Genomic DNA, 55036 nt, shown 5'->3' on the forward strand with positions numbered 1-55036 from the left:
TCGATCTCGCGTTGAATCTCCTTCAATATGCGATTCTCACCCAGCTTGGTCCGTGGATTTCTGACTCAGTAAGACTAGAAACAGCAAGCTAAAGATAGCTACGCCCAATCCAAAGGCGTCATGGTTGGGCGTTCGATTTATATTCTCGAGCGATCTCCCCTGTAGCTCGGGAGGTGTGTAGTCGGGCACGCCAACCGCGCAGTAGAACGCCTTCCCGTTAGCCGAGAACTGAAATGAATCGCAGTCAATGAGGGTCGCGGTGGCGTCAGCGCCGACCAAGATACCCGAGTGATTTAGATCGCCGATAACGCAGCCTGTCGAATGCACAGCGGCAACCGCACGCGCGATATTTTGTGCGGTTCGAAGGAGCAGTCTATAGTCCGCGTTTGGGAATTCATTTCGCCTACTAGCAGGCGAATACAGCTGGTGAACGGGCTTTTGTTTGCCGATGCGATGCATCGTGAAGCCGGCAAACGTACCGGCGCCCTCGTATAGCGGAGATAACGGAAACGCCGCATTGGATACTTTGGTCTGAATTCCACTCGCGACCATGGCCGCAATCTTTTGCTGCCGCTCCCGCGCCTTATCAGGATGATATATCTTGGCTACAAGATGCGGTTCGCCGACAATCTCGAAAACAGCACCTTCACCGCCGCGTCCCAGCAGCTTACCAAGCGGGACCGGCTTCCTCTGCTGATCAAATATGCTCTTGAGACGCGACATTTGGGGTTCGGCGAGCAAGTAACAGTGTTTTGTCGTCATCAGTCCTGTCGCACACCGACGGACTATTCAGATAATTGCCGAGATGTCGTGACAAGTTACGGTTCTTCCCACTCCGGCCGGGTTTGAAGCCGGAGAACATCTGATTGAAGAAGGGAGGAAACGCGCTGTGCGTCGAGAAATTTAGGACGAGATGCTCAATGCCGTCCGTGAAGACAGCGAGCTCAGACACAGAGCCATCAATCTCATTCAGCTGAAACGACGGCTCGGGATCGTCGGTTACAAAATAGGTCGTGGATGCATACTCGCCATGAGACGGCCAGCTGCCGATACTCCACTCGTCAGAGTTAGACGTACGATAGACAGCTGCTCCGTCACCGACATGGAGTACCTTGGCTGTGCCGTTCCCGACAATGCATCCGACTAGCGTCGCAGCGAAGTCGCGCGGAGTGAGCTCGGCGGACCTTGAGGTGATTTCAATCCGCCCGCGCATGTCGTCGAGCCAATCACTCGCAACTTCGCGAGATAAGCCGGCCAAAGTTCCACCGCCTTCCAAGTAGCTCTTTACGCTGCGACAGAACGAACGAACGATAATGCGAGAACCGATTGAGGACCGCTCGGCGGAGCTCCAAAAAGCCAATCGCCAAGTCGCAGGTCCCATTGCGTCTGTTGGCTCGGATTATCGCCAAAGTCGTTGATCCATCGATCATGCTCGGTGACCGCCAACTGGTGCGCCTCACGCTCGGTCAGAGGCTTGGGTCCAGCACGCAAATTGGCCCAGCGAACCTCTAGCTCAGCAAGCGCCTTCGCAAACCGCTGCTTAGCCTCACCGGGATCGCGGGTTTGAAGGCTTACTTTCTCTTCCCGCTTGCCGACGAGCGCACGCAGATCCTCCGGGACTGCTCTCCGGAGCTGATAAATTCCCGTTTTTGGATGCCCACGGACGTGACATGGCCAACGGCATTTGTACCACTCTTCTGTACCACTGAGGAGCGGATAAGCCGTTGATATTGCTGATTGGCCTTGGATATCAGGCCCTTAGTAGGGCCGTGGTGCCCAGGGGCGGAATCGAACCACCGACACTGCGATTTTCAGTCGCATGCTCTACCAACTGAGCTACCTGGGCGTGCTCCAAGAGAGGGGCCAAGGCCCATCGAGCGGGCGGTTTATAGTGGGCTGGAGGCGCCCTGTCCACCCGGCTTCGCCTGAAGGTTTCGCCGGGCGCGGCCCGGCTGTGTACAAGGTGGGGCGGCACCGGGATGGAGCCGGCGGGCGCCTCCCTCGCACCATATAACAATATGATAATACTTGGTTATTCGACGTCGTCGGTTTCGTCGTCGCGGCCGGGGATGACGTAGGAGCCCTTGAGCCAGCGGTTGAGATCGACGTCTCGGCAGCGCGAGGAGCAGAACGGGCGGGTGGCCTGGGACTGCGGCTTGCCGCAAATCGGACAGGTCTTGAGCGGGGGAAGCGGCTTTTTGACTTGGTCGTCCATGAGGTGAGCCTACACGAAGTCGGGGATAAGGGGCGGCGGGGGGCTGGGTTCCTTGAGGCGGCGGGACTCGTGGCCACGCTCCTCCTCGGCCCTCCCCCACAAGGAGGAGGGTGCTCACCACCGGTGCGGCGGCACTTGAATTCCATGGGCAAGAGGGCCCTCCGGCCAGGGCCTTCTACTTTGCATGGGGTTGTTTTCGAGATTTTTGTTTAAGCCAACCCAAGGCTCACACGCCGATGGCGTTGAGCCAGCCGAAGCGGATCGGAAAACCTTCGCCGCCAAGCAGCGTGGTGGTCTCGTAGAGCGGCAGGCCGACGACGTTGCTGTAGGAACCGACCATCTTGACCACGAAGGAGCCAGCGATGCCCTGCACGGCGTAGCCGCCGGCCTTGCCGCGCCATTCGCCGGAGCCGATATAGGCCTGGATGTCATCCTCGGAGAGGCGCTTGAAGCGGACCCGGGTCTCGACCAGGCGCTGGCGGAACGCCTCGCGCGGGGTGACGAGGCAGATCGCGGTGTAGACGCGGTGGTTGCGCCCTGACAGCAGCCGCAGGCACTGCGCCGCCTCGTCCACCAGGTTGGCCTTGGGCAGAATGCGGCGGCCGACCGCAACAACGGTGTCGGCCGAGAGGACGAAGGCGCCGCGCAGCTCGTCGTCGAGCTGCACGGATTTGAGCGCCGCATCAGCTTTTGCCCGGGCGAGGCGGTTGGCGCAGGCGCGCGGCAGCTCGCCCCGCTTCGGCGTCTCGTCGACATCGGCCGGGCGCAAGGCATCGGGCTCGATGCCCGCCTGATTGAGCAGTGACAGGCGCCGTGGCGAACCGGAGGCAAGAACGAATTTGGGGCGGCCGAGCATCAGGTGATTTGGGGAACGAAGCAGGGGTGAATTGCGCGCGGAACCTATCGGAAGGGGGCCGTTTTCACAACCCGGGAACCCAGACTTAAGCGATTCGGGCGCCCAGAGATGCGTGTGCCTGCTGTCTGTGACGCGGGTGTTACGGGCAGGTTTCGTGTCCCGGACGCGGCGCGGCCTGAAAGATGCTGAGCCGGGGCACGAGAGTCACCCGCTCGCAGCCCCGGCCTTCGCAAAGCGCTTGCGGATGCGCAGCAGGAGCTGGTCGCAGACCTCGCGATAGGCGGCGAGCTTCTGGTCGCGGCTGCCTTCGGTGCCCGTCGGATCATGCGTCGGCCAGTACTCGACATCGGCGGCGAGCGTGCGCGTCAGCTCCAGTGCCTTATGATGGGCCTCGGGCGACAGCGTGATGATGAGGTCGAAGTTCAACCCCTCCCAGTCCTCCAGCTCCTCAAAGGTCTGCGGCTTGTGGGTGGAGATGTCCTGCCCGAGCTCGGCCATCACGGCGACCGCGAAGGGATCCAGTTCGCCCTTCCTGGCGCCGGCGGACTTCACATAGAGCCCGTGCGGAAACATGTGGTGCAACAGGCTCTCGGCCATCGGCGAGCGCACGCTGTTGAGCGCGCAGGCGAACAACACCGATTGCGGATCGCGTGCGCGTGGGGGCGCCGCCACCGCGATCAGCCTTTCCAGTGCAGGACAGTAATGAGCGTGAACAGCCGGCGCGAGGTCTCGAAATCCACCCGCACCTTGCCCTTCAGCCGCTCCTGGAGCGTGCGCGATCCCTCGTCATGGATGCCGCGGCGGCCCATGTCGATCGCCTCGATCTTGTCCGGCGTAGCTGTCCGGATCGCCTGGTAGTAGCTGTCGCAGATCATGAAATAGTCCTTCACGATCCGCCGAAACGGCGTCAGCGACAACAGATGCGCGACCACGGGCGAGCCGTCCTCCTTGCGAATGTCGAACATCAACCGGTTGCCGGTGATGCCGATATGCAGCGTGAACGGGCCCTGGCCGTCGGCGCCTTCCGGCGCGAACAGGTTCTGCTCGATCAGATCGTAGATCGCGATCGCGCGCTCATGCTCGATGTCCGGCCCGGAGCGGCCAATCGATTCCTCGTCGAGCGTGACGCCGACGATGCGATTCTGCGTGTCGTCCTGTGCGGGCTTGTTCATGACAGATTGAGGCGCAATCCCACCGAGCGCGCATGGGCGTCCAACCCTTCCGCTTTGCCGAGCGCCATCGCGGCAGGTCCTAGCGCACGGAGCTGGTCGGGGCCGCATTTCAGGATCGAGGTGCGCTTCATGAAGTCGTGCACCGAAAGCCCCGAGGAGAAGCGCGCCGAGCGCGCGGTCGGCAGCACGTGGTTGGACCCGCCGACATAGTCGCCGATCGCTTCGGGCGTATGCGCGCCGAGGAACACCGCGCCGGCATTGCGAATCCTTGCCGCGAGCGCATCGGCGTCCGTCGTCATGATCTCGAGATGCTCGGCGGCGATGGCGTCGGCGAGCGGGATCGCCTCACTAAGGTTCTTCACCATGATGATCGCGCCGAAATCGGCCCACGAAGCGCCGGCGATGGCAGCGCGCGGCAGCGTCTTCAACTGCGCTTCGACGGCCGCTTCGACATCGGCGGCGAGCCGCGCAGAGTCGGTGATCAGGATCGACTGCGCGCTCGCATCATGCTCAGCCTGAGCCAGCAGGTCGGCGGCAATCCAGTCGGCATTGCCGCTGTCGTCGGCAATGACCAGCACCTCGGAGGGGCCGGCAATCATGTCGATGCCGACCTTGCCGAACACCAGCCGTTTTGCCGCGGCGACATAGGCGTTGCCGGGGCCGACGATCTTTGCGACCGGCGCGATCGTTGCGGTGCCATGGGCGAGCGCGGCCACCGCCTGCGCGCCGCCGACGCGATAGATCTCGCTGACACCGCCGAGGCGGGCGGCCGCCAGCACCAGCGGATTGAGCTTGCCGTCGGGCGCCGGCACCACCATCACGAGGCGCGCAACGCCGGCGACCTTGGCCGGCACCGCATTCATCAGCACCGAGGACGGATAGGCCGCGGTCCCGCCGGGCACGTAGAGGCCGGCCGATTCGATCGCGGTGTAGCGCCAGCCGAGCTCGACGCCGAGCGGATCGGTGAAGCGCTCGTCCTTCGGCAGTTGGCGCGCGTGATAGGTCTCGATGCGGTCGCGGGCGAGCTTGAGCGCATCCAGCGTTGCGGCATCGCAGGCTTTCGTCGCGGCCTCGATCTCGGCGGCCGAGACGCGCAAGGAGGCCGCATCGAGCTCGAGCCGGTCGAACTTGCGCGTCGCCTCGATCAGCGCGGTATCGCCGCGCCTCGCCACATCATCGACAATTGAGCGCGCGGCGGCCTCGACGTCGGCCGAGACCTCGCGCTTGGCGGCTAGGAAGGCCACAAATCGCTGGTCGAAATCGGCACTGCTGCGGTCGAGGCGAATGGGCATGTGGCGATGGTCTTTTGGCTGGTCTCTGGGGGTGGATCGGGCTCACCAGGTCCCCTGCTCAATGGCGCGGCGGGCCACCGCCGTCAACCCTTGGGAGACGTCGTCCCGGCTTGACGCCGTCCTGCCCCCTGGTCCGCCTCCCCGCTTTCACCCGTCCCCAGTTCGTCCGTGCCCAGATCGGTCAGCTCGCATTCCAGACATTCGACGTCCAGCCGGATCGCGCCGCCATGGGCGAACAGGAGCAGTGCGCTGCCGCCAGGGGCGTTTTGACCGTGAAACTCGATGCCGACGAGGTCCAAGACCCGCTCGAGCGCGGCGAGGTCGATATTGCGCGACTTGCAGGCGAGGACGCGGTCGAAGCGGAGCGCGGAGACCAGCCGGCGCGGCTCGGCCTCGCCGTCCAGCGTCTGCTCCCAGTCCAGCCGGTTCATGCCGATCACCAGCCGCTTCTCGCCCTGCCGCCAGATGATGTCGGAGGTCTGCACCCGCGCGTCCTGCACATGGGTCGAGATGACGGCGAGGTCGTCGGCATCGAGCGCAATCAGCTTGAGTTGGGGCGGCATTGGCCTGCACCTCACATGGACCTCGCGGGGCTGCGCCTTAACGCGGCCGGACCGCGGCGGTTGCTGTAGAAGCTATCCGCCCGGTGGTCCGGAGGCCATCGCTATCGCGATCGCCTCCCCCGGTCAGGCGGCGGCTGCGAACTCCTCGAAGGATATGCCGGTCAGCGTCGCCGAGGCATCCCACAACATCGCCGCTGACGCGAGATCCATCGCCTGCGGCATGATTCTCGCCGGCGCCGGCGCGCCCTTCAATTCATAGAACCCGTTCGGACCATAATAGCCGCCCCCTTGCGCCGCGGGCGAGGTCGCGGCGAACAGCGTCGGCAGCGCGCCCTCGGCCGCGGACTGGCTGATATAGGGCTGGATCAGCCGGCCGATACGCCACGACAGGGTACCGGTGCCCGGACCATTGGCGATCAGCTCGGTGCGCGCATAGCCGGGATGCGCGGCCACGCTTTCGAACCCCCAGCCGGCAGCATCGCTGCGGCGCTGCAACTCCAACGCAAACATCAGCATCGCAAGCTTGGACTGGCAGTAGGCGCGCCAGGGCCGATAGGAGCGCTTACTCTGGAGATCGTCGAAATCGATTCGACCGGAGCGATGCGCAAGGCTTGCGAGCTGGACCACGCGCGCGCCCTGTGCACGGCGGAGCTGCGGTGACAGATGCGCCGTCAATGCGTAGTGGCCGAGATAGTTGGTGCCGAGCTGCATCTCGAACCCGTCGACCGTCTCGCAGCGTTTCGGCAAGGCCATCACGCCGGCATTGTTGACCAAGATGTCCAGCCGGTCATGGCTACCCGAAAACCGCCTGGCAAACTCGGCGACCGAACCGAGCCTTGCGAGATCGAGCTCCTCATAGGCGACCAGCGCGTTTGGGAAGCGATTGCAGATCAGCTCAAGGGCGCGCTGGCCCTTTGCCTCGCTGCGGCCGGCGAGTATGACGATAGCGCCGGCACCCGCGAGCGCCAGCGCGGTCTCATAGCCGAGCCCGCCGCTTGCGCCGGTGACGATTGCGGTCTTGCCGTCGAGCGAAGGAATATCGGCCGTGGTCCAGTCGGGCATGCCAGTCTCCAGCACGTTGGTTCTCATTGAAGCGCCCCGCGACCGCTCCAAATGTGCACTTAGTGCAAATTTGCAAGAGGTGAAAAATTGACCGCCGCGAAGACGGCCAGAAGCCGGGCCAGGCCCTTGTCGCCGAGGGAGAAATCCGCCCCCGCGATCGGCCTTCGGCAACGCAAGCGCGAAGCAACACGGGAGCGGCTGACCCGGGCGGCGATGGCGCTGTTCCTTCAGCGCGGCTTCGAGGCGACGACGATCGACGATATCGCCGCGGCCGCCGAGGTGTCACGCCGCAGCTTCTTTCACTATTTCGCGAGCAAGGAGGACGTGGTCTTCGCCTGGCAGGAGGATATCGCCGCCTCGCTCACCGAGGAGGTCGCGGCGCGCCCTGCGAGCGAATCCATGCTGACGGCCGCAGAAAATGCCATCGCGGCAGCGACGAAACGGCTGGATCCGGGCGAGGCGCTCGCCATGGCGCGGCTCAAACGCGACAATCCCACCCTGCAAGCGCGCGACCAGCTCAAATATGAGCAGCTCGAACGCGCGCTTGCGCAAGGGCTCGCCCGGCGCACGAACAAGAAGTCCGAAAAGCTCCGCGCGCGCCTTGTCGCGATGATCGCAACCGGCGCGATGCGCGTCGGCGGCGAAGTCTGGGCCACCGAAGACGCGCGCGAAAAGCCGGAAGCCTTCGTCAAGCGCATGTTCGACGCGATCAGAGGGATTTTGAAGTGAGGTGCTCTACCCCTTAAAAAAAGCCAGCAGGTCCGCGTTGATTGTCTCCGCTTCCGTGGTCGGCATGCCGTGCGGGAAGCCCTTGTAGGTCTTCAGTGTGCCGTTCTTCAGGAGCTTGGCCGAGAGCGGTCCGGAGTCGGCGTAGGGGACGATCTGGTCGTCGTCGCCGTGCATGACGAGGACGGGCACGTTGATCTTCTTCAGATCCTCGGTGAAGTCTGTCTGCGAGAACGCGACGACACCATCATAATGCGCTTTCGCGCCGCCCATCATGCCCTGACGCCACCAGTTCTGGATCACCGGTTCCGACGGCTTTGCGCCGGGACGATTGTAGCCATAGAACGGGCCGGCCGGCAGATCACGATAGAATTGCGAACGGTTGGCTGCGAGCTGCGCCTGCAGTCCGTCAAACACCTCCTTGGGCAGGCCACCGGGATTGGCCGGCGTCTGCACCATCAAGGGCGGCACCGCCGCGATGATCGCGGCCTTCGCCACCCGGCTCTCGCCATGGCGGGCAATGTAGTGCACGACCTCACCGCCACCGGTGGAATGGCCGACGTGAATGGCGTTCTTCAGATCGAGATGGGCGGTGAGTGCAGCGAGATCATCGGCATAGTGATCCATGTCGTGGCCGTCAGCGACCTGGCTGGAGCGGCCGTGGCCGCGGCGGTCATGGGCGATGACGCGGTAGCCGTGGTTGAGGAAGAACAGCATCTGGGCGTCCCAGTCATCCGACGACAGCGGCCAGCCATGGCTGAACACGATCGGCTGCCCCTTGCCCCAGTCCTTGTAGAAGATCTCGACGCCGTCTTTGGTGGTGATGGTGGGCATGATCTGCTCCTTATCGCTCTTGGAGTCATTCCGGGGCACGCGTAGCGTGAACCCGGAATCTGGAGATCGTCGCGCAGATTCCGGGTTCATCGCTGCGCGATGCCCCGGAATGACGAGTGCGAGCTCAGGCAAACGCCATCGGCCTGAAGCGGCGCCAGGCGCCGATGATCACGAGCACGAAGAACACCAGCACGATGCCCTGCACGACCGCGAACACAGGGCCCGACGGCGGAGCCGGCGGCACGGCCGGCGCCAGCGCCGCCAGTGCGGGCACCTTGAGGAACGACTGGATAATCAGCACGAAGACGTTGAGATAGAGCGACGTCATCGCCGTCACGACATAGATTGGTCGCCAGGCGCCGGAGAGCTTCATGCCATAGAGCGCGATGCAGGCGATCGCGAGCAGCACCAGCGAGAGGATGCCGACCATATGCGACGGCAACAGCTCCTTGAATGGAAACAGGAAGCCGGTGACGCTGGTCAGAATCGTGAACAGCAGGAAGATCGCGGTGAGAACCGGCATCGGCTTCGAGCCGAGCAGTCCGAACATCACGGCAAGACCGGCGACGATTGCGATCAGGCTGATGATGACATGGAGCATCGTGAAGGCAGGCAGGCTCAACCCAAGGACCATGGCTACTCTCCCCATTGAGATCGGGAGAATGGTATTACGGCCCTCATCGGATTGCCACACACGATGTTGCTACGCGCATGCGCCAAGCCATGCATTCGCCGTTCGACGCGGCAAATGCATGCATGTGTTTGCACAAGTGTCATATCGGCAATGTCAGGCGCTCAGTCTTGCGTCGAACGAGAAGGATCGGTTGCCGCCGCCGGCAGAGGTCGCGCCTACACCTCGCGCGTTTCGAAGATCTGCATCTCGACGCCGCCGGTTGCGAATACCCCAACGTCGGCTGCCGCCGCCTTGCCTTCCGGCGTACCAAACGCCTTCTGGATATCGCCGACGCTGTCAAAGGTCAGGATCGCGACCAGGTGGAATTGCGACGGACCGGCGGGTGTCCCGACCGGCCCCTTGCTCACCGCATACTTCTTCAGGCCAGGAAGCTTCTTTGCCAGCGGAATATGGATTTCGGCATAGTGCTTGTCGAAGGCCGCGGCATCCTTGGGCGTCTTGTAGAGCACGACGAGTTCAGCCATTTAGTCCTCCCGATTTTGTTGTCTCACCATTAAACCCTCATGGCGAGGAGGCGCGCAAGGGCGCGCTCCTCAAGATGAGGAGATGGAGTGCGCACCATAGGACAGATCAAAGCGCCGGTTTCGCGGCATCGCCGAGGAAACCGTGCAGGGCGGCCACGACCTGCGCGCCCTCGCCGATGGCGCCGCCGACCCGCTTGACCGAGCCGGAGCGCACGTCGCCGACGGCGTAGACGCCGGGCACGGAGGTTTCGAGCGGCGCGACGAGCCGGCCCTGGTTCTGCTCGGACTGCGCGCCGGTGACGACGAAGCCGCCACGATCGAGCGTGACGCCGCAGCCGTCGAGCCAGGTGGTCGCGGGATCGGCGCCGACGAACAGGAAAAGGTTGCGGATATCGGCGGCGTCCTCGTCGGTCGACAGCCGGCTCCTCCAGCGGATCCGTCGGAGCAGCGAAGCCTCGTCGCCCTCGAGCGCGACGATCTCGGTGTTGAACAACAGCTCGATGTTCGGTGTCGCCTCGATGCGCTCGATGAGATAGCGCGACATGCTGGCGCCCAAACCACCGCCGCGAATGATCATCAGCACTTTCTTCGCGTGGCCCGACAGGAACACCGCGGCCTGCCCCGCCGAGTTGCCGGCGCCGACGAGGGCCACCTCCTCGCCGGAACAGAGCCTCGCTTCGACCGGCGAGGCCCAATACCAGACGCCGCGGCCCTCGAATTTCTCCAAATTCTCGATTCCCGGCCGGCGATAGCGCGCGCCGCTCGCGACCACGACCGCGCGCGAGCGCAAGGTGTCGCCGCAGTCGAGCATCAGTGCGAAGGTGCCGCCAGCGCGCGAGCAATCCAGCGACTGCGCCGACATCGGGATCATGATGTCGGCGCCGAACTTCTGCGCCTGTGTAAATGCGCGGCCCGCGAGCGCCTGGCCGGAAATGCCGGTCGGAAAGCCGAGATAATTCTCGATGCGCGCGCTGGCGCCGGCTTGGCCGCCGAAAGCGCGGGTATCGAGTACGGCGACCGAGAGGCCTTCGGAGGCCGCATAAACAGCGGTCGCAAGTCCGGCCGGTCCGCAGCCGACGATCGCGACGTCATAGATCTTTTCGCCGCGGGGACCACCGATCATGCCGATCGCGCGTCCAAGCTCGATCTCAGTCGGATTGCGCAGCACGGTGCCGTCGGCGGTGACGACGAGCGGCCAGTCCTCGGGTTTTGGCGAATAGCGCGCGATCAACTCGGCCGCATCGTGCTCGCTGTCAGGGTCGAGCAGGTGATGCGGCTGGCCGTTGCGAGTGAGAAAACCCTGCAAGCGCACCACACCGGCCGAATGCGAGGGGCCGATCAGCACGGGGCCGCCGACGCCGCCCTGGATCAAACTGACCCGACGCAAGATCAGCGCGCGCATGATGCGCTCACCAAGATTGGCTTCCGCGACCAGCAGAGCGCGCAGCCGCTCCGGTGGGATCAGAAGCGTCGCGACATCACCGTCGGCACGGCCGTCGACCAGCGCGGGCCGCCCCGAAAGCTGGCCGAGCTCAGCCAGAAACTGGCCGGGCCCTTGGTCGATCACCGGCGTGACGTGACCAAGCCCGTCGCGCTGGGTGATGGCGACACGGCCCGACAGCACCACGAACATGCCCGGCCCGCGCTTGCCGGTCTCGAACAGCAGCTCGCCGCTCTCGTAATGCCTGATCTCACCAAATTGGCGCAGGCGCTCGATCTCGGCCGGCATCAGGGTCGGAAAGGTCTGCTCGGGGCGTGAGAAGTGCGAGATCAGTGTGTCCCTGTCGGTTCGTTCCGGTCCATCCTGCGCCATCACCGCTCTCGCTCATTCCAAAAAATCTAGCCGCCGGCCTTACCGGCGATCTCCTCATCCGGGGTTGGTTCGTCCTCCCGCGAGGGACCGGCCCCGGCGCGCTCGCGCGCCTGCGCCTTGCGCCGCTTCAGGTTCTCACGCAGCGCCGATTTCAGCCGATCCTGCCGGGCGCCCCCTGATCGCGTCTTGTCGTCGTTTTCGGTCATCACGGGCCCATCATCATGATCGATGGCATCCTGCCATCGATCGAGGACAGCTCAAGAGGCGGTGGCCGGCCGAAGCAACGAAGCGGCCAGAATTGGTCGAATTCAGGGTTGCGGCCAACTGGCCAGTTGGCTGGGGATTTTGCGGAACCAAATCGCCCCAAAGCGGGTCATTTCGGGTCAAATTAGCCGCTTCGGGTACGCAACCGGGCCGATTTATCGATTTCGCAGGGCAAGCGCGCTTGCGCAGAAGGGGGGCTTGTGGCAGACATCGCCCCGCTTGGCGGGCCCACGTCGCGGCCCGATTCTTTGCCAGCATTTGCTGCCGTAGCTCAGTGGTAGAGCACTCCCTTGGTAAGGGAGAGGTCGACAGTTCAATCCTGTCCGGCAGCACCAGTCTTCCCCATTCGCCGACGATGTCCCGTCCTGCACCTCACGGATGCCATGTTGATCAAACGCTCCCTGCCCTATGAAGGACTGCTCCACGAGATCGTCGAGCATAATGGCGTGCTCTATCTCGGCGGCGTCGTTCCCGAGGATGCCGGGCTCGACATGGCGGGCCAGGCCGACGACGTGCTTCGCCAGTTGAAGACCCTGCTCGAGGGGGCCGGCTCCGATCTCTCCTGCGTTCTGCAGGTGACGATCTACGTGACTGATCTCGCCGACAAGGCGGCACTCAACCAGGTGTGGAAGCGTTATTTCACCGCGGAGCATCTGCCGGCGCGTGCCGCGGTCGGCGTCGCGGATCTCGGCCCGGGCGTCAAGCTGGAACTGACGGCGATCGCCGCCCGCCGCTAGGCCTTTCCGGCCGGCGAGCCCTATCCCACGATGGTCTCCGGCAGCCGCGAGACCGGCGCAAGTGATCTTGGGGACCGGCGTCAGCCGTTCTCATCGATGGCGACGATCGTCTCATCGCGCGGCAAGGCGCACACGACACGCGTGGAGTTCGGCAAAGTAATCGTCAGCCACAAGGTCTCGTCGTCGTGCGCACCGATCGCGACGAGGGCTTCGAGGTAAGCCGCTTCGTGGTCGTCCGCCACGGAAAAGCCGGCACGCTTCAGCGTACCGCGCTCCTGTTCGTCAAACTTCACAATTGTCGTCTTGGCTTTTAAGAAGCCCCGCCGCTCGCCTTCTATCCGGGTTGGGTGCCGAAGCCTCGTTAATTTGTGGCAAGAAAAAGCGACACGCTATCGCGGACATGACCGCGATCCAACAGATGCGATCCTGTGCTCTGCGCTTCATCGGTAATCGAAAACCACTTTGCTTGATCGTGCACATGGCAGGCATTCGCGATCAGAAGATCACTTCTCAGCTTTCGTAGATTTAATTAGCCTTCGACAATCCAGAATCGATAGATCACATCCAAGGATCATCATATCCAAGAAGACTTGGCCGGGCGTGAAGGCGCTGTACGGACAAACAAGAATAACAGGCAAGCACAGCTACTTTTCGTCCCAGGAGAAACATGCGCGGCATCATCCATGTCGTGGATGACGACGTGTCATTCCGAACAGCTATCCGACGACTATTGGAAAAGACCGGCTACCGCGTCGTCACTTATGCATCGGCTCAGCAGTTGCTGGACCAGCCGCCAGACCTGGATGCCGGTGGCTGCATTCTTCTGGATGTCCGGATGCCTGACTTGAGCGGCCCTGAGCTTCAAAGCCGTTTGACCGAGCTCGGCTCGACGCTGCCCATTGTGTTTCTGACCGGCTACCCGGACATCAGCCTCACGGTGAAAGCGATCAAGGCGGGAGCGGACAACTTCCTCACCAAGCCAGTCGGTTCCACGGAGCTACTGAGTGCAATCGAAGCGGCGATGACGCGCCACGCGACAGAACGCGCGCGAAAAGGCGAATTGGATGTGCTTCGGGCCCGACTGTCGACGCTGAGCCCGCGCCAGCGGCAGGTCTTCGAGATCATTGTACAGGGCAAGACAAACAAGCATGCCGCGCGCGAGCTTGGCTGCGCGGAGCGAACGATCAAGGCGCATCGCCAAGCGATCATGGAGAAACTGAACGTTCAATCGGTGGCTCTACTGGTCACGATTGCCCAGCGGCTCGGCATCTCCGGTCCGGCGGAAGAAGGATCAGGGGTGAGCGAGTAGGTCAGCGTGACGGGCGGCGCATGACGCCGCCCGCGCGCGGCGCACGTAGCTGTCAGCTCAGCACGCCATACTTCCTGAACCAGGCCTGCGTCTGGGCCCAGGCATCCTCAGCCGCGTCCTTGCGATAGCTGGGGCGGTAGTCCGCGTGGAAGCCGTGCGGGGCATCCTTGTAGATCTTGAATTCGGCCGTCTTCTTGTTCTGCGCGAGGGCGGCCTTCATCTGCTCCACCTGCGCGACCGAAATGCCGGTGTCGGCTTCGCCATAAAGGCCGAGCACAGGCGCCTTCATCTCGGGTGCGAGCTGAAGCGGGCTCTTTGGCCACACCGGATTGGCGGGATCGACGATCGAGCCGTAGAAGGCGACGGCGGCCTTCAGCGCATCGCTATGGGCGGCATATTCCCAGACGTAGCGCCCGCCGCGGCAGAATCCGACCATGCCGAGCCTGTTGGTGTCCCCGCCTTGCGACGCGGCCCAGGCGACCGTGGCATCGAGATCGGCGAAAAGCTCGGCATCCGGCTTGGCGTTGACGACGGGCAGGAGCTCCTTGGTGTCGGTGATCTTGGTCAGGTCCGGCCCCTTGTTGGGGTAATAATTGGGCGCGATCGCCAATGCGCCGAGCTTGGCGAGGCGCCGCGTCACGTCCTTGATGTATTCGTGCAGGCCGAAGACCTCCATCGCCACGAGGACCACCGGCGGGCGGCTGACGCCGGCCGGACGCGCATAGTAGCCGGGCATTTCGCCCTCGCCGACCTTGATCACGGCATCGCCAGCCTGAAGGCCGGTCGTGTCGGTGGCGATGACGTCGGCGCGGACGGGTCCCGCGGCGAGCGTGTAACCCGCGGCGACCGCGGCGGTCGCGCTCATGAAGGCGCGGCGCGAGACCGGCGCGACCCTGGTCAACCCAACTACGTCGGCAGTCATGGTGGTTTCGGCAGTCATTCGGATTGTCCCTTCGTCTGATCTTCGAGCGCGACGAATTCCATCGGCAATTTGCGATCGAAACGCAAGTCACCAGCCCGAGAGGACTCGCGGGCGCGTAGCTGGCCTCCGCTGATTGCGGGTGCGGCGTCGCCGTCCTACACTCGATTCGTGGGCCGGGTCGCGCAACGATGATCTGCCAAAGTCCACTCGGAGGATGCTGGATGGACGTGATCCGCAGTCGCGCGTTCGAATTCGTCGAGAAGGTCGGGACGCTTCTCGACGCAGCCAGCGTTCTCGACGCGATGGGGCGTGTGCTTGACCAGCACGGCTTCGAGTATTTCTGTTGCGCCTACATTGCCCCGCTGTCGACGGAGCCTGCGCGCGAGGCCATTCTTGCCGAACGGTTGCCGGCCGGCTTCCTGGATATGTATTCGGAGGGGCGGTACGTGTGGAACGATCCGGCGCTGCGCCATTGCAAGGCGACCGTGCGGCCGTTCCGCTGGTTCAGGGAGGCGCCCTATGATCCGGAGCGGGAGCCGCGCGCCGCCGAGCTGGTACGGCGCGTCCGCGACTTCGGAATGGTGGACGGCTTCATGATCCCGGTCGCCTCGCCCACCGGCCGCATGGGGCAGGTCTATTTCGGCGGCGCCGCGATCGAACTGCCGGAACGCGAACTGCCCGCGCTCCACCTCATGGCGCTTTACGCCTTCGACCGGGCGCTGCGGCTGCGCGGCCGGCCTGACGTTCCGCAGCTTGCACTGTCACTGCGCGAGCGCGAGGTGCTGACACACGCTGCGCTTGGCCGATCCACCGACGAGATCGCCGATGCCCTGAGCATCACCGGACGTACGGTGAAGGCCCACATCAAGAGCTGCTGCGAAAAGCTCGGCGCAGTGACCCGCACGCAGGCCGTGATGATCGCGATGCGCGACCGCATCATCTCGCCGTAATCGCCCCAGTCAACGACAGGCTGACGCAGCACGCCGTTTTGTGGCACAACGGCTATCCCCGCCGACCCGACAAACGAGGCCAAGCATGCCCGCACCCAAGCCGCCTGCCTTCGAAACCCTGAGCCTGCATGCGGGCCAGCATCCGGATCCGGCGACCGGCGCTCGCGCGGTGCCGATCTATCAGACCACGTCCTACGTGTTCCAGGATACGGATCATGCGGCGGCGCTGTTCAATCTGGAGCGCGCCGGACACATCTACACGCGCATCTCGAATCCGACCACGAGCGTGCTGGAGGAGCGGCTTGCGGCGCTGGACGGCGGGGTCGGCGCGATCTGCACCGCCAGCGGCCAGGCGGCGATGCATCTGGCCATCGCCACACTTCTCAATGCCGGCGACCACATCGTGGCTTCGAGTTCGCTCTATGGCGGCACAATCAACCTGCTCGCACACACGCTGCCGCGCTTCGGCATCACCACGACATTCGTGAAGCCGCGCGACCACGATGCGTTCCGTGCCGCGATCAGGCCGAACACCAAGCTCGTGATCGGCGAGACCATCGGCAATCCGGGGCTGGAGGTGCTTGATATCCCGAAGGTCGCCGATATCGCGCATGATGCGAAAATTCCGCTCCTGATCGACAACACCTTTGCCACGCCCTATCTCAGCCGTCCCATCGAGCTTGGCGCCGACATCGTGATGCATTCGGCGACCAAGTGGATCGGCGGCCATGGCATCGCGATCGGCGGCGCCGTCATCGATGGCGGCCGCTTCGACTGGCGCGGATCGGGCAAGTTCGCCGTGCTCACCGAGCCCTATGCCGGCTATCACGGCATGGTCTTCGACGAGCAGTTCGGCACGGCCGCCTTCATCATGCGTGCGCGCACGGAAGGCCTGCGCGATTTCGGCGCCTGCATGTCGCCGACCAACGCATTCCAGCTCCTGCAGGGCGTCGAGACACTGCCCGTTCGCATGGACCGCCACATGGAGAACACGCACGCCGTGCTGGACGCACTGAAGTCCAGCAAGGCCGTCGACTGGGTGCTGCATCCCTCACTGGAGACCCACCCGGACTATCACCTCGCCAAGCAACTACTGCCGCGCGGCGCCGGCTCGATCGTTTCCTTCGGCATCAGGGGTGGCCGCGCAGCGGGACGCAAGTTCATCGAGGCGCTGCGCATGATCAGCCACCTCGCCAATGTCGGCGATGCCAAGACGCTGGTGATCCATCCCGCGAGCACCACGCATCAGCAGATGGATGCCGAGCAGCTCAAGGCGGCCGGCATCGGGGAAGAGCTGGTGCGGCTGTCGGTCGGCATCGAGACGGCCTCCGACATCATCGACGATCTCGCCCAAGCGCTACGCATCTCGCAAAAGGTCTGAAAGCCATGAAGCTCTCCGTCAACGGCGCCGAGGTGTTTGTCGCAACCGGCGGCCGCGAATTCGACAAGTCGCTGCCGACCGTGCTGTTCATCCACGGCGCGGGTTTTGATCACTCGACCTGGGCCTTGCATACGCGGTGGTTCGCCCATCACGGCTATTCCGTGCTGGCCCCCGACCTGCCCGGCCACGGCCGCTCCGCAGGCCCTTCGCTCAACAGCATTGCCGAGATGGCCGACTGGACCGCCGCCCTGCTCGGCGCGGCCGGCGTTGCGAAGGCGCATCTGATCGGCCATTCGATGGGATCCCTGATCGCAGTGGAGACCGCGGCGCGCCACGCCGACAAGGTCTCGGCGCTGAGCCTGATCGGCACGGCCGCAACCATGACGGTCGGGCCTGACCTGTTGAAGGCGGCAGAGGGCAACGACCAGGACGCCATCGACATGGTTTCGATCTGGGGCCTCGGCTTCAAGGCCGAGCTCGGCGGCAGCCTCGCACCGGGCCTGTGGATGCATGGCGGCGCGCAGGCCGTGTTGAAACACTGCGAGCCGGGCGTGCTGTTCAAGGATTTGTCCGCCTGCAATTCCTACACGAATGCGCTCGCCGCTGCCGCGACCGTGAAGGTGCCGGCGACGGTCATCCTCGGCGAACGGGACATGATGACGCCAGCGAAAGCCGGCAAGGCGCTGGCCGCCGCAATGGCGCATGCGAAGACCGTCGTGGTGCCGGGCGCGGGCCACATGATCATGGCCGAGCGCCCCGACGAGCTGCTGGCGGCGTTGAAGGGCTAAAGAGGATCAATCTGCCATTCTGCGCGTTGCGGTCAGGAAGCCCTCGTCAATGCCGAAGGGAACTTGACCCATGCCAAGACAAGAAATCATTCGCAAAGCCAGGCAGGACAAACGCGAAGGCAAATCGCCAAGCACGCAGGCCGGCGAATTCGTGAAGGACGAGATCGACAAGATCCGCAAGGGCAAGCATGGCGCGCGTTCGACGCGCCAGGCCATCGCCATCGGTCTTTCGGAGGCGCGACGCGCCGGCGTCGACCTGCCGCCGCCCCGCAAGGGACGTACAAAGAAGGCGACGCGCCGCAGCGCCAAATATGCCTATGAGGCCGGCCAGGGCAAACGGCATCCGAAGCGCCGGCCACGCGTTTCACGCGCCGTGGAGAATGTGCTGAAGAAGGAGCCGCGCTCGACCGCTTCACACCGCTCGCTCTCGAAGCAGGCCAAGCGCGCCGCGAGCCGACGCAGTGCAGCGTCACGTTCGGCAGCCGCGCGCAAGGCGAGCCGCACCAAGGGCGCGAAGGCTCGCTCCGCCGCCGCAAAGAAGGCGGCACGCACAAGGGCGCGCCACCGGAGCTGAGGGACGCGGACGTTCGGGTTCAGGAACCCGAATTCCACTTCCAGACGATATCGGTGACGTTGACCGGTTTCGGGATCAGACCGAGCTTTGCGAAGCGGTCGGCGACCGCCTGTTGGCTCCTGATCACCTCCGCATCTAGCGGCACGACACGATAATTCGAGCGGCCGACGAAGCGCCTGACCGCCTCGATGTCCACGCCGGTAGCCTCGGTCTGCGCTTTCGCAACTTCCTCGTGGTGGCTTTCGGCCCAAGCCCCCTCGGCCGCAAACGTCGCATTGAGCTTTCCGACCAGCGACGGATATTTTTCGACGAAGTCGGAGCCAGCGATGTAGAAGGCGTTCGGCTTGCCGATGTCCTTGTCGAGCGCAATCACGCGCGCGTTCTCCTTCAGCTCGGCAAGCGCGAAATACGGGTCCCAGATCGACCAGGCATCGACCGCGCCCTTGACGAACGCCACTGTCGCATCGGCCGGCGCGAGCGGCGCCGGCGTGATGTCGCTCCAGGTGAGGCCGGCTTTCTCGAGTGACGCAACCAGAAGATTATGCGCACTCGATCCCTTGCCGAAGGCGACGCGCTTCCCCTTGAGGTCGGAGAGCGAATGGATCGGCGAATCCTTCGGCACGATGATCGCCTGCGAAGTGCCGTCAGACGTCACCGCGGCGACATAGCGGATCTTGGCGCCGCCGGCCTGCGCGAAGATCGGCGGGGTGTCGCCGACAAAGCCGAAATCGACGCTGCCGACATTGATGGCTTCCAGCAGAGGCGGACCGAACTGGAAGTCGACCCATTTGATCTCGATGCCCAGCGGCTTGAAGGTATCCTCGATCGTGTGACGCTGGCGGATCGCCGGAAAGAAGCCGCCCTTCTGCGTGCCGATGCGGATTTCGGTCGGCTTGTCTTCGGCGCGCGCGGGAGCCGCCAGCGCAGTCGCGAGGACCAACGCAGCAGTCAGGACGTATCGTCGTGTGATCATGGCAGATGATTCCTGGTCGTCGCCGCTTCAGACGAAGAGCGATTGATTGATAAGATGGCGCCGCTCGGTGAATACGGCGCGTGCGGCGCGCTCGGCATCGCGGGCCGAACGGAACTGGCGGCCTTCGAGGCTGTCGAACAGCCGCTCGGAGGAGAAGAAGCGAAAGCCGCGCTCATCGCGCGCGATGATGCCGGCGGTGCGGTCGTGGACTTCAATGATGTAGGCTTGGGTCATGGCTGCTCGTTCGCCGAGGACGTCGGCGTTCCTGTCCTTGAAATTTTGTGAAGAGGGCGTGCTGAAGCGACGGTCAGCAGCAACAACAGGGGCCGGTCGCCGCAGAGAAACAGCGATGCGTCATGCCCTTGCGCATGTCGCCTTGAACTCGCTGGTCAGTCGTTCTCATTATGGGCTTTCGGCTCATGGAGCAGTTTCGATGCTCGGAATATCGGGCGATTGACCCGATCGGTCAATGAAATGGCTATCCATATTTCGCGCGGCGGCGTGCGGCCGCTTCTCTGCGCATCAGCACCAGCAAACGGAATCATCTCGCCGCGGCGTCACCTCGTCCCGCTTGCGGGGAGAGGTCGGAATTCAAGCGCAGCTTGAACTCCGGGTGACGGGAGCTTCCACGAGTAGGAAAGGAATCACCACATCGTCGCGGCCGCGCGCGCGGGCCAGGCGCGGTCGTACTCTTCGCCGCCGACCTTGTTCTCGCTCATTTCGGCGAGGATCTGACCGGGCGTCGGCAAGGACTTGGGATCGACCCGCTTGTCGGGATTCCAGAGATCGGAGCGGACGATGGCGCGGGCGCACTGAAAATAGAGCTCGTCGATGGTCATCACCATGACGCTGCGCGGCGCCTTGCCATCGACCTTGAAGGAGGCCAGCAGATCGGGATCGACCGAGATGTGGGCCCGCCCATTGACGCGGATCGCGTTGCCGGAGCCGGGGATCAGGAACATCAGCGAGACGCGCGAATCGCGGACGATGTTGCGCAGGGAATCGATGCGGTTGTTGCCGCGGCGGTCCGGCAGCATCAGCGTCTTCGGGTCATGAATGCGCACGAAGCCGGGCAGATCGCCGCGCGGCGAGCAATCGATGCCCTCGGGGCCAATGGTGGCCAGCGCGGCAAAGGGCGATGTCTCGATGAAGACGCGATAGAGCGGGGTGACGTGATCGGCGACCTTCACGGTCGAGGCGTCGTTGGTGGCGCCATAAATGGCTTCGAGCTCTTCGACCGTCGTAATCACCGTCATTCCACCTGCTCCTTTGCTATTCGCGCCAGCATTCGTTGCGGATCACGCGGACAAGCTGCCGGCCATGATAATCAGCGCTGCCGGCGTTGACGATCGTGACGTCGGCATGCGCCGCAGCGTCATCGACGTTGCGGCTGAGTCGCTCCGTAATGTTGCCGTCGCTGCGTCGCGCCCGCGCGGCGAGACGCTGGGCAAGGACGTCCGGCGGCGCCGTGATCGCGACCACCACGACGTTGGCATAGGCCTGGCGCAGCGCGTCGATCACCGTGCGCGAGACATTGACGACGACCGTGCGGCCTGCGCGGATATCGTCGTTGATATCGACCGGCAGGGCGTATGAGAGGCCATGTGCCTCCCAATGCGCAGCGAAATCCCCGTGGTCCAGCCCGCGGCGAAATTCGTCCGGAGTCGCGGACACATTGTCCTCGGCAGCAGACGCCTCCCGCGTCACGATCCGGCGCGGAAAGACCACATCGTGAGCTTCAGTGAGGGCGGCTTTGGCAAGACCAAGCAGCGTATCCTTGCCGGCACCGCTCGGACCAACGACCAAAACCAGGCGTCCAGGGCCGATCGCGGTCTCCTGTGGTGCAATCGACAGGCTCTCGCTCATGCGACGCGCCCTCCTTCCCGCCAGACGCTGCGAACGACGGGAACGCTGCCTGCAACGTGGACGCGGATCAAGTCGGCGCGCTTGCCGACCGCGATCTCGCCGCGATCGGTGAGCCCGACGGCCTCCGCCGGTGCCTTCGTCACCGTGCGGATTGCGGCCGGGAGGCTGATCGCCGGCACATGCTGCGGCAGTTGCAGCGCGGCCATCAAGAGGCTCGACGGAATGTAGTCAGATGACAGGATGTCCAGGAGCCCCTCGCGCGCGAGATCGATGGCGGCGATGTTGCCCGAATGCGAGCCGCCGCGCACCACATTTGGCGCGCCCATCAAAATGTCGATGCCGGCTGCGTGCAGGCCGCGCGCAGCTTCCACCGTGGTCGGAAACTCCGCGACAGCGACCCCGTCGCGGATCGCATCGGTGACGTTCTCCTCGGTGGTGTCGTCGTGGCTCGCCAGCGGAATTTTGTGTTCCTGCGCAAGCGCCACGATCTCTCGCATGTTCGTCGCGGCATAGGTCTGCTGGTAGGTGAAGCGTCTGGCAAAGAGCTCGTCGAGCTGGGCGTCGGTCATGCCACCACCCTTGCCGCGGTAGTAGTCGCGCAGCTTGACCTCGTCGCGAAACTGGCGCTGGCCGGGCGTGTGGTCCATCAGCGACATCAACCGCACGTCGGGACGACCGATCAGCTCCTTGGCCTCCTCGACGACGCTCGGCATCGGAATCTCGCAGCGCAGATGCAGGAAGTGATCGGCGCGCAGGAGATTGCTCTGGCGCGCCGCGGAGATCGCAGCGGCGAGCGTGCCGGCACGGCCGTCGACCTCCTCCGCGCCGTCCTCGCGCCAGACCCGCAGCGAATCGAGTACCGTGGTGATGCCTGACGTCGCAAGCTGCCCGTCATAGGAGATGACGGCGGCGACGGGATCCCAGAACACCTTTGGCCTTGGCACGTAGTGCGCTTCGAGATGATCGGTATGCAGCTCGATCAGGCCCGGCGCAATCAGGTCGCCGCCGGCGTCCTCGGCGCCCGCGGGCGCCCCGCTCTCGCCGATCTCGGCAATGCGCCCGTTCGCAAGAGCGATCCAGCCCTGCTCGATCACGCCATCAGCCAGCACGATCCTGGCGTTGGCGATCACGGTTTCATTCGGCTTCGCGTTCATTTCCAAATCCTTCAGGCCGCGGCGGCAAAACTGGTGACGTCGACGATACGGTCGGCGATCAGATGGCGTATCTCGTCGTCATGGACGATCGCGACCATGGCTGTGCCCCTGCGCTTCTTCCCTGCGATCAGCTCGACGACAACGGCGCGGTTGGCGGCATCGAGCGAGGCGGTCGGCTCGTCGAGCAGCAGGATCGGCAGCTCCGGAATGAAGCCACGCGCGATGTTGACGCGCTGCTGCTCGCCGCCGGAGAAGGTGGCGGGCGGAAGCTGCCAGAGTCGCTCGGGGATGTTGAGGCGATGCAAAAGAGCGCCCGCGCGCTGTCGTGCCTCGGGTCGCGCCACGCCGCTCGCGATCAGCGGCTCGGCGACGACATCGATGGTCGCGACTCGCGGCACCGCGCGGAGGAACTGGCTAACGTAGCCGATCGTGTCACGCCTGACGTTGAGGATCTGACGCGGCTCGGCGCTGGCAAGATCGATCAGGTTACCTCGATGGCGGATGCCGATGCGGCCGCCGTCGCAGCGATAATTGCCGAAGATCATTTTCAGGATCGACGACTTGCCCGCGCCCGACGGACCGGAGAGCACGACGCATTCGCCGGGATTGACGTGGAACGTCACGCCTCGCACGACAGGGAGCTCGACGCCACCCTGAAGGTGCATCGTAAATGTCTTTTGCGCGTTGGCGACGTCGATCATGGCGGTCATCGGGCGGCTCATGGCGGCAGAATCGAGGAGACGAGAAGTTGAGTATAGGGCTCGCGCGGGTCGTCGAGCACCAGGTCGGTCAGGCCAGTCTCGATGACCCGTCCGCCCTTCATTACCATCACGCGATGCGACAGCAGCCGTGCCACCGCGAGATCGTGGGTGACGATGATGACGGCGAGATGCAATTCGGCAACCAGGTTGCGCAAGAGGTCGAGCAGGCGGGCCTGCACGGAGACATCGAGGCCGCCGGTCGGCTCGTCCATGAAGACGAGGCGCGGCTCGGTGACGAGGTTACGGGCGATCTGGAGGCGCTGGCGCATGCCGCCGGAATAGGTGCGCGGTGCATCGTCGATCCGTGCGACGTCGATCTCGACGCGCTCCAGCCAGCTCGAGGCGGTGTCGCGGATGCGGCCGTAGTGATTCCATCCTACGGCCATCAGTCGTTCGCCGACATTGGCGCCGGCGGAGACCGCCATGCGCAGGCCCTGCGCGGGATCCTGGTGCACAAAGCCCCAATCGGTGCGGAACAGGAAACGCCGCTCGGCCTCGCCCAGCGTTGCAAGATCGCGTGTCACGCCATCGCGCATCCGGTAGGCGACGCGCCCACCGCTCGCGGACAGCTGGCCCGACAGGAGCTGGAGCAGCGTCGACTTGCCGGAGCCGGATTCGCCGACGATCGCCAGCACCTCGCCGGGATAGAGCGCGAAGGAGACGTCGCGACAGGCCGCGATTTTGCCGTAGGATTTGCTCAAGGCTTCCGCGACCAGCAGCGGCTGATCGTTCTCAGGCACAGGCTCAGCCATTTGATTCCCCCTGCGCCTTCTCCTTGTACGGCGCGGCGCTCAGGCTGCCGTGATGGCCGGCTGCCTGACGTTCCTCGCAGAAATCGGTGTCGGAGCACACGAACATGCGGCCGCCCTTGTCGTCGGTGACGATCTCGTCGAGATACGAATTCTCGGCGCCGCACAGCGCGCAGGGCGCGTTGAAGCGATAGGGCTCGAACGGATGATCCTCGAAATCGAGCGACACCACCTGGGTGTAAGGCGGGATCGCATAGATGCGCTTTTCGCGACCGGCGCCAAAGAGCTGCAGCGCCGGGCAATTGTCCATCTTGGGATTGTCGAATTTCGGCGTCGGTGACGGGTCCATCACGTAGCGCGCGTTCACCTTCACCGGATAGGCGTAGGCGGTCGCGATATGTCCGAACCGCGCGATGTCCTCATAGAGCTTGACGTGCATCAGGCCGTATTCGGCGAGCGCATGCATGCGGCGCGTCTCGGTCTCGCGTGGCTCGAGGAAGCGCAGGGGTTCGGGGATCGGCACCTGATAGACGAGCACCTGGTTCGGCCCGAGCGCCGTCTCCGGGATGCGGTGACGAGTCTGGATCACGGTTGCCACTTCCGTCGCGGTCGTCGTGGCGACGCCGGCGGTCTTGGCGAAGAATTTCCGGATCGAGATCGCGTTGGTGGTGTCGTCGGAGCCCTGATCGATCACCTTCAGCACGTCATCCGGTCCGAGAATCGCGGCCGTGACCTGCACGCCGCCGGTGCCCCAGCCATAGGGCATCGGCATTTCGCGGCTGGCGAACGGGACCTGATAGCCGGGTATCGCAATGGCCTTCAGAATCGCGCGGCGGATCATCCGCTTGGTCTGCTCGTCGAGATAGGCGAAGTTGTAGGCAGGCGCGTTCATTCCGCAGCCTCCTTCATCGCCTCGACGTCATTGGCCTCGGCAAATTCCTGCCGCAGCTTGCGCAGCAAGCCGAGCTCGGACTGGAAGTCGACATAATGAGGCAGCTTTAGATGCTCGACGAAGCCAGTCGCCTGGACGTTGTCGGAATGCGACATCACGAATTCCTCGTCCTGCGCGGGCGCAAGCACCTCCTCGCCGAGATCGCGTGCGCGAAGCGCGCGATCGACCAGCGCCATCGACATGGTCTTGCGCTCGCTCTGGCCGAAGGCGAGGCCATAGCCGCGGGTGAAGCACGGCGCTTCCGTGGCCGAGCCCTTGAATTGGTTGACCATCTGGCATTCGGTGAGCTCGATGGCGCCGAGCGGCACGGCAAAACCGACGTCCTCGGCGAAGAAATCGACCTCGACCTCGCCAAAGCGAATCTCGCCGGCGAAGGGATGGTTACGGCCGTAGCCGCGCTGCGTCGAGTAGCCCATCGCCAGCAGAAAACCTTCGTCGCCACGCGCGAGATTCTGCAGGCGCAGGTCGCGGTCGGCCGGAAAATTCAGCGGCTCGCGCGTGAGATCCCCGACGCTCGCGCCGTCTTCAGCTTGCGGCGAGGCCTCGATCAGCCCGTCGCGGCCCAGGATGTCCGTCACGCGCGGCGTGGCCGCGGTCGACGCCTCTGCCGTCGCCGGCGCCTCGGGCACAAATCCCTCGGCGAGCGTCGGATCGAGCAGGCGGTGCGTGTAGTCGAAGGTCGGCCCGAGAATCTGGCCGCCCGGAATATCCTTGAAGGTCGAAGACACCCGCCGCTGCACCCGCATGGCACCGGTATCGACCGGCTCGCTTGCGCCAAGGCGCGGCAGGGTGGCACGAAAGGCGCGGACCAAAAAGATTGCCTCGATCAGATCGCCGCGCGCCTGCTTGATGGCGAGCGCCGCAAGCTCGCGGTCATAGAGCGAGCCTTCGCTCATGACGCGATCGACGGCAAGACCGAGCTGCTCGGAAATCTGGTCGAGCGAAATTTCGGGTACGCTCTGGTCGCCACGCCGCGCATGCGCGAGCAGGCGATGGGCGTTCTCGATGGCACGTTCGCCACCTTTGACTGCGACATACATGCTACTGGCTCCCCTTGTTCGCGACACACGTGGTACGGGGGATCGCAACCACGGCGTCGTCGGCGACCAACACCACGTCGATGCCACGCGGAAACGGCGCCTCGTTGATGCGTAGGCGCACGAAGAGGTCGGCCGGCCTGATTGCTACGTGAAGCGTCGTCACGCCGTCGATACCCGGGCCACGAAGCTCGAAGGCGCCCCCTGCGTCGAGGCTCTCCACTTGCAGGATCACCGTGGTCGAGCGATCCGGATATTCGTTACTTCCGAGCGCAAATCGCTCGAGTGAAGGAAGCATGGCACCGTCGGCGATCAGCGCAAAGCTCGCGACCGAAGCATCCTGGATCACCGGCGCGCCGGTATGGAATTTCAGCCATTTTGGGACGTCGGAGTTCTCCGACATTCGCGCATCGAGCCAGAGCGGCGTATCGTGGTCGAACAATGTGAGCGCGATCGCCGCGGTCCCGCGCATCATGGGACCGGGCGTGCCTGCGACCGGCACGATGCGCTGGACCGAGCCCGGCCGCGCCATCGCGTCCATGACCGAACGAAAGGTCGATTGCGCCGACAACACCTTGTCGGCGAAACCCGGCGGCAGCTCCGCAATCGTGGTCATGGCCTCACCCCTCACCGCGCACCATGGTGTAGAAATCAACCTTCGTTGCGGCCGTCTGCGCGCCGCGCTGCGCCTGCCGCGCGTGCAGGTCCGCGCGCAGCGGCGCGACGACCTCACGTTCGACGAGGGCACCAAATTCTACCGACTGCACGAGCGCGTCGCAGAGCGCGATCAGCCTGGCCTTCTCACCGTCGCGGCCGAGCGTATAGCCGAAACCGACCTCGCCGCTCGCAAGCCGCACCGCGGCGCGCGACACGGTGGCTTCGCCCAGGTTGAACGGCGCACCGTCGCCACCGACGCGGCCGCGCAGCATCACCAGGCCGTTCTCTGGCGCGCGCAGGTCGTCGTGTTGCGGCAGCGCGATTGTGCTGAGACGCTCGGCGATGTCGCCGGGTTCGGCGTGCGCCAGCACGGCCATCGCCGCCTTGCGCCGCGTCGTGAGGCTGTCTTGCGGGGTCACGTCATTCCACCAGGCTTGCCGAATTCAAGTTGTCTATGATAATAGACAACTTGATAAGGAAGCGCCATGACTGTTTCGTGACAACCGTATGATTTTCGGGATAGGCTGTTCCCCATTATGAGCCTTCAGGACACCGCCTCTTCCGGCGTCGCGCTGTGGCGCCTGGTCGCCGACGGCATCGAGCGCGGCATCGCCGACGGCCGCTTCGCGGCCGGCGAGAAGCTGCCGGGCGAGATGGAGATCGCCGAGACCTATCGTGTGAACCGCCATACGGTGCGGCGCGCGCTGGCGGCCCTTGCCGAGCGCGGCCTGGTGCGCGCCGAGCGTGGCAGCGGCACCTATGTCGAGGCGCAGAAGCTCGCCTATCCACTGCGCTCGCGTACGCGCTTCTCGGAGATCGTCGGCGCCGGCGGCCGCGAGCCGCGCGGACAGTTGATCGAGGCGTCGGAGGACGTGGCGAGCCGGGAGCTCGCGCGGGAGCTCGGCGTGAAGACCGGGGCGCGGCTGGTCCGGATCGAATCCGTGCGCTTGGCGGACCGCACGCCGATCTGCGTCTCGACGTCCTGGCTATCAGCCGAACTCTTTCCTGATGCGGGCGCGGTATTCGCCGCCACACGCTCGATGACAAAGCTGCTCGCGCATTACGGCGTCCGCGACTACCGCCGCGGCTCGACCCGGATCACCGCCGGCATCGTCGACGCGACCGACGCCGCGCGGCTCGATCTCGCGCTCGGACGCCCGATCCTGGTGGTCGATTCCACCGACCTCGATCCGGACGGCAAGCCGCTGGTGACGAAACGCTCGCGATTTGCGGCGGAGCGGGTGGAGTTCTTGGTGGAATCGTAGGGTGGACAAAGGCGCACTTGCGCCGTGCCCACCCTCTCTCCGAGGTCGCGACAGAAGCGGTGGGCACGCTTTGCTTTGCCCACCCTACGAGAGCAGCCGCTCTATGCCACAGCCCGCCTGCCGATGATGGCAAAGCGCAGCTTGCCGGAGATGAAATCGATCGCGGCGACAGCGACCAGGATCATGAGCACGAGGAACGACACCTTCTGCCATTCCAGCACGCGGATCTGCTCGGCGAGCTGAAGCCCGATGCCGCCGGCACCGACGATGCCGATGATGCTGGCCGAGCGCGTGTTCGATTCGATGAAGTAGAGCACCTGGCCGGCGATGACCGGCAGCACCTGCGGCATCAGGCCGAAGCGGATCTCATGCAAGGCGTTGCCCCCTGACGCCCTGATGCCCTCGACCTGCTTCTTGTCGGCCGCCTCGATCGCCTCCGAAAACAACTTACCGAGCGCGCCGAAGTCCGAGACCATGATCGCGAGCACGCCGGCGAACGGCCCGAGCCCGACGACATTGATCCAGACCAGCGCCCAGATCAGCGTATCGACGCCGCGGATCGAGTCGAGGAAGCGGCGCACCGGAAAGCGGATGATGTTCGGCGGCACGATGTTGCGCGCCGCGAGCAGGGAAACGGGCAGCGCCAGCGTTGCGGCCAGCGTTGTGCCGAGCAGCGCGATCGACAGCGTCTCGCCGAGCGCCTTCAGATAGAGCGGCAACGACGTTCCGGGATCGGGCGGGATCATCATCATGGTGATCCAGCCGAGCTGCTTGAGGCCCGCGATGAACTTCGCCGGTTCGAAGCCGAGATCCTGCAGGCCGAAGATAAAGACGGCGAGCGCGGCCACAATCATCGCCGGCATCGCCAGACGCGCGGCCGCCGGCCGCTCGAAGGCCTCGGGATATTTCGTCCGCAGCGCTGCGGTGTCGGGCTTCTCGAACTGCTTCATGACCGTGCATCCCTGCCGAACAGCCGCGCACGCAACCAGCCAGTCGTGATGTCGATGACGAAGATCGTGAGCACGATCATCAGCAGGATCGCGCTGACGTCGGAGTAGTAGAATTTTCGGATCGCGACCACGAGCTCCTGGCCGACGCCACCGGCACCGACGAAACCCATCACCGAGGATTCGCGGACGTTGATCTCGAAGCGCAGCAGCGCGTAGCTGACATAGCCGGCCGAGACCTGCGGCAGCACGGCAAAGCGCATGCACGAGAGCCAGCTCGCGCCGGTCGAGCGCACGCCTTCGACCGGCTTCATGTCGGCATTCTCTACGATCTCGGCGAACAGCTTGCCGAGCGCGCCGGTTGAGTGAATGGCGATCGCCAGCACGCCGGCCATCGGCCCGAGCCCGAAGGCCATGACGAAGATCAGCGCAAACACGATGCCCGGCACGGTGCGGGCGAATTCGAGCAGGCGGCGAACCGTGAAGCGCAGCCAGGGCGCCGGCGACGTGTTCTCCGCGGCGAAAAAATTCAGGCAGAAGGCACAGACCGCGCCGATCAGCGTGCCGACATAGCTGATCAGCAGCGTCTCACCCAACATCTTCAGCCATTTGCGCCAGCCCCACAGCCATTCACCGACGTCGGTCCAGACGCGCTGGCCATTTTCGAGCGTGAGGATGCGATCGAAATAGCTGACGAAATTGCCGAAATAGGTGAAGAGCGTCCGGACGTTCACCTCGGCCCCGATCGCTGCAATCAGCAGCGCGACGGTGAACAGCGCCGTTCCCAGCAGAAGCCGCAGCCGCTTGCGCGCCACCGCCTGGCCATAAGCGGCATTCAGTGCAGCAAGTTGGTGCTCGGGGAGGATCGAGACCGCGATCGTCATGTGGTTGGGATCACCAGCCGGTCATAAAGAAGAGCCGGGTCGATTGACCCGGCTCCAGTGCGTCGTCCCGAATATCAGGACGCCTTCTTCTTGCGTAGCGCGTCGACGAACTTGATCAGCTCGATCGTGCCATCCCAATCCTTGGTGGTCGCGGGATGAAAACCCTTTTTCTGGCCGTCCGAGAGCCGATCGAACGCAGCCTTGTCCTTGGTGGGCGAGTCGAAGAATGCCTTGGCGATCGCGGCCTTCAGGTCATCGGGGAGGTCGGAGCTATAGGCGTACATCGAAGGGCCAATGATCGGCGCCGACTTGTGAATGATGCGGAAATCGTCCTTCTTCATCGGCGAGCCGTCGGCGTTCTTCAGCATGCCCTTGGTCAGCATCTGCGCCAGGGTGGAATCGTCGTCGCTGGTCCATTGGTTGGCGGCAACATCGACCGTGCCCTGCGCCAAGGCAAGGATCGCATTCTCATGGCTGCCGGTGAAGACGACCTTGCTGAAATACGTGTCGACATCCGCGATGCCCATCTTGTCGAGCTCGAAGCGCGGCACGTTGTTGCCTGAGGTCGAATTCGGATCGACCAGGCCGAGGTTCTTGCCCTTCAGCTCGTCAATGCTCTTGTAGGGGCTGTTCGCCTTGACGAAGAACACCGAATAATAGCCCGTGCCGCCATCCGCGTTCAGATCGCTCGCAAAGGCGTCCGTCTTGACGCCGGTCAGCCGGGCGCGCGCAAACGAGGCCGACCCATAACTTGCGATCTGGATGTTGCCGGCACGCTGACCTTCGATCACGGCGGCGTAGTCATTGGCGATCCGCAGCGTGACCTTTACGCCGAGTTCCTTCGAGAGGTAGGTCATGAACGGAGCCCAGCGTTCGGTGACGCCCGAGGCGTTCTCGGCCGGGACAACGGCAAATGTCAGCTCCGGATATTTCGCTTTCCAGTCTTCGGCAGACGCAGATACGGTGAAGGCCAGCGCGGCGGCGCCGGCAAGTACGATGCGACGAGTGATCATGATACCCTCTTGATCGGTTGGACGCGGTAAACGCAAAAACTTGGGTCGGGGCTCAGGCGGCGGCAGCGCTGCCGAGCGCTGGAACGGCTTCGGGCGCCGGCAGTGGCACGCCACCCATGACTTCGCTGGCTTCGAGATCGTAGAGCTCACGCGCGACGTGCTCGGTGAGCGCCGACGGCGCGCCGTCGAACACCACGCGGCCCGCCGCCATGCCGATCAGACGGTCGCAATAGCTGCGCGCCAGATCGAGCGAATGCAGGTTGCAGATCACGGTGATGCCGAAATGCTTGTTGATGCGCAGCAGCGCATCCATCACGATTTTCGTGTTGCGCGGGTCGAGCGAGGCGATCGGCTCGTCGGCGAGGATGAGATCAGGCTGCTGCACCAGTGCGCGAGCGATCGCGACGCGCTGCTGCTGGCCGCCGGAAAGCTGGTCGGTGCGCTGCGCCGCGAGCGAGGCCATGTCGAACTGCTCGAGCGCCGACATCGCCAGCGCCCTGTCCTCCTCTAGCCAGGCCTGCGTCAGCGAGCGCCAGGCCGGCATCGCGGCAAGGCGGCCCATCAGCACGTTGGTGAGCACGTCGAGGCGGCCGACGAGATTGAACTGCTGGAAGATCATCGCGGCGCGGGCGCGCCATTGCCGCAGCTCCTTGCCGCGCAGCGCGGTGACGTCGACGCCGTCGAACAGGATGCGCCCCTCCGTAGGCGTCACCAGGCGGTTGATGGTCCGCAGCAAGGTCGACTTGCCGGCGCCCGAGCGGCCGATCACGCCGACAAAGCCGCCGGGAGCAACCTCAAACGAAGCACTGTCCACCGCGGCTTTTGTGCCGAAGCGGCACGTCAGACCTTCAAGCACCAGCATGCAGGAGCTCCCAACTAGCTGGGCCCAACCGCTAACGCCGCCGCTTTACATTTGTGTGACAGGGGCAGGGCAGTGCGGCGATGCTACGCACGCCATCCCCCGTCATCTCTTCGTCATGACATCGTCATCAAGGCGCTCGAAGACGAACGCCCCTCTCCCGTTGACGGACGCATCATGGTCGCCAAAGCGCTTTCGGTCCAACCGACCATCGATTCCACGGCCAAGCTTCACGAGATCAAGCTCGGCGCCTATTGCGAGGTCGGCGCGCGCACGATCCTGCACGAGGTGACGATGGGCGACTATTCCTACGTCGTGAACGATTCGCAGATCACCTACACGACGATTGGAAAATTCTGCTCGATCGCAGCGATGACGCGTATCAATCCTGGCAATCACCCGATGCAACGCGCCAGCCAGGCGCATTTCACCTATCGTGCGAGTGCCTACTTTCCGGGCGAGAGCGACGAGGCCGAGTTCTTCGACTGGCGGCGCCAGCATCACGTTTACATCGGTCATGATGTCTGGATCGGCCATGGCGCGATCGTGCTGCCAGGCCGCAATATCGGCACCGGCGCCGTGGTAGCCGCAGGCGCCATCGTCACCAAGGACGTCCCCGCCTACACCATCGTCGCCGGCAATCCGGCCCGTCCGGTCCGACGGCGGTTCTCCGACGAGATCGCCGACCGCCTGGCAAGGCTCGCCTGGTGGGACTGGCATCACGAAAGCTTGCGTGAGGCCTTGCCTGATTTCCGCAAGCTTGGGATTGAAGATTTCCTCGCAAAGTACGAAGCACGGATCGTTGCCAACCAGTCCTCTCCCAGCAAGCGAAGCATCCCCGCGTGACTGAAATTTATCTTGAAGGCGGCCGGGCACTGATCGGCTCGGAGATCGTCGAAACCTCACTCGTCCTGTCCGGGCAGGAAATTGCAGCAATCGATCGCGGCCGCGCACGTGCGCCACTTGCGATCGACGCCCGGAGTCTTTTGGTCTTGCCGGGCATCGTCGACCTGCATGGCGATGCCTTCGAGCGGCAGATGATGCCGCGCCCTGGCGTCGACTTCCCGATCGACGTGGCGCTCGCCGACAGCGACCGGCAGGTGATCAGCAACGGCATCACCACCGTCTTCCACGGCACGACCTGGTCGTGGGAGCCGGGCCTGCGCTCTGGCGACAATGCACGGCGCCTGCTGGTGGCGATCGAACGCTTGCGGCCGCAATTTGCCGCCGATACCCGCTTCCATCTGCGGCACGAGACCTACAATCTCGACGCGGAGGACGAGATCGGCCAATGGCTCGCCGAAGGACGGATCGATCTGTTCGCCTTCAACGATCACATGGCTGCGACCATCCGCGATCTTTCAAAGCCGAACAAGCGCGGCCGCTTGGTTGACCGGACCGGACTGTCCGACACGGCTTTCGAAGAGCTGGTCGGTCGCGTCGCCGCTCGCGCGGCGGACGTCCCGGCGACGACCGCGCGGCTTGCTGCGGCGGCCCGCGCGGCCGAGGTACGGATGCTCTCGCATGACGATTCGACACCGGCGGTGCGCAAGGCGTATCGTGACATGGGCGCCACGATCGCCGAATTTCCGGTCAACGAAGAGACGGCGCGCGCGGCCGCGGAGGCCGGCGACGCCATCATCTACGGCGCGCCCAACGTGGTGCGCGGCGGCAGCCATACTGGCTGGACCAAAGCCTCCGACATGATCGCCAAGGGACTCTGTTCGGTGCTGGCCTCGGACTACTACTATCCGGCGCAACTGCTCGCCGCCTTCCGGCTCGCGGCCGATGGCGTGCTGCCGCTGGCGCAGGCCTGGAAGCTGATCTCGGAAGCTCCGGCAGAGGCCGCGGGCCTGTCCGATCGCGGAACGATCAAGGAAGGACGGCGCGCCGACATCCTGCTGGTCGACGACACCGTGCCGCTGCGGCCGCGGGTGGTCGCGGTGATCGCTGCAGGCAAGCTCGTCCACCTCACCGATGGCTCGCGCCTGCTGGGCTCAGCCGCGGCGCCGCGTGAGGCTGTCGCCGCCGTCTAAACCCGCTATAGCTGAGGCGATGACAGGTTTTCCCCGCTACGCGATCTACTATGCCGCCGATGCCGAGAGCGTGCTATCGCGCTTCGGCGCCGGGCTGCTCGGCTATGATGCCCATGGCGGCCGCGAGTCGCCCTTCCCTGCAGAGGCGCTGCACCTTGCAACCGATTGGCATGACGTCACGGCCGATCCCCGCAAATATGGTTTTCACGGCACGCTGAAGGCGCCGATGGCGCTGGCGGGGGGCAAGACCGAGGCCGAACTGGTAGCGGCGTGCGCAGCGTTCGCTGGCAAGCCGCGGCCGATCCCCGTGATTCGTCCGATCGTGGATTCCATCAGCGGCTTCATTGCGGTGATCCCGGCCGAGCCCGTCGGCGAATTGACACAGCTCGCCGCCGATTGCGTGCGCGATTTCGATGCGTTTCGTGCGCCGCTGACGGCGAACGATCGCGCGAGGCGCAACCCGGATAGGCTGCCCGAGCGGCAGCGCGATTATCTCGATCGCTGGGGCTACCCCTACGTGATGGAAGAATTCCGCTTTCACATGACGCTCACGGGCCGGCTCGATGCGGAGCGGCGTGGGCCGATCGTCGAGATGCTGCGGAAGCGGTTTGCCGAGCTGCGCCTTGTGACGCTCGCCATCGACCGCATCGCGCTGTTCCGACAGGAAAACGCAGCGGCACGCTTTCACATCATCGGAGAGTGGCCATTGGCGACGTAGGGCTCATCGCCAGCTCGCGAGATTGAGTGCGAGCGCGGCTGCGCCAACGAAGATGAGGCTCGCGGCCCAGACCGCGTCCAGATTGAACCAGCTTCGCGACACGAACTTAAGACCGAGATAGCGGTAGACCAGCCACGCAAGGCAACCACCCGCGAAGACCATTGCGACGACGTGCGCAAGCGAAACCAACACCGCCATCGCAAGATTTGCCGTGATGAGGGAGCCGGCTGCTTGGTGGCCGACGTCGAGGTCCGCGACCTGGCATAGCCCGAGATAGATCGGCACCAGCATCAACGCGGCGCCATGGGCAAGAGCGATGGCAAACGACCACAGCGCCAGCTGCGTTGGCGGTATCCGCGCCAGTGCCCGCGGATGGCGCCTGTTGATGAAGCGAAAGATGCCGAAACCAATCACGAGGAGGCTCGCGCCGAGTTGGATCGGACGCTGCCATTCGGCCAGGGTCAGCAACAGCGCGAACGGCAGGAGCACCAGGAATGTCGCCAGCAGATGGCCGGCCGATAGAGCGCCCAGCGCTCCAAACAGCGCAGTCGGGCTTCGTTCCATGAGCCCTGCCGAAACCGCGAGCGGCCATCCCATCCCCGGATTGAGCCCGTGATAGATGCCGCTCGCAATAAGAGCGAGCCAGAGCCAGACAAGTGTCCGGCTCGCCTCTCCCCAATCTAGGCCGACGGATAGCAAAAGGAATCCGTCGAACAGTCGCCGCCCTCAAGTCTGATCTGGTGCGCCCGGTAGCCGTCCGGGAAGCTGACGAAATAGTCGCTCGCGAGTTCGAGGCCGCCGTTGCGACCGACATTGGCCATCACTTCGACGCCGGGAACGCCATCGGGATAGAACTGGTCGTCCCAGGTCGAGTAGAGCGAGTTGGTCCAGTACACCCGCTTGCCGTCGCGGCTGATCTCGACCATCTGCGGGCCACCTGCATATGCCTTGCCGCTCGGATGCGGCGCGCGGCGCACGATGCCTCCGGTGTACACCGAGCCCGCGAGCTTGGGTTTCCGGGGATCGCTGACGTCGTACTGGCGCATCTCGCCGGTGCCCCAGCAGGAGACGTAAAGGAACCTGTCGTCCATCGACAGATCGATGTCGGTCACCAGTGGCGGGACGGCACCAAACCCCTGCAAAAGCGGCGGAAGCTTTTCTTTGGCGGCAGGCTCCGGCGGGATGGTCGCGGTCTTCTCGGCATGGAATTTTCCGCCTTCGCGCCACCAGGTCCAGATCGAGCCTTCCAAATTGGTGGTATCGACCACCACGCCGGCAAAGCCGTACTCACGAACCGGATCGTGCGCGGGCCGCACCTCCAGCGCCATCTGATGGTTCGCACCGAGATCGATGGTCTGGACGTTGCGCCGTGCCCGGAGATCCCAGAAATGGAGCCGGTGGCCATATTTGTTCGACAGCAGATCTTCGGGAACGATGCCGTTCTCGAATTGCGGCGGCAATCCCCACTCGCTCGTCACCATGTAGTCGCGCGGCAGATTCCACCAGAAGTCATAGTGCAGCGTCTGCGGACCGCGATCGATCTCCCAGCGACCGAGCACCTCGAACGTCTCGCAATCCATGATGAAGACGCCGGGAGGCCCGCTCGTGCCGTCCTTGCCGCCGCCGCCGAGCGTGCTGACGTAGATGCCGTCCGGCCCGCAATGGATGGTGTGTGGTCGCGAGTAGCCGGTTTTCTTGAAGACTTCCTCCGGCTCGATGATCTTGAGAATCTTAGCTTGGGTCGGATCGGGCCTGGTGTCGATGATGTAGATGCGCGATGAGCGCAGGCCGGGAATGATGAGATAGCGTCGCTCGATGAACGCATGTCCGGCGAGCGGAGACAATGCGGATGAGCAGGCATTCCATCCAAAGTGATGAAACTCGTCGCCCTTGTTCGGCATCGTCACGGTGTGGACGATCTTGCTATAGGTCGGCGATCCCGGCTTGACGTCGATGACCGCGAGTGCGTCGGGCTTGGAGAAATCCGGGCTGAGCAGCAACGTATAAGCGAAATTTTCGGGCGGCGCTTCCATCGCGAGTCTTGGCGATGCGTGGAAGGTCGGATCTGGCCGCATTGTCATGGCACTGCCTCCCTGTTTGCGTCGGCTTGCGCCAACCTGGCCCGGGATAACGGCATAATGAAGTGCTGACGCGCGATGTCTCGAGGTGCTGCGCGGGCCTGGTTGGCCCGGGAACATTACGTCATCGCACAGTCGCGCGAAACCGGCCGAAGCGCGCCAATTCGACGCTTCGCCCAAACGGCAGGGCTATCGCATAGGGATTCCTACTGTTCCTGCAGCCGCCGCTTCAACAAGCTCGGTGTCGTCCCCGCGCAGGCGGGGACGACAGCGGAATATGTGGCTCGCTACTTCCCCCAGCGCAGCGCCAACGCGTCGCGTTCCTTGGCGAGCTCGAGCAGGCCCGCGCGCGTGGCCGGGTGCAGCGGTTGCAGGGGATGGCGCACGGCGTCGGACTTGATCACGCCGCCGGCCTGCATCATCGCCTTGCAGGCGATCAGGCCGCACTGGCGGTTCTCGTAGTTGATCAGCGGCAGCCAGCGCTCATAGGCGGCCTTCGCCTCCTCGCGCTTGCCAGCGAAATAGGGATCGATGATCTGACGGATGCCGTCGGGATAGCCGCCGCCGGTCATCGCGCCGGTGGCACCGGCGTCGAGATCGGCCATCAGCGTGATGGCTTCCTCGCCGTCCCACGGGCCTTCAATATCCTTGCCGCCCGCCTCGATCAGGCCGCGCAGCTTTGCGGCAGCGCCGGGGACCTCGATCTTGAAATAGCGGATGTTGGAAAACTCCCGTGCCAGCCGGGCCAGCAATTCCACCGACAGCGGCGTGCCCGCGACCGGCGCGTCCTGGATCATGATCGGAATTTCGATCGCCGCCGACAGCACCTTGAAGAATTCGACGATGCCCTTCTCAGGTACGCGGAAGGTCGCGCCGTGATAAGGCGGCATCACCATCACCATGGCGGCGCCGGCGGCCTCCGCCTGCTTGCTGCGCGCCGCGCACACGGCCGAGGAGAAATGGGTGGTGGTGACGATGACGGGGACGCGGCCGGCGACATGCTCCAGCACGGCATGCATCACGGTCTCGCGCTCGGCGTCGGTCAACACGAACTGCTCGGAGAAATTGGCGAGGATGCAGATGCCATTCGAGCCGGCATCGATCATGAAATCGATGCAGCGACGCTGGCCCTCGAGGTCGAGCTCCCCACGCTCGTTGAAGATCGTGGGGGCGACGGGAAAGACGCCCCGATACGGACGCTGGGCTTTGCTTTGGGGCGTGGCCGACATCGAAACTTACTCCCTGGATTTCTTGCCGCGACTTTCTGGTGGGCCGCCCGCAATGCCGCGCGAGCATGGTACCGCTACCATTTAGCGCGGTCGCGCAGCTGCGGCAATGCCGATCGCGGCGGGAACTTCAGATCTGACGAGTCTACGCCGCCCGCACGGCGCCCAGGAAGCCCTCGACCGCCACGCGCAGGCGGTCGGCATCGGCCGACATCTTCTTGACCGACTCCGTCAACACGGTGCCGGCATTGCCGGTCTCGCGGTTGAGGCCGGCGACGCTGCCGATGGTATCGGTCACCTCGCGGGTGCCGAGCGCGGCCTGCTGGAAGTTGCGCGAGATTTCGGTGGTCGCCGCGCGCTGCTCCTCGACGGCCGCAGCGATCGCCGTCATCTTCTCGTCGATGCCGCTGATCGCCCCGCCGATCGACCGGATCGCGGAAACCGCCTGCCCCGTCGCGGACTGGATCTCCGCGACCTGGCGCGAGATTTCCTCGGTCGCGGTCGCCGTCTGCGACGCCAGACTCTTGACCTCGCCGGCGACCACGGCGAAGCCCCGGCCCGCCTCGCCGGCACGCGCCGCCTCGATGGTGGCGTTGAGCGCGAGAAGGTTGGTCTGGCCGGCGATGGCGTGGATCATCTTCACGACCTCGCTGATGCGGCTCGCCGTCTGATCGAGGATCTCGACCGTCGCATTGGTCTGCTCGGCCTGCGCGACCGCCTCGCGCGCCTCGCGCGCACTGGCCTGCACCTGCGCAGAGATCTCGCCGACCGATGCCGACAGCTCCTCGGTCGCGGCCGCAATGGTCTCGAGATTATTGGTGGCCTGCTCGGCCGCGGAGGACACCGCAGCCGTCTGGTTGCTCGACTCCGAGACCAGCGAACGCACACCCGTCGCCGTGGCGTCGAGCTCCCTCGTCGATTCGGCAACGTTATGAATCACCGCCTGCACGGTGTCGTCGAAACGCCGGCAAGCCGCGTCGACCGCGCCCGAGCGGGCGAGTTGCTGGGCTTGCTGCGCCTCGCGCTCCTGACCGAGCCGCTCCGCCGTCGCCGCGCTCTCGCGCAGGCTCTCGAGCGCTGACGCCATGGTGCCGAACTCGTCGGGGTATTTCAACTGCGGCACCGGCGTTGCGTAGTCGCGCGCGCTGATCCGCGCGATCGCGCCCATCAGCGATTGCACCGGCCGCACCAGGCGATTGCGCACCACGAACACGCCGGTCAGGGTCACGGTCAGCGCCGCAAGGAAGGCCAGCGACTGCACCACGAGTTTGGTGAGCGCCGTCTCCTGCACGGCTTCCGCGCGCGCGATCGACTGGTCGAGCGCCTTGTTGGCGACGGCGACGATCGGCCCGAACGGCGACTGGCAGAGCGCATTCCACTCCTGCGCGGCAACGGCTGGACGGCCGCTGCCGTCGAAATTCCTGGTGAGCTGCGAAATCTGCTGCACGACCGAGTCGGTTTTCGCATGCGCCTCCTTGGCTGCCGAGACGAGATCTGCGGTCACATCAGGCGCGGCGAGGAGTTCCTCGATTCCGGTCCAGCCTGCGCCGACGACGCCGTTCCATTGCGCCACGTTCAGCTTCTGGGTCTCGTCGAGCGGCTTGCTGGCGTTCACGTTGGGGCGCAACGCCGAGCACTGGATGCCGTAGCGGTCGCGCACCTGCCAGGCGAGGCGGCGAACCTGGATCATCCGGGCGATGAAAGGATCGTTCATCCAGGCGCGGTTCGAGACCGCGGTGGAGGCGAGGTTCGCAGTGTCGATGGTCTTGGTCACCGCATCGTACCAGGAGTTGGTGCGGTCGATCTTGCGCTCGGCGCGCGGACGCGCGGCTTCCTCGAAGAACAAGCGGAATTGCGGCGCGGCCTCGCTCCAGCGTTGCTTCAGCGTGCTTGCAAGCTCGTCGCGGCGGGCGAACTCGACGGTCTCGACGGCCGCGGCAATCGAATCATAGCCGCCCTGCTCGAGCTTCTCGACCTCACTCAAGCGGGCGCGCGGATCGTCCTCGCCGAGCAGCGCGCTCTGCGCATCGCCGCGGTTGGTCCGCAGCGACAGCACGCCCTGAAAAATGGCCTTGTCGGCGGCAGCGAGCCGCCCGGTCTCAAGGCTGTCCCGATAACGGCCGAAGGCGCCGGCCATCTGGATCGCCGTGCTGGTCAGGGCGCCCACGGCCAGCAGGGCCATCAGCACCAGGAGAAGCGTGCTTACCGATTTCCTAATTATCGTCATTGGCAGGGCGTCCAGTTTCGTGCGGCGGCACTGTGCCGCGCGACCTGCCAACGTTCCGTTAAGGTTCTAATTGAATTGGCTGCAATGCAAATCTGCCGCAACGACTGGTTGGTCTAGACAATGAATCTGGACGAACGGCCGAGGAGGCCGGCGCGCTGCGCCGGCCTCACGCGAGGTCACGCAACCTTGGTGAAATCCGGCGGGCGGCGCTCGGCAAAGGCGGTGAAGGCCTCCCGGGCCTCCGCGGTACGCAGGCGCTGTGCGAACTGCTCGCCTTCGGCCGTCATCTGCGCGACCAGCGCCTCACCGTTTCGCATCAGCCGTTTGGTGGCGATCAGCGCGCCGGCCGGCTGCTTTGCGAGGCGCTGCGCGAGCGCGGCAACCTCGACATCGAGCTTGTCGAGCGCCACGATCCGGTTGGCGAGACCCCATTCGAGCGCGGTATTCGCCGGCACGGCCTCGCCAAGCGCGAACATCTCGTAGGCGCGGACGTGACCGATACGCAGCGGCATCAACAGGCTCGAGGCCGCCTCCGGCACCAACGCCAGGCTGACGAACGGCGTCGACAACAGCGCATTGTCGGCGAGCACGACGAGATCGCAATGCAGGAGCATCGTGGTGCCGACGCCGACCGCGCGGCCCTGGACGGCCGCCACCAGCGGGCGCGTGCAGCGCGCCAGCGACTGGATGAACCTGACGACGTTGCGGCTGCCCTCGGATTTGCCGGTGGCAACCGCGGCGAATTCGCCAACGTCGTTGCCAGCCGTGAACATGTCGCCCTCTCCGCGGATCAAGAGCACGCGGACCGACGGATCGGTCTCGGCGCCCTCGATGGTATCGGCGAGCTTGCCGTACATCGCATCCGTCAGCGCATTCTTCTTATCGGGGCGCGCCAGGGTCAGCGTCAACACGCCATTGGTCATCTCGGTTCGGACATGCTCGGTCATGGAACGGCTCCTCTCATTCGTCTGTTGCTCGTGGAAACTTGGTTTGAACGCTCGCCAGCCAGCGTGCGACGATGTCGATCTCGGCGCTGGAAAATCCTTCCGTCAGCGCCGCGTTGATGTCCGCGGCAGCCGCCTTCGCACGCGCCTCGGCCACACGGCCCTTCGGCGTCAACCAGACGCGCCAAGCGCGACCGTCTTCGCGGTCGGCCCGCCGCTCGACCAGCCTTGCCGCGGCCATCCGGTCGACGAGACCGGAGATGCCCGCCGGCCCAAGATCGAGCGCGGCCCCCGCCTCGCCCATCAGCACGCCGTCCTGTCGGCCGAGGATGAACAGAAGGCCCGCCTGAGATGGCGTCACCTCGCTCTCCGGCTGCGCCGCCATGAAGCGCTGCAGCCGGCGCTGCGCGACGTTCAGGAGGTAGATCAGCCGATGGTGCCTTACGGCTGTCACGCGCGGCGCAATTTATTTCGCATGCGAAATATATAGTCCGACGCAACCGGTCTGTAAAGCGGCCGCGGCGTCAAGCCGGCGCGACGCGACAGCCGTCCAAAAACAAGACCGCGGCGGTGCGGACGCGGCGCTCGATCTCCTTGCGCGACGGCAACGGCACACCGCCATAGATCGCGGCGCGCTGAGGGGCCGAGACGGCCATGCCGATCAGCATGCCCGCGGCCTCCTCGACATTGTCGAGCGCAAGGCGCTCTGTCTTCACCTGGACGCGCAGCCAGCGCGCCAGCGCGGCCGCCGTACGCGCAATGCCGTTGCGGTAGAAGGTCACGGCGAGATCCGGGAACGCGGCGGATTCCTGTAGCACGATGCGCTGCAGTGCGACGACCTCCGGATCGAGCGCGAGCTCGGCGCAGGCGAGCAGCACGGTGGATAGGGCCTCCGCAATGTCGGCGTGATCGATGCCTTTGAGTTGCACGTCGGAAAGCTGCCGGTCGAGCCGATCGGCGACCATGGCCTCGAACAACGCCGCCTTGGCCGGAAACAGCCGATAGAGCGTCTTGGTAGAAATGCCGGCGCGGCGCGCCAGCTCCTCGGTGCTGGTCGCCGCGTAGCCGTTCTCGGCAAAGGCGTGCCGTGCGGCGTCGAAGATGATCTGACGCGTCTCGCTGTCATCGCGCAGTGGCGGCCGTCCGCGGGGGCGGTATTCGCTGGAAGATTTTTCCTGAGCCATGTCTTTACATGATGCCTGTCATTCTATTGACAGTTTTCAAGCTAGTCGTATTTTGGAAATCGTCAAGTTTCCTAATTCAGGGAGCCGCCCATGTCCGTCCACACCAGCCCATCCAAGATCGAAGCCACAGGGGTTCCGGCCAGTCTGCCGCAGAGCCTGCTGCCCGCCGAAACGGCGTCCGCCCCACCCAGAAAGTTCAACCTTCGCAAGCTGTTGCTTGCCGGTGTCGCAGCTGCCGCGCTGGCCGGCGCGAGCTGGTACGGTTACGACTACTGGACGGTCGGCCGCTTCCTCGTCTCCACCGATGACGCCTATGTGAAAGCCGACAACACCACCATCGCGCCGAAGGTCAGCGGCTATCTCGTCCAGGTGCAGGTCGCCGATAACGAGCACGTGAAGGCGGGCCAGGTGCTGGCCCGGATCGACGACCGCGACTTCAAGGTCGCGCTCGACCAGGCCCGCGCCGACGTTGCGGCCGCGAGCGCCACCATCACGAGCAAGGAGGCGCAGCTCGAGGTTCAGCAGGCGGTGATCGCGGCAGCCAAGGCGACGATCGACGTCGACACTGCAACCAAGACCTTCGCGGGCCAGGAGAACAAGCGCTACACGGACCTCGCTGCGACGGGCTACGGCAGCGTGCAGAATGCGCAGCAGGCACAGGCGCGCGATGCCGGCGCAAACGCCGCCATCCAGCGCGACACCGCCAATCTCGCCTCCGCCCTCAAGCAGGTCGATCTGTTGAAGGCCGAGATCGTGCAGGCCAGGGCCGCTCTCGCCCGCGCGGAAGCCGTGCAGCACCAGGCCGAGCTCAATCTTGGCTACACGACACTCGTCTCCCCGATCGACGGCGTGATCGGCAACCGCACACTTCGCGTCGGCCAGTACGTGCAGGCCGGCACGCAGTTGATGTCGATCGTGCCGGCCGATGGCGCCTATGTGGTCGCCAACTTCAAGGAGACCCAGCTCACCAACGTGCATGCCGGCCAGACGGTCGACATCGAGGTCGATATGTTCCCGGGCCAGGTCGTGCATGGCCATGTCGATTCGATCGCGCCCGCGAGCGGTCAGGAGTTCGCGCTGCTGCCGCCCGACAACGCCACCGGCAACTTCACCAAGGTGGTTCAACGCATCCCCGTCAGGATCGCGCTCGACGCCGAGAACGCGCCGTCGATCGCGCTGCGGCCGGGCATGTCGGTGATCCCGACGATTGCGACGCGTTCCAGCGCGCCTGCCGCGCTGGCAGCGACTGCACCCAAGGCAAATCAGACCAAGGCAAATCAGACCAAGACAAATCAGACCACGGCAAACCAGACCTCCGGAGGGTCGCGCCATGTCCAGCAGCCCCTCAATCCCAGCGCCCGCACGCTCGATTCCGGCCGCGACGCCTGATCGCGTCGTCACTGACCCGAATCGCGCCAGCGCCACGATCTGGATCGCCGTCTTCGCGGCGATGATCGGCGCCTTCATGGCGATCCTGAACATCCAGATCACCAACGCCTCGCTGCTCAACATCGAGGGCGGCATCGGCACCGGCGTCGACAACGGCTCCTGGATCTCGACGTCCTATCTGATCGGCGAAATCATCGTCATCCCGCTCACCGACTATTTGTCGCGCGTGTTCTCGTTCCGTAACATCATCCTGAGCTTTGCGACGCTGTTTGCGGCATTCTCCGTCGCCTGCGCCTTCACCCACGACCTGCCCTCGATGATCGCGATGCGCGGCTTGCAGGGCTTCTTCGGCGGCGTGCTGATCCCGATGGCCTTCACGCTCGTCTTCACCAAGCTGCCCAAGGGCCAGCAGCCGATTGGCCTTGCGATGTTCTCGCTCGCGGTGACCTTTGCGCCCGCGATCGGCCCGACCATCGGCGGCTATCTCACCGAGAATTACGGTTGGCAGACCATCTTCTTCGTCAACGTCGTCCCGACCGCGGTCATGGTCACCACGCTGTTCTTCACGCTGGAGCGCCAGCCGCTTCAGCTGGGCCTGCTGCGCGAAGGCGACTGGTTCGGCATCGCCACAATGGCCGTCGGCCTGGCCTCGCTCCAGGCCGTGCTCGAGGAAGGCAACAAGGACGACTGGTTCGGCTCGCCCTTCATCGTGCGACTTGCCATTGTCGCGGCCGTCAGCCTCGCGCTGTTCATCTACAATGAGCTGGTCGTGGAAAAGCCGCTGTTGCGCCTGCGGTTGCTCACGCAATGGAATTTCGGCGTCGGCACGATCGCCTCGGTCTTCCTCGGCTTCGCTCTGTTCGGCTCGGTCTATCTGCTGCCCGCCTATCTCGGCCAGGTGCAGGGCTACAACGCCGAGCAGATCGGCAACGTGCTGGCCTGGACCGGCCTGCCGCAGCTTCTCTTGATTCCGCTGGTGCCGAAGCTGATGCAGCGCTTCGATGCCCGCTATATCGCGACCGTCGGCCTGCTGCTGTTCGCCACGAGCTCCTTCATGAACATCATGATGTCGCTCGATTATGCGGGCGATCAGTTCCTCGCGCCCAACGTCGTGCGAGCGGTCGGCCAGGCGCTGACGCTGGCGCCGCTCTCCGCGCTCAGCCTCGGCAGCGTCGCGCCGCAGGACGCGGCCGCCGCCTCCGGCATCTCCAACATGATGCGCAACCTCGGCGGCGCGATCGGCACCGCCGTGCTCGCGACCATCGTTACCAAGCGCGAGCAATTCCATTCCAACATCATCGGGCAATCCGTGACGCTCGGCCGCGAGGAGGTCCGCGGCCGCATCGCGCAGCTCACGAACTACTTTGTCGCCCATGGCGTGCCGGATCCCAACGCCGCGCATGAGCAGGCCGTCATCGCGCTCGGCAAGCTGGTCAAGCGCCAGGCGCTGGTGATGGGCTTTTCCGACACCTTTGCCGTGATCGGCGTCGTGCTGGTGCTGGCCGCGATCGCGGTGCTGCTGATGCGGCGCGGCAAGGTGGCGGGCGGCCCGGCGCACTAGGCGTCGCCCATCCATTTTTTGAGCGGCCGTCACGCTTGACGGCCGCCATTTTTTATGTTCTTTCTTTGTTCCATTCAAGTTTAAGTTGTAGCACGAGTTAATTTCATGATGAGTGATATGTACAGCGATGGCGGCGGGCCGGCCCAGCTCGTGATTCATGATGATGAAGATACGCCGGAGGAATTCGTAATCGAGCTGCTGCGCCGGGTTTTCGGCAAGTCGGAGCGTGACGCGGTCGCGCTGATGACCCGGATTGAGCGGGAGCAACGAGCAGGTTGCGGCCCCTACCCGCGATCCGTCGCCGATGCCCTTCTCAAATCTGCGCTGCAGCACATTCAATTTGCGGGTCACGGCCTGCGGATCACGCTCGAGCCGGTCAAGACGAGTTGCGAACTTTGCGGCAAGCCCGAGGCGCAGACCGACGTGCGGCTCGGGAGCCGTACGATCTGGTTGTGCAGCGACTGCATGCGTGCGGCAGGCAACACGGGCCATGAGCCGGAAGAAGAGGAGTTCGAATATGCCTGCGAGGTTCTGGACCGGCATTTTACCGGCGTCCCGCTCAGCAAGCTCGTCACCACGGTTCGCCAGTTTCCAGGACACATGCGCGCGGACGTCCAGGCGGCCATCGATCGGCTGCTCGCCTCCGCGATCCGGTTGTTCGGCATCAACGACGAACAACGCTACGAGACGCTGTCGATTGCGAGACTTCTGCGTGACGGCCGCCATGCGCAGGCGATTGCACCGCTGCAATATTTCGATGTCGACGTTGGCGAGAACAATCCGGTCAAGTGCCTCGACAACGGGCTGTGGCTGTGCACGCAGGGCGATCTCCGCTACGCGGTACTGCTCTGCGCGCATCGTGAATACAGCCGTGAGGCCGGAATTCGGATCGAAATCGCCGTACCCTCGGGCATCGCAGGCGCGGCCCTCGTCCAGCGATGCTTCGGCGAGCTGGAGCAGGCGATGCAGGCCGCGCGCACCTATCGCGGCAAAATCCTCTCGCTCGACGCCGACCGCGATTATCGCGGCCGCTCTCGCGGCATCACCGTACACCGCCTGCCGCTGGTCGCACGCGACGAGGTCATCCTGCCGGAGCAGACCCTGCGGCTGCTTGATCGCAACGTCCTGAGATTCGTCGGCACCCGCGATCAATTGCGCCAGCTCGGCCAGTCGACGCGCAAGGGCATTTTGCTGTACGGCCCGCCGGGCACCGGCAAGACGCACACAATCCGCTATCTCGCGACGCATTTGCCCGGGCATACGACCCTGATCATCACCGCCGAGCAAATGGGCCTTCTCGGCGCGTATATGAGCCTGGCGCGGCTCCTCCAGCCCTCGATGGTGGTGATCGAGGATGTCGATCTCATCGCCCGCAACCGCAATGACATGGGTCCGTGCGAGGAATCGCTGCTGAACAGGTTGCTCAACGAGATGGACGGGCTGAAGGAGGATGCAGACATCCTGTTCGTCCTGACCACCAACCGGCCGGAGGACCTCGAAGGTGCGCTTGCCGGCCGGCCCGGCCGCATCGACCAGGCCATCGAAGTGCCTCTCCCCGACGAGATCGGCCGCAGCAGGCTGGTACGACTCTACGGCAAGGGGCTGCCGCTCGATGACGCGATCATCATCGAAGCGGCGCGGCGCAGCGAAGGTACGAGTTGCGCCTTCATCAAGGAATTGATGCGGCGGCTGGCACAGGCGAGCCTGGCGCGTGACGGTGGCCATTCCGTCATCTCAGCCGACATCAATGAGGCGCTCGACGACATGCTGTTCTCCGGCGGTCGCCTCAATGCGCAGCTGCTCGGCGGCGCGCAGGCGATGGCGGCGGGATGATGACCGTTCTCGCCGCTGGAGCATGATCCGGAAAAGTGTGAAGCGGTTTTCCCTCGCGACAAACGCGGAACGCGTTTGCGCGGAGATCATGCTCAAACGAAAATCTAAAGCGCGATGACGATTCATTCCAATCTCATCGCGCTTTAGACTGGTCTAGTACTCCGCCGCGAGATGCCGGGCGATGTCGTCGACCGGAAGCCGCGTCAGGTCCTTGGGCAGTTCGCCGACGATGCGCGCCTTGACGTCCGCATGGAACGCGTCGCGCAGGTCCGCCAATGCGCGTGGCGGTGCAATGACGACGAGCGCCTTCACGTCGCGCTCGCGGACGAGCTGCTCCATCGCGGCTGCGACACGCCGGGCGAAGCGATGCTCCTCGATATCGTGCCAGTCGGTCGGCTGGACCGCCGCCCTTTGCCCTGTCGGCTTGCTGACACGGCCGGGACGATCGGTCCCCTGTTCGCGCGTCGGCGGATTATCATCTGCGAACACGTCCTCGGTTTTCAGGTTCGGCTTCGCGGGATTGCCTTCGTTGCGCAGGAACAGCGCCTTGCAGCCGTCGCCGATGAAGACGAAGGCGCCGTGGGGGATCATCAGGCCGCTCATGTCGACGCTCCAGCTTTCGTTTCGACATTCAACCCTTCATCCGCAAGCGGGTTGATTCAAATCAACGCGAGCCCACCACGGCGAGATGCGTATGCTGTGCTGACCAAGGCGTGAGCACGGGAACTTGTGCCGCCTACTGCGCACAGAAGAAGCTCGCCGACTCCGTCACCGGCCCCGCCTCGTAGTGTGGCCAGGCCGGCCAGCGGCACAGCGGCAGCGCGCGCACAACCGAGAACGCCGGCGCCTCGACCTTCTGCTCGGTGACCTCGAGGTCGCCGGGCGCCTTGCCCTTCTCGACCCAGTCGATCAGCACGCTCAGCATATCGACATTTGCCGGCGCGCCGGAGCCGACATGGTCGACGCCGGGCGCCGTGTAGAGCCTTGCGAACAAATCCGTCGTCGCCGAGCCCATCAAGCGCTCGACGTTCTCGAAATAGCGGATGCCGGCATAGGGGCTCTGCGCATAGTCGGCCATATGCTCGAGCATGATCAGGCGGCCGCCATGCATGCGAAAGCGGCGGAGGTCGGGATTGGTCGAATCCATCAGTTGGGAGACTTCGAGCAAACGCGCGCTGTGGTCTTCGGGCTTGTAGGTGGTGACGTCGAGCTTGGGGTCGCGTGCAAAGACATATTGAATTGTACCTGCGCCATAGATCCAGGCGATGCCGTTGTTCGGCGCCGGCGGCTGCGCGGGCGCCGCGGTCCCAAGCCACCACGCCGTCCATCCACCGGTCGGGCCGCCGGATGACGTATCCTCGCCCGACACGCCCCAGCCCGGATAATCATCGAGGCCGTTGGCGAGTGGAAACGGGAATTTGTAAGCGTCGTGCAGGGTGTCGATCGCCTTGATCTGCGCGTCGGTGAGGCATCGGTCGTCACTCTGGCCGCTCGCACAGCGCAGCTTCTGAGGCTTGAAGATCGATTTGCAGCCGACAGGATCCTGCACCAGCGCATCGTCGGTGCCGTCGGCCTTGTCGCAGGCGGCGCGCACCGCGTCACCCACGAGCTTCACCTGGGCCGGCCTGATCCAGCCGTCGCCCATGGTCGCCAGCCCGGACCGGGTGCCGGCGTGCTGCAAGCCGACCCAGTTGATCACCGGCACGCGCGAAAAAATGCCGTCGAAATCCTCGGGGTAGCGCTGCGCCATGGTCAGTCCTTCGCGGCCGCCCTCGGACGAGCCCATGAAGTACATCTTCTCAGGTCTCTTGCCGTAGGCGCGCTCCATCAGGGTGACGGCTGCGTCGCGCACCTTCTTGTAGGCACGATGGGAAAAGTTCTCGAACGCCTCGTCATTGAGCGCGAAGGCCTGAGGCGGCTCGCCCGGCCTGGTCTCATGGCCGGAATCGGTGCCATAGGTAACGAAGCCGCGCGCGAGAGGCGATGGCTTGTCGAAGGGATAGGACGGCGGCAGCGCAAGGCCGGTGATCAGAACGCCGTTGAATCCGCCGCCGCCATATTGCAGCGAGCGCCCGCTCCATTCGACCGGCAGGTTGACCTGGAACTTGATCGGCGGCGCTTTTGGGTCTGTTGGCTCGATGTGAGCGAGCACCTTGCAGAAAGCTGGACTAGCCGGGGTGACACGTCCCGACGGTGTCGGTCCGCGTTCGGCGACGGCGAGCGGCGACGGCGCCTGGATCGCCGCGGAGTCGATCTTGATGGCACCGGCGTCCGAAGCGAGGCCCCTGCAGACGTTGTCGGCATCCTCGGCCAGCGTCAGCGCGGATGCGCCGTCGACATGAGCCATGGCCATCAGCAGGCTCGCGGCGCAGACATGCATATTGATCTGAGAACGCGTCATCGTTTCCACCCGGATCTCTTGTTATCACGGCAAGCGTCGCATTGAACGCAGCGCGCGGGCGTCCGTCAATCGCGAGCGCGGGATTGCCCACGGTCAGAACGACCCCACGACGCTGCCGAGCGCGATGACGATGACCAACGCCAGCAGCGACGAGACGATGCCGACCATCACGATATCCCGGTAGCTCTCGCGGTGGGTCAGTCCGCAGATCGCGAGCAGGCTGACCACCGCGCCGTTGTGCGGCAGGATGTCCAGCGTTCCCGAGCCGATCACCGCCACGCGATGCATCAGCGCGAGGTCAACGCCGGCCTTTGCGGCGATCTCCACATAGGTCTGGCCGAGCGCGTCGAGCGCAATCGTGAGGCCGCCGGATGCCGAGCCGGTCAGCGCGGCCAGAATGTTGGTGGCGACCGCGAGCGACACCAGCGGTCCGCCCTCGATCGCGAGCACCCAGTCGCGCACTGTCCCGAAAGCCGGCAGCGCGGCGATCACCGCGCCGAATCCGACCAGGCTTGCAACGCTCAGCGCCGGCAGGACGGACGCATTCGCGCCGGCATCCATCGTCTGCCGCAACGACGCGAGCCTCGTCCAGTTCATGGCAATGGCCACGACGATCGCGACCGCAAGCGCAACCGAGACAGACCATACGCCGGCGACGGCGGACAAGGACGTGCCGCCCCAACGCGGCTCACCCAGATAGGAGAAATCCAGCCGCGGCAACACCACTAGCGACATCACGAGATTGACGGCAACGACGACGATGAGCGGCACGACCGCGCTCAGCACCGGCGAGGGGGCCTCGCTGCGACGTCCATGGCGGATCTCCGCCGGATCGAATTCGCGGGCGAGCGTGGCGCGCTCGCGCAGCAATTCATCGTCAACGACGTCCTCGGCCGCCTCTTGCGTGTCTGCGCCAAAACCTTCGCCGGCGCGGCGGGCCGCGGCCTCCGCCCGCTGCAGCCACCACAAGCCCGTGCCGAGCATGATGAGGGAAGCGATGATGCCGAGCCCGGGTGCGGCGAACGGCGTCGTGCCGAAGAACGGCATCGGGATCGCGTTCTGGATCGACGGCGTGCCCGGCAGCGCCGACATGGTGAAGCTCGACGTTCCCAGCACGATCGCCGCTGGGATCAAACGGCGTGGAATCCCGGCGGCTCGAAACAGCGACTGCGCCATCGGCGCAATGACGAAGAAGGCGACGAACAGGCTGACGCCGCCATAGGTGACCAGCGCTCCTGCCAGCACGACAGCGAGGATCACGCGGCGTTCGCCGAGTCGCTGCGCCATGAAGGCGGCGACCGCCGTCACCGCGCCGCTATCGTCCATCAGCTTGCCGAAGACGGCGCCGAGCAAAAAGATCGGAAAGAACTGCGCAAGGAAGCCCGCGGCGCTCGCCATGAACACCTGCGTCAGGTTGGCGAGCAGCGGCTCGCCGCCGAATGCTGCGGCGACGAGCGCCGCGAACGGGGCAAGCAGCAGGACACTCCAACCGCGGAAAGCCAGCACCACGAGCAGGCCGAGCCCGACGAGAATGCCGAGAAGCCCCACGTCTCAGCACTCCGCCAGGAGAACATCGAGATCGGCGGTCGAGCGCCGGCCGACGTCCTCGCGGTGACGTTCGAGGAATTCGCTTGCAGCCAGCCGGCCCTCGGCGCGGAGCATCGAGACGAACTCCCATTCCGCATTCAGCTTGGAGGAGGCGCCGAACTTCGTCAGGATGTCGCTCTTGATCCGGTGCGTCCGCATCCGCGCCCAGCGCGCACCCTCGCCGCTTCCGGGATCGGCGGCCTGACGGAGCAGCGCGATCATGCGCAATTCCTTCATCAGCGGCGAGTTGAACGAAATCTCGTTGAGACGGTTGAGGATCTCCGCTGCGCTGCGCGGGTCTTCCGGCCGTTCCGTCGGATTGATCTGCACCAGGATGGTATCGCAGGCCTCGCTTTCACGGACCAGTGGCGTGATCGTCGGATTCCCGGCGAAGCCGCCATCCCAATAGGGCTCGCCGTCGATCTCGATGGCGCGAAACATGGTCGGAAGGCACGCCGAGGCCAGGAGAACGTCGGCCGTGATCTCCGCGTTGCGAAAGATCCGGCCCCGGCCGGTGCGCACCCGCGTCGCCGTGATGAACAGCTTGATCTCGGAACGCGCGAGGCGTTCGAAATCGATGCTCTCGGCGAGGACCTTGCGCAGAGGATTGTAATCGACCGGGAGGTCGTAGGGCGAGAACAACCGCGACATCAGGTCGGTGAAGACATAGGCCGGCGAGGTGTCTAGCGTCCAGCGTCCCATCAGGCGATCGAGCGGCGAGCGCTGCAGCGGGCTGAATGCCGCGGCGCGCGAAACGCGGCGCCAGTATTGATCCAGCGCCTCGCGCGCGCCCTCGGCGCCGCCTGCCGTCCATCCGTCGGCCAGCACCGCGGCGTTCATCGCTCCGGCGGAGGTCCCGGAGATCGCGACGACATCAAGCCATGTCTCTTCGAGAAGCCGATCGAGCACGCCCCAGGTGAACGCGCCGTGCGAGCCTCCGCCTTGAAGTGCAAGGTCGATCGGTATGAGGTCTCGGGCCATCGTGTCCGCACTCACGCAACTTAAGCTCAAGTTCGATGAGACTTTAGACGGGACTTGTTAGATGAGACTTGCCTTCAGCGCCCAGGTAACCACAGGTAGTGTAGAAAGTGAAAGGCGGGCCACGCAACAGCGCAGCCCGCCCGGACGCGTCACAGCGTCGTGATGCGAAAAGCCGCCAGTTCGGGCGCGCGTCAGTGTTCGAACACCAGCCGCGCGCCGATCGTGCCGTCGAGCCCACGGATCTGCTGGAGCAGCTCGTTCGAATCCTGGCCGCCAAGATCGGCATCGAGCACGACGTAGCCGAGCTCGCCATGCGTCTCCAGATACTGCGCGGCGATGTTGACGTCCCGCTGCAAGAACACCTCGTTCAACCGGCGCAGCATGCCCGGCACGTTGCGGTGAACGTGACTGAAGCGGACACCTGTGGGGCGAAGGTGGAGCTGCACCTCCGGGAAGTTGACCGCGCCCATGGTCGAGCCGGTGACGTAATAGTCGACGAGCTTGCGGGCTACCTCGCCGCCGATCCGCTCCTGCGCCTCTTCCGTGGAGCCACCGATATGCGGCGTGAGGATCACGTTGGTGAGACCCTGCAGCGGGCTTTTGAAGCGATCGGCGTTCGAGGAGGGCTCGACCGGGAAAACGTCGACGGCGGCGCCGGCGAGGTGCTCATCGCGCAACGCGCGCGCCAGTGCATCGAGATCGACGACGGTGCCGCGGCTGTTGTTGATCAGGAACGAGCCCGGCTTCATCAGCCGCAGCTCGCGCTCGCCGATCATGCCGGCGGTCTCCGGCGTTTCCGGCACATGCAGGCTGACCACGTCGCTCTGGGCCAGGAGGTCCTCGAGCTTCTCGACCGGCTCGGTGTTGCCGTGACGCAGCTTGTCTGTGCGGTCGAAGAAGATCACCCGCATGCCCATGGCTTCGGCAAGCGTGGAGAGCTGCGAGCCGATATTGCCATAGCCGATGATGCCGAGCGTGCGGCCCCGCACCTCGCGGCTGCCAGCCGCGGATTTATCCCAGCCGCCGTCATGCGCCGCGACCGAGCGCGAAAAGATCTGCCGCAGCAGCATCACGATCTCGCCGATGACGAGCTCGGCGACGCTGCGCGTGTTGGAGAACGGCGCATTGAAGACGGGAATGCCGCGCTTGCGGGCAGCGAGCAGATCGACCTGATTGGTGCCGACGCTGAAGCAGCCGACCGCGAGAAGCTGGTCGGCGGAGGCGAGCACATCCTCGGTAAGCTGGGTGCGCGAGCGGATGCCGAGCAGCGATACACCCTTCACGGCTTGCCGCAGTGCCTCGCCGTCGAGCGCCTTGGTCAGCCGCTCGACATTGGTGAAGCGGGCGCCCTTGAACAGGTCCACTGCGCTGTCATTGACGCCTTCAAGCAACAGGGCTTTCGCTGTCCTCTCAGGGGTCGGGGCTGTAGCTGGCATGGAATCTCCGTGGGTATCACCTTCGCGCGCGGCTTAGTCGCCGGCGAGGCTGAAGACAATATGATTCTCGCGTGGACACGGGAAGGCGGGGCATCTTGGCCTCTCGCCAGGCCCGCCTCACCCGCTCAGATCACGTAAAATCCGTGCGTCGCGTCGCGGCGGAGCTGCTCGACGAGGCCGTATTCCCAGTCGAGATAGGCCTGCATCGCACTTTCCGCGACATCGGTGCCCTCGTAGGGACGCCGGTACCGGTGCGCAGGATCGGGCTTGGGCAATACCTGCGGCGGTCCCACTTCGAGCGCGCCGTCATAGCCGCCCTCGAGCACGTAGACCTCCCAGCCCATCTGCGCAAGCCAGGACGCCGTCATGTCGGCGCGCACGCCTTTGTCGTCGGTCAGAAGGATGCGCGCGCCGCGCACGGGCGCCGCCATGTCGATCTCCTGAACGAGCTGGCCGCCGGCATAATGGCGGAAGCCTGCGAGATGACCACTCGCATAGTCCTCGGCGTCACGCACATCGAAGCGATACAGCGTCCGATGCGGTTGCGCAGCGAGCGATGCCGCCTCGCCCGCGCCGATGTGGCGAACGCCGGCACGATAGGCGACGTCGCGGGCATTGGCCGCGGCGCCCTCAAACGCTCCGACCGCACCACGCCGCCCGGCGCCGTGCTCGAGCGAGTGCTTGGCAAGAGTCCAGCCGATCGTGCCGTTGCGCAGCGCACGCACTTGATTCGGGATGCCCGCATTGATCAGCGACTGTGTGCCGATGATCGAGCGCGTGCGGCCGGCGCAATTGACGATGATGGTGGTGTCTGGATCGGGGGCCGCGCGGCCCGCGCGCAGCACGAGCTCGGCGCCGGGCACGCTGACCGAGCCCGGGATGTTCATGGTTGCATATTCGTCGAAGCGGCGAACATCCAGGATCGCGACATTGGCCTTGTCGGTAATCAGGCTTGCGACCTCGTCGGCGCTAAGCGAGGGCGTGTGACGGCGCGCCTCGACAAGCTCGCCAAAGGCCTTGGCATAGGAATTCACATCCTCGAACACTTCGTAACCGGCCGCGCGCCACGCATTGAGGCCGCCGTCGAGCGCGCGAAGATTTGTGTAGTCGAGCGCCCGCAGCCGTTCGGCGCCCGTCCCGACCAGACCCTCGCCGTCATCATAGAGAACGATACCTGCATCCTTGCGCGGCAGCCTCGCCTCGGCTTCGATCGCGATGCGCCCCGCCGCCATGTTGGCGGCAAACAGGGGATGACCCGTGGCAAACGCCGCCTCATGCCTGAGATCGAGCAGCGCAACCTCCTCGCGCAGCAGCAGCGCGCGACGGATATCGGCAGGGGTGACGGTGGGAAGCTTCATGGAGCGGCGGATCCTCGCGAGAATAAGTCTGCCGCTTTTGGACCATTGCCGCGGCCTTGGCTAGCCGCTCCGCGAACGCGAGAAAGGTTCGCGGACGTCACGCGATCGCGGGACTCACCAGCGCGTCGATCTTCGCCTTCAGCGGCTTGCCGTCGGAGAGGCCGCGGAGCGGCGGGCGCACGCGCAGCCAGCCGGGATCGGCGGTCTGTGCTGCGAGAATGGCTTTCAGCGTCGCCGCGAACGAAGGCGTGTTGACGACGATATCGATAGCCGCCTGCATGCGTGCTTCGACGTCCTTGCCATCGACCATGTCCTTGACGAGGTCGGGCACGATGTTGGCCATG

The 55036-nt window shown here is 64.8% G+C and carries 60 protein-coding genes and 2 tRNA genes (1 of these 62 cut by a window edge); 15 read left to right on the plus strand and 47 right to left on the minus strand.

Features of this window, described 5'->3' with window-relative positions:
• Nucleotides 1-36: 36 nt before the first annotated feature.
• The 11 genes from SO180_RS07260 to SO180_RS07310 form a co-directional block, all read right to left on the minus strand.
• A complete protein-coding gene (locus SO180_RS07260; RefSeq protein ID WP_449378135.1) occupies nucleotides 37-723 on the minus strand; it encodes a protein kinase domain-containing protein in 687 nt (228 codons plus the stop codon).
• Nucleotides 698-1381 carry a PP2C family serine/threonine-protein phosphatase gene (locus tag SO180_RS07265; RefSeq protein ID WP_449378136.1) on the minus strand — a complete coding sequence of 228 codons (684 nt, stop codon included), beginning with the start codon at nucleotides 1379-1381 and terminating at the stop codon, nucleotides 698-700. Before SO180_RS07265 ends, SO180_RS07260 begins: the two co-directional genes overlap by 26 nt.
• A complete protein-coding gene (locus tag SO180_RS07270) occupies nucleotides 1285-1749 on the minus strand; it encodes a DUF6538 domain-containing protein (protein ID WP_449378260.1) in 465 nt (154 codons plus the stop codon). Before SO180_RS07270 ends, SO180_RS07265 begins: the two co-directional genes overlap by 97 nt.
• Nucleotides 1750-1770: 21 nt before the next feature.
• Nucleotides 1771-1846: transfer RNA gene (locus SO180_RS07275), tRNA-Phe, on the minus strand.
• 186 nt (nucleotides 1847-2032) lie between these two features.
• Nucleotides 2033-2215 (minus strand): DNA gyrase inhibitor YacG, encoded by a 183-nt coding sequence (yacG, locus tag SO180_RS07280; protein ID WP_449378137.1) that lies wholly within the window; start codon nucleotides 2213-2215, stop codon nucleotides 2033-2035.
• A 226-nt stretch (nucleotides 2216-2441) separates the two neighbouring features.
• A complete protein-coding gene (locus tag SO180_RS07285; RefSeq protein WP_449378138.1) occupies nucleotides 2442-3071 on the minus strand; it encodes a Maf-like protein in 630 nt (209 codons plus the stop codon).
• 204 nt (nucleotides 3072-3275) lie between these two features.
• Nucleotides 3276-3743 carry an arsenate-mycothiol transferase ArsC gene (locus SO180_RS07290; RefSeq protein WP_027520710.1) on the minus strand — a complete coding sequence of 156 codons (468 nt, stop codon included), beginning with the start codon at nucleotides 3741-3743 and terminating at the stop codon, nucleotides 3276-3278.
• A 5-nt stretch (nucleotides 3744-3748) separates the two neighbouring features.
• Nucleotides 3749-4243, minus strand: coding sequence for a UPF0262 family protein (locus SO180_RS07295; RefSeq protein WP_449378139.1), 495 nt, complete (start codon nucleotides 4241-4243; stop codon nucleotides 3749-3751).
• Nucleotides 4240-5535: a histidinol dehydrogenase gene (hisD, locus tag SO180_RS07300; RefSeq protein WP_449378140.1), complete on the minus strand. Its 1296-nt coding sequence runs from the start codon at nucleotides 5533-5535 to the stop codon at nucleotides 4240-4242. The genes SO180_RS07295 and hisD overlap by 4 nt, the downstream gene beginning before the upstream one ends.
• Before the next feature lie 83 nt (nucleotides 5536-5618).
• The gene (locus SO180_RS07305; RefSeq protein WP_449378141.1) at nucleotides 5619-6098 is read right to left on the minus strand and encodes a DUF2948 family protein; all 480 of its coding nucleotides are present in this window, start codon (nucleotides 6096-6098) and stop codon (nucleotides 5619-5621) included.
• 123 nt (nucleotides 6099-6221) lie between these two features.
• Nucleotides 6222-7160, minus strand: a complete 939-nt coding sequence (locus SO180_RS07310; protein WP_449378142.1) for an oxidoreductase — start codon at nucleotides 7158-7160, stop codon at nucleotides 6222-6224.
• 87 nt (nucleotides 7161-7247) lie between these two features.
• Between SO180_RS07310 and SO180_RS07315 the strand changes: the two genes are divergently transcribed.
• Nucleotides 7248-7889: a TetR/AcrR family transcriptional regulator gene (locus tag SO180_RS07315; protein WP_449378143.1), complete on the plus strand. Its 642-nt coding sequence runs from the start codon at nucleotides 7248-7250 to the stop codon at nucleotides 7887-7889.
• Nucleotides 7890-7895: 6 nt separating this feature from the next.
• Here the strand turns inward: SO180_RS07315 and SO180_RS07320 are convergent, their stop codons facing one another.
• The 5 genes from SO180_RS07320 to SO180_RS07340 all read right to left on the minus strand — a co-directional run bounded on the left by SO180_RS07320 (nucleotide 7896) and on the right by SO180_RS07340 (nucleotide 11897).
• The gene (locus SO180_RS07320; RefSeq protein ID WP_449378144.1) at nucleotides 7896-8720 is read right to left on the minus strand and encodes an alpha/beta fold hydrolase; all 825 of its coding nucleotides are present in this window, start codon (nucleotides 8718-8720) and stop codon (nucleotides 7896-7898) included.
• A gap of 124 nt (nucleotides 8721-8844) precedes the next feature.
• The gene (locus SO180_RS07325) at nucleotides 8845-9354 is read right to left on the minus strand and encodes a hypothetical protein (RefSeq protein WP_449378145.1); all 510 of its coding nucleotides are present in this window, start codon (nucleotides 9352-9354) and stop codon (nucleotides 8845-8847) included.
• A 215-nt stretch (nucleotides 9355-9569) separates the two neighbouring features.
• Nucleotides 9570-9878 (minus strand): EthD family reductase, encoded by a 309-nt coding sequence (locus SO180_RS07330; protein ID WP_449378146.1) that lies wholly within the window; start codon nucleotides 9876-9878, stop codon nucleotides 9570-9572.
• 106 nt (nucleotides 9879-9984) lie between these two features.
• Entirely contained in the window at nucleotides 9985-11691 is a 1707-nt protein-coding gene (locus SO180_RS07335) for an FAD-dependent oxidoreductase (RefSeq protein ID WP_449378147.1), read from the minus strand.
• Nucleotides 11692-11717: 26 nt separating this feature from the next.
• The gene (locus SO180_RS07340) at nucleotides 11718-11897 is read right to left on the minus strand and encodes a hypothetical protein (RefSeq protein WP_449378261.1); all 180 of its coding nucleotides are present in this window, start codon (nucleotides 11895-11897) and stop codon (nucleotides 11718-11720) included.
• 318 nt (nucleotides 11898-12215) lie between these two features.
• Here SO180_RS07340 and SO180_RS07345 point away from each other — a divergent pair.
• A tRNA-Thr gene (locus SO180_RS07345) sits at nucleotides 12216-12290 on the plus strand.
• Between the two features lie 51 nt (nucleotides 12291-12341).
• A complete protein-coding gene (locus SO180_RS07350) occupies nucleotides 12342-12692 on the plus strand; it encodes a RidA family protein (RefSeq protein WP_449378148.1) in 351 nt (116 codons plus the stop codon).
• 80 nt (nucleotides 12693-12772) lie between these two features.
• Here SO180_RS07350 and SO180_RS07355 read toward each other — a convergent pair whose 3' ends face one another.
• A complete protein-coding gene (locus tag SO180_RS07355; protein ID WP_449378149.1) occupies nucleotides 12773-12985 on the minus strand; it encodes a hypothetical protein in 213 nt (70 codons plus the stop codon).
• 374 nt (nucleotides 12986-13359) lie between these two features.
• Between SO180_RS07355 and SO180_RS07360 the strand changes: the two genes are divergently transcribed.
• Nucleotides 13360-14001 (plus strand): response regulator transcription factor, encoded by a 642-nt coding sequence (locus SO180_RS07360; RefSeq protein WP_449378150.1) that lies wholly within the window; start codon nucleotides 13360-13362, stop codon nucleotides 13999-14001.
• 52 nt (nucleotides 14002-14053) lie between these two features.
• Here SO180_RS07360 and SO180_RS07365 read toward each other — a convergent pair whose 3' ends face one another.
• Nucleotides 14054-14941 (minus strand): dienelactone hydrolase family protein, encoded by an 888-nt coding sequence (locus tag SO180_RS07365; RefSeq protein WP_449378151.1) that lies wholly within the window; start codon nucleotides 14939-14941, stop codon nucleotides 14054-14056.
• Between the two features lie 203 nt (nucleotides 14942-15144).
• Between SO180_RS07365 and SO180_RS07370 the strand changes: the two genes are divergently transcribed.
• From SO180_RS07370 to SO180_RS07385, 4 genes are all read left to right on the plus strand, one after another.
• Nucleotides 15145-15873, plus strand: coding sequence for a helix-turn-helix transcriptional regulator (locus tag SO180_RS07370; protein ID WP_449378152.1), 729 nt, complete (start codon nucleotides 15145-15147; stop codon nucleotides 15871-15873).
• 85 nt (nucleotides 15874-15958) lie between these two features.
• Nucleotides 15959-17254 carry an O-acetylhomoserine aminocarboxypropyltransferase gene (locus SO180_RS07375; RefSeq protein WP_449378153.1) on the plus strand — a complete coding sequence of 432 codons (1296 nt, stop codon included), beginning with the start codon at nucleotides 15959-15961 and terminating at the stop codon, nucleotides 17252-17254.
• A gap of 5 nt (nucleotides 17255-17259) precedes the next feature.
• Nucleotides 17260-18042 carry an alpha/beta fold hydrolase gene (locus tag SO180_RS07380; protein WP_449378154.1) on the plus strand — a complete coding sequence of 261 codons (783 nt, stop codon included), beginning with the start codon at nucleotides 17260-17262 and terminating at the stop codon, nucleotides 18040-18042.
• A gap of 70 nt (nucleotides 18043-18112) precedes the next feature.
• The gene (locus SO180_RS07385) at nucleotides 18113-18616 is read left to right on the plus strand and encodes a DUF6496 domain-containing protein (protein WP_449378155.1); all 504 of its coding nucleotides are present in this window, start codon (nucleotides 18113-18115) and stop codon (nucleotides 18614-18616) included.
• A 19-nt stretch (nucleotides 18617-18635) separates the two neighbouring features.
• Here the strand turns inward: SO180_RS07385 and SO180_RS07390 are convergent, their stop codons facing one another.
• The 11 genes from SO180_RS07390 to phnG all read right to left on the minus strand — a co-directional run bounded on the left by SO180_RS07390 (nucleotide 18636) and on the right by phnG (nucleotide 27142).
• Entirely contained in the window at nucleotides 18636-19589 is a 954-nt protein-coding gene (locus tag SO180_RS07390; protein ID WP_449378156.1) for an aliphatic sulfonate ABC transporter substrate-binding protein, read from the minus strand.
• A 27-nt stretch (nucleotides 19590-19616) separates the two neighbouring features.
• Nucleotides 19617-19823: a hypothetical protein gene (locus SO180_RS07395; RefSeq protein ID WP_449378157.1), complete on the minus strand. Its 207-nt coding sequence runs from the start codon at nucleotides 19821-19823 to the stop codon at nucleotides 19617-19619.
• Between the two features lie 410 nt (nucleotides 19824-20233).
• Nucleotides 20234-20845, minus strand: a complete 612-nt coding sequence (locus SO180_RS07400; RefSeq protein ID WP_449378158.1) for a pyridoxamine 5'-phosphate oxidase family protein — start codon at nucleotides 20843-20845, stop codon at nucleotides 20234-20236.
• Between the two features lie 16 nt (nucleotides 20846-20861).
• Nucleotides 20862-21455 carry a phosphonate metabolism protein/1,5-bisphosphokinase (PRPP-forming) PhnN gene (gene phnN / locus SO180_RS07405; protein WP_449378159.1) on the minus strand — a complete coding sequence of 198 codons (594 nt, stop codon included), beginning with the start codon at nucleotides 21453-21455 and terminating at the stop codon, nucleotides 20862-20864.
• On the minus strand, nucleotides 21452-22609 hold the full coding sequence (locus SO180_RS07410; protein WP_449378160.1) for an alpha-D-ribose 1-methylphosphonate 5-triphosphate diphosphatase: 1158 nt from the start codon (nucleotides 22607-22609) through the stop codon (nucleotides 21452-21454). The genes phnN and SO180_RS07410 overlap by 4 nt, the downstream gene beginning before the upstream one ends.
• A gap of 11 nt (nucleotides 22610-22620) precedes the next feature.
• Complete coding sequence (phnL, locus tag SO180_RS07415; protein ID WP_449378161.1) at nucleotides 22621-23319, minus strand: phosphonate C-P lyase system protein PhnL; 699 nt, start codon at nucleotides 23317-23319, stop codon at nucleotides 22621-22623.
• Nucleotides 23320-23327: 8 nt separating this feature from the next.
• Nucleotides 23328-24122 carry a phosphonate C-P lyase system protein PhnK gene (gene phnK, locus SO180_RS07420; protein ID WP_449378162.1) on the minus strand — a complete coding sequence of 265 codons (795 nt, stop codon included), beginning with the start codon at nucleotides 24120-24122 and terminating at the stop codon, nucleotides 23328-23330.
• The gene (locus tag SO180_RS07425) at nucleotides 24115-25011 is read right to left on the minus strand and encodes an alpha-D-ribose 1-methylphosphonate 5-phosphate C-P-lyase PhnJ (RefSeq protein ID WP_449378163.1); all 897 of its coding nucleotides are present in this window, start codon (nucleotides 25009-25011) and stop codon (nucleotides 24115-24117) included. Before SO180_RS07425 ends, phnK begins: the two co-directional genes overlap by 8 nt.
• Nucleotides 25008-26111, minus strand: a complete 1104-nt coding sequence (locus tag SO180_RS07430; RefSeq protein ID WP_449378164.1) for a carbon-phosphorus lyase complex subunit — start codon at nucleotides 26109-26111, stop codon at nucleotides 25008-25010. Before SO180_RS07430 ends, SO180_RS07425 begins: the two co-directional genes overlap by 4 nt.
• Nucleotide 26112: 1 nt before the next feature.
• Complete coding sequence (phnH, locus tag SO180_RS07435; protein WP_449378165.1) at nucleotides 26113-26724, minus strand: phosphonate C-P lyase system protein PhnH; 612 nt, start codon at nucleotides 26722-26724, stop codon at nucleotides 26113-26115.
• Nucleotides 26725-26728: 4 nt separating this feature from the next.
• Entirely contained in the window at nucleotides 26729-27142 is a 414-nt protein-coding gene (gene phnG, locus SO180_RS07440; protein ID WP_449378262.1) for a phosphonate C-P lyase system protein PhnG, read from the minus strand.
• A gap of 159 nt (nucleotides 27143-27301) precedes the next feature.
• On the opposite strand from phnG, the gene phnF reads away from it, so the two are divergent.
• Nucleotides 27302-28030 carry a phosphonate metabolism transcriptional regulator PhnF gene (gene phnF / locus SO180_RS07445; protein WP_449378166.1) on the plus strand — a complete coding sequence of 243 codons (729 nt, stop codon included), beginning with the start codon at nucleotides 27302-27304 and terminating at the stop codon, nucleotides 28028-28030.
• 101 nt (nucleotides 28031-28131) lie between these two features.
• Here the strand turns inward: phnF and phnE (SO180_RS07450) are convergent, their stop codons facing one another.
• The 4 genes from phnE (SO180_RS07450) to phnC all read right to left on the minus strand — a co-directional run bounded on the left by phnE (SO180_RS07450) (nucleotide 28132) and on the right by phnC (nucleotide 31736).
• Nucleotides 28132-28980, minus strand: coding sequence for a phosphonate ABC transporter, permease protein PhnE (phnE, locus tag SO180_RS07450; RefSeq protein WP_449378167.1), 849 nt, complete (start codon nucleotides 28978-28980; stop codon nucleotides 28132-28134).
• A complete protein-coding gene (phnE, locus tag SO180_RS07455; protein ID WP_449378168.1) occupies nucleotides 28977-29861 on the minus strand; it encodes a phosphonate ABC transporter, permease protein PhnE in 885 nt (294 codons plus the stop codon). Before phnE (SO180_RS07455) ends, phnE (SO180_RS07450) begins: the two co-directional genes overlap by 4 nt.
• A 74-nt stretch (nucleotides 29862-29935) precedes the next feature.
• A complete protein-coding gene (gene phnD / locus SO180_RS07460; protein ID WP_449378169.1) occupies nucleotides 29936-30874 on the minus strand; it encodes a phosphonate ABC transporter substrate-binding protein in 939 nt (312 codons plus the stop codon).
• 52 nt (nucleotides 30875-30926) lie between these two features.
• Nucleotides 30927-31736 (minus strand): phosphonate ABC transporter ATP-binding protein, encoded by an 810-nt coding sequence (gene phnC, locus SO180_RS07465; protein WP_449378170.1) that lies wholly within the window; start codon nucleotides 31734-31736, stop codon nucleotides 30927-30929.
• Nucleotides 31737-31910: 174 nt separating this feature from the next.
• On the opposite strand from phnC, the gene SO180_RS07470 reads away from it, so the two are divergent.
• The 3 genes from SO180_RS07470 to SO180_RS07480 are packed head-to-tail and all read left to right on the plus strand — an operon-like array spanning nucleotide 31911 to nucleotide 34487.
• Nucleotides 31911-32579: an LbetaH domain-containing protein gene (locus tag SO180_RS07470; protein ID WP_449378171.1), complete on the plus strand. Its 669-nt coding sequence runs from the start codon at nucleotides 31911-31913 to the stop codon at nucleotides 32577-32579.
• Nucleotides 32576-33769: an alpha-D-ribose 1-methylphosphonate 5-triphosphate diphosphatase gene (locus SO180_RS07475; protein WP_449378172.1), complete on the plus strand. Its 1194-nt coding sequence runs from the start codon at nucleotides 32576-32578 to the stop codon at nucleotides 33767-33769. Before SO180_RS07470 ends, SO180_RS07475 begins: the two co-directional genes overlap by 4 nt.
• 19 nt (nucleotides 33770-33788) lie before the next feature.
• Nucleotides 33789-34487 carry a DUF1045 domain-containing protein gene (locus SO180_RS07480; protein ID WP_449378173.1) on the plus strand — a complete coding sequence of 233 codons (699 nt, stop codon included), beginning with the start codon at nucleotides 33789-33791 and terminating at the stop codon, nucleotides 34485-34487.
• 3 nt (nucleotides 34488-34490) lie between these two features.
• Here the strand turns inward: SO180_RS07480 and SO180_RS07485 are convergent, their stop codons facing one another.
• The 7 genes from SO180_RS07485 to SO180_RS07515 form a co-directional block, all read right to left on the minus strand.
• Nucleotides 34491-35084 (minus strand): hypothetical protein, encoded by a 594-nt coding sequence (locus tag SO180_RS07485; RefSeq protein ID WP_449378174.1) that lies wholly within the window; start codon nucleotides 35082-35084, stop codon nucleotides 34491-34493.
• A gap of 83 nt (nucleotides 35085-35167) precedes the next feature.
• Nucleotides 35168-36568 (minus strand): selenium-binding protein SBP56-related protein, encoded by a 1401-nt coding sequence (locus SO180_RS07490; RefSeq protein WP_449378175.1) that lies wholly within the window; start codon nucleotides 36566-36568, stop codon nucleotides 35168-35170.
• 284 nt (nucleotides 36569-36852) lie between these two features.
• Entirely contained in the window at nucleotides 36853-37794 is a 942-nt protein-coding gene (locus tag SO180_RS07495; protein ID WP_449378176.1) for a dihydrodipicolinate synthase family protein, read from the minus strand.
• A 142-nt stretch (nucleotides 37795-37936) separates the two neighbouring features.
• Complete coding sequence (locus tag SO180_RS07500) at nucleotides 37937-40018, minus strand: methyl-accepting chemotaxis protein (RefSeq protein ID WP_449378177.1); 2082 nt, start codon at nucleotides 40016-40018, stop codon at nucleotides 37937-37939.
• Nucleotides 40019-40194: 176 nt separating this feature from the next.
• On the minus strand, nucleotides 40195-40965 hold the full coding sequence (locus tag SO180_RS07505) for an enoyl-CoA hydratase (protein WP_449378178.1): 771 nt from the start codon (nucleotides 40963-40965) through the stop codon (nucleotides 40195-40197).
• A gap of 13 nt (nucleotides 40966-40978) precedes the next feature.
• Entirely contained in the window at nucleotides 40979-41347 is a 369-nt protein-coding gene (locus SO180_RS07510; RefSeq protein ID WP_449378263.1) for a MarR family winged helix-turn-helix transcriptional regulator, read from the minus strand.
• A 139-nt stretch (nucleotides 41348-41486) separates the two neighbouring features.
• Nucleotides 41487-42146, minus strand: coding sequence for a TetR/AcrR family transcriptional regulator (locus SO180_RS07515; RefSeq protein WP_449378179.1), 660 nt, complete (start codon nucleotides 42144-42146; stop codon nucleotides 41487-41489).
• Nucleotides 42147-42236: 90 nt separating this feature from the next.
• Here SO180_RS07515 and SO180_RS07520 point away from each other — a divergent pair, with 90 nt between their 5' ends.
• The 3 genes from SO180_RS07520 to SO180_RS07530 all read left to right on the plus strand — a co-directional run bounded on the left by SO180_RS07520 (nucleotide 42237) and on the right by SO180_RS07530 (nucleotide 46929).
• Nucleotides 42237-43535: an HlyD family secretion protein gene (locus tag SO180_RS07520; RefSeq protein ID WP_449378180.1), complete on the plus strand. Its 1299-nt coding sequence runs from the start codon at nucleotides 42237-42239 to the stop codon at nucleotides 43533-43535.
• Nucleotides 43477-45096 carry an MDR family MFS transporter gene (locus tag SO180_RS07525; protein ID WP_449378181.1) on the plus strand — a complete coding sequence of 540 codons (1620 nt, stop codon included), beginning with the start codon at nucleotides 43477-43479 and terminating at the stop codon, nucleotides 45094-45096. The genes SO180_RS07520 and SO180_RS07525 overlap by 59 nt, the downstream gene beginning before the upstream one ends.
• A gap of 105 nt (nucleotides 45097-45201) precedes the next feature.
• Nucleotides 45202-46929, plus strand: coding sequence for an ATP-dependent Clp protease adaptor ClpS (locus SO180_RS07530; RefSeq protein WP_449378182.1), 1728 nt, complete (start codon nucleotides 45202-45204; stop codon nucleotides 46927-46929).
• Nucleotides 46930-47082: 153 nt separating this feature from the next.
• On the opposite strand, the gene SO180_RS07535 is transcribed toward SO180_RS07530, so the two are convergent.
• The 7 genes from SO180_RS07535 to SO180_RS07565 form a co-directional block, all read right to left on the minus strand.
• On the minus strand, nucleotides 47083-47532 hold the full coding sequence (locus SO180_RS07535; RefSeq protein WP_449378183.1) for a host attachment protein: 450 nt from the start codon (nucleotides 47530-47532) through the stop codon (nucleotides 47083-47085).
• Nucleotides 47533-47665: 133 nt separating this feature from the next.
• Entirely contained in the window at nucleotides 47666-49282 is a 1617-nt protein-coding gene (locus SO180_RS07540) for a tannase/feruloyl esterase family alpha/beta hydrolase (RefSeq protein WP_449378264.1), read from the minus strand.
• A 141-nt stretch (nucleotides 49283-49423) separates the two neighbouring features.
• Nucleotides 49424-50878, minus strand: coding sequence for a GntP family permease (locus SO180_RS07545; protein WP_449378184.1), 1455 nt, complete (start codon nucleotides 50876-50878; stop codon nucleotides 49424-49426).
• A 3-nt stretch (nucleotides 50879-50881) separates the two neighbouring features.
• Complete coding sequence (locus SO180_RS07550; protein WP_449378185.1) at nucleotides 50882-51898, minus strand: patatin-like phospholipase family protein; 1017 nt, start codon at nucleotides 51896-51898, stop codon at nucleotides 50882-50884.
• A gap of 191 nt (nucleotides 51899-52089) precedes the next feature.
• Nucleotides 52090-53334, minus strand: coding sequence for a phosphoglycerate dehydrogenase (gene serA, locus SO180_RS07555; protein ID WP_449378186.1), 1245 nt, complete (start codon nucleotides 53332-53334; stop codon nucleotides 52090-52092).
• A 125-nt stretch (nucleotides 53335-53459) separates the two neighbouring features.
• Nucleotides 53460-54692, minus strand: a complete 1233-nt coding sequence (locus SO180_RS07560; protein ID WP_449378187.1) for a rhodanese-like domain-containing protein — start codon at nucleotides 54690-54692, stop codon at nucleotides 53460-53462.
• Between the two features lie 97 nt (nucleotides 54693-54789).
• Nucleotides 54790-55036 carry the final stretch of a dihydrodipicolinate synthase family protein gene (locus SO180_RS07565; protein WP_449378188.1) on the minus strand. 638 nt of this gene lie beyond the right edge of the window, so the window shows 247 of its 885 coding nt (coding positions 639-885); the start codon falls outside the window, past its right edge; its stop codon occupies nucleotides 54790-54792.

Source organism: Bradyrhizobium sp. UFLA05-112, assembly GCF_053572325.1.

Coding starts and splice junctions, on each gene's coding strand:
- SO180_RS07530 (WP_449378182.1), top strand. CDS start 45,202: ATGATGAGTGATATGTACAGCGATGGCGGCGGGCCGGCCCAGCTCGTG.
- SO180_RS07410 (WP_449378160.1), bottom strand. CDS start 22,609: ATGAACGCGAAGCCGAATGAAACCGTGATCGCCAACGCCAGGATCGTG.
- phnL (WP_449378161.1), bottom strand. CDS start 23,319: ATGACCGCCATGATCGACGTCGCCAACGCGCAAAAGACATTTACGATG.
- SO180_RS07330 (WP_449378146.1), bottom strand. CDS start 9,878: ATGGCTGAACTCGTCGTGCTCTACAAGACGCCCAAGGATGCCGCGGCC.
- SO180_RS07490 (WP_449378175.1), bottom strand. CDS start 36,568: ATGACAATGCGGCCAGATCCGACCTTCCACGCATCGCCAAGACTCGCG.
- SO180_RS07430 (WP_449378164.1), bottom strand. CDS start 26,111: ATGTATGTCGCAGTCAAAGGTGGCGAACGTGCCATCGAGAACGCCCAT.
- SO180_RS07495 (WP_449378176.1), bottom strand. CDS start 37,794: ATGTCGGCCACGCCCCAAAGCAAAGCCCAGCGTCCGTATCGGGGCGTC.
- phnK (WP_449378162.1), bottom strand. CDS start 24,122: ATGGCTGAGCCTGTGCCTGAGAACGATCAGCCGCTGCTGGTCGCGGAA.
- SO180_RS07385 (WP_449378155.1), top strand. CDS start 18,113: ATGCCAAGACAAGAAATCATTCGCAAAGCCAGGCAGGACAAACGCGAA.
- SO180_RS07550 (WP_449378185.1), bottom strand. CDS start 51,898: ATGGCCCGAGACCTCATACCGATCGACCTTGCACTTCAAGGCGGAGGC.
- SO180_RS07520 (WP_449378180.1), top strand. CDS start 42,237: ATGTCCGTCCACACCAGCCCATCCAAGATCGAAGCCACAGGGGTTCCG.
- SO180_RS07535 (WP_449378183.1), bottom strand. CDS start 47,532: ATGAGCGGCCTGATGATCCCCCACGGCGCCTTCGTCTTCATCGGCGAC.
- SO180_RS07480 (WP_449378173.1), top strand. CDS start 33,789: ATGACAGGTTTTCCCCGCTACGCGATCTACTATGCCGCCGATGCCGAG.
- SO180_RS07485 (WP_449378174.1), bottom strand. CDS start 35,084: ATGGGATGGCCGCTCGCGGTTTCGGCAGGGCTCATGGAACGAAGCCCG.
- SO180_RS07500 (WP_449378177.1), bottom strand. CDS start 40,018: ATGACGATAATTAGGAAATCGGTAAGCACGCTTCTCCTGGTGCTGATG.
- SO180_RS07260 (WP_449378135.1), bottom strand. CDS start 723: ATGTCGCGTCTCAAGAGCATATTTGATCAGCAGAGGAAGCCGGTCCCG.
- phnC (WP_449378170.1), bottom strand. CDS start 31,736: ATGCTGGTGCTTGAAGGTCTGACGTGCCGCTTCGGCACAAAAGCCGCG.
- SO180_RS07360 (WP_449378150.1), top strand. CDS start 13,360: ATGCGCGGCATCATCCATGTCGTGGATGACGACGTGTCATTCCGAACA.
- SO180_RS07400 (WP_449378158.1), bottom strand. CDS start 20,845: ATGACGGTGATTACGACGGTCGAAGAGCTCGAAGCCATTTATGGCGCC.
- SO180_RS07335 (WP_449378147.1), bottom strand. CDS start 11,691: ATGGCGCAGGATGGACCGGAACGAACCGACAGGGACACACTGATCTCG.
- SO180_RS07325 (WP_449378145.1), bottom strand. CDS start 9,354: ATGGTCCTTGGGTTGAGCCTGCCTGCCTTCACGATGCTCCATGTCATC.
- SO180_RS07510 (WP_449378263.1), bottom strand. CDS start 41,347: ATGGCGGCGCAGCCGGAGAGCGAGGTGACGCCATCTCAGGCGGGCCTT.
- SO180_RS07365 (WP_449378151.1), bottom strand. CDS start 14,941: ATGACTGCCGAAACCACCATGACTGCCGACGTAGTTGGGTTGACCAGG.
- phnG (WP_449378262.1), bottom strand. CDS start 27,142: ATGGCCGTGCTGGCGCACGCCGAACCCGGCGACATCGCCGAGCGTCTC.
- phnE (WP_449378167.1), bottom strand. CDS start 28,980: ATGAAGCAGTTCGAGAAGCCCGACACCGCAGCGCTGCGGACGAAATAT.
- SO180_RS07375 (WP_449378153.1), top strand. CDS start 15,959: ATGCCCGCACCCAAGCCGCCTGCCTTCGAAACCCTGAGCCTGCATGCG.
- SO180_RS07310 (WP_449378142.1), bottom strand. CDS start 7,160: ATGCCCGACTGGACCACGGCCGATATTCCTTCGCTCGACGGCAAGACC.
- phnF (WP_449378166.1), top strand. CDS start 27,302: ATGAGCCTTCAGGACACCGCCTCTTCCGGCGTCGCGCTGTGGCGCCTG.
- SO180_RS07540 (WP_449378264.1), bottom strand. CDS start 49,282: ATGGCCATGGCTCATGTCGACGGCGCATCCGCGCTGACGCTGGCCGAG.
- phnE (WP_449378168.1), bottom strand. CDS start 29,861: ATGACGATCGCGGTCTCGATCCTCCCCGAGCACCAACTTGCTGCACTG.
- SO180_RS07505 (WP_449378178.1), bottom strand. CDS start 40,965: ATGACCGAGCATGTCCGAACCGAGATGACCAATGGCGTGTTGACGCTG.
- SO180_RS07320 (WP_449378144.1), bottom strand. CDS start 8,720: ATGCCCACCATCACCACCAAAGACGGCGTCGAGATCTTCTACAAGGAC.
- hisD (WP_449378140.1), bottom strand. CDS start 5,535: ATGCCCATTCGCCTCGACCGCAGCAGTGCCGATTTCGACCAGCGATTT.
- SO180_RS07305 (WP_449378141.1), bottom strand. CDS start 6,098: ATGCCGCCCCAACTCAAGCTGATTGCGCTCGATGCCGACGACCTCGCC.
- serA (WP_449378186.1), bottom strand. CDS start 53,334: ATGCCAGCTACAGCCCCGACCCCTGAGAGGACAGCGAAAGCCCTGTTG.
- SO180_RS07265 (WP_449378136.1), bottom strand. CDS start 1,381: ATGGGACCTGCGACTTGGCGATTGGCTTTTTGGAGCTCCGCCGAGCGG.
- SO180_RS07560 (WP_449378187.1), bottom strand. CDS start 54,692: ATGAAGCTTCCCACCGTCACCCCTGCCGATATCCGTCGCGCGCTGCTG.
- phnN (WP_449378159.1), bottom strand. CDS start 21,455: ATGAGCGAGAGCCTGTCGATTGCACCACAGGAGACCGCGATCGGCCCT.
- SO180_RS07515 (WP_449378179.1), bottom strand. CDS start 42,146: ATGGCTCAGGAAAAATCTTCCAGCGAATACCGCCCCCGCGGACGGCCG.
- SO180_RS07380 (WP_449378154.1), top strand. CDS start 17,260: ATGAAGCTCTCCGTCAACGGCGCCGAGGTGTTTGTCGCAACCGGCGGC.
- SO180_RS07370 (WP_449378152.1), top strand. CDS start 15,145: ATGGACGTGATCCGCAGTCGCGCGTTCGAATTCGTCGAGAAGGTCGGG.
- yacG (WP_449378137.1), bottom strand. CDS start 2,215: ATGGACGACCAAGTCAAAAAGCCGCTTCCCCCGCTCAAGACCTGTCCG.
- SO180_RS07525 (WP_449378181.1), top strand. CDS start 43,477: ATGTCCAGCAGCCCCTCAATCCCAGCGCCCGCACGCTCGATTCCGGCC.
- SO180_RS07395 (WP_449378157.1), bottom strand. CDS start 19,823: ATGACCCAAGCCTACATCATTGAAGTCCACGACCGCACCGCCGGCATC.
- phnH (WP_449378165.1), bottom strand. CDS start 26,724: ATGACCACGATTGCGGAGCTGCCGCCGGGTTTCGCCGACAAGGTGTTG.
- phnD (WP_449378169.1), bottom strand. CDS start 30,874: ATGATCACTCGTCGCATCGTACTTGCCGGCGCCGCCGCGCTGGCCTTC.
- SO180_RS07295 (WP_449378139.1), bottom strand. CDS start 4,243: ATGAACAAGCCCGCACAGGACGACACGCAGAATCGCATCGTCGGCGTC.
- SO180_RS07285 (WP_449378138.1), bottom strand. CDS start 3,071: ATGCTCGGCCGCCCCAAATTCGTTCTTGCCTCCGGTTCGCCACGGCGC.
- SO180_RS07340 (WP_449378261.1), bottom strand. CDS start 11,897: ATGACCGAAAACGACGACAAGACGCGATCAGGGGGCGCCCGGCAGGAT.
- SO180_RS07425 (WP_449378163.1), bottom strand. CDS start 25,011: ATGAACGCGCCTGCCTACAACTTCGCCTATCTCGACGAGCAGACCAAG.
- SO180_RS07390 (WP_449378156.1), bottom strand. CDS start 19,589: ATGATCACACGACGATACGTCCTGACTGCTGCGTTGGTCCTCGCGACT.
- SO180_RS07470 (WP_449378171.1), top strand. CDS start 31,911: ATGGTCGCCAAAGCGCTTTCGGTCCAACCGACCATCGATTCCACGGCC.